This window comes from Enterobacter sp. 61D5, from assembly GCF_034107965.1.
Classification (GTDB): Bacteria; Pseudomonadota; Gammaproteobacteria; order Enterobacterales; family Enterobacteriaceae; genus Enterobacter; species Enterobacter cloacae_M.
This window is the reverse complement of sequence record NZ_JAWNFK010000008.1, coordinates 416,814-458,591: the sequence shown is the minus strand read 5'-3', so window position 1 is coordinate 458,591 and position 41,778 is coordinate 416,814. Positions and strand designations below refer to the sequence as shown.

General features: G+C 56.1%; 40 protein-coding genes. 27 read left to right on the top strand and 13 right to left on the bottom strand.

Going from position 1 to position 41,778, the window contains the following annotated elements; translation table 11 throughout:
- Positions 1 to 383 precede the first annotated feature (383 nt).
- Entirely contained in the window at positions 384 to 1,682 is a 1,299-nt protein-coding gene (rstB, locus tag UTM25_RS11230; RefSeq protein WP_194400951.1) for a two-component system sensor histidine kinase RstB, read from the top strand.
- Between the two features lie 73 nt (positions 1,683 to 1,755).
- Positions 1,756 to 2,685, top strand: coding sequence for a DNA replication terminus site-binding protein (gene tus, locus UTM25_RS11225; RefSeq protein WP_194400953.1), 930 nt, complete (start codon positions 1,756 to 1,758; stop codon positions 2,683 to 2,685).
- Here tus and fumC read toward each other — a convergent pair whose 3' ends face one another.
- Together fumC and fumA are read right to left on the bottom strand one after the other, a co-directional pair.
- A complete protein-coding gene (gene fumC, locus UTM25_RS11220) occupies positions 2,686 to 4,080 on the bottom strand; it encodes a class II fumarate hydratase (RefSeq protein ID WP_194400954.1) in 1,395 nt (464 codons plus the stop codon). It lies immediately after the preceding gene.
- A gap of 183 nt (positions 4,081 to 4,263) precedes the next feature.
- Complete coding sequence (gene fumA / locus UTM25_RS11215; RefSeq protein ID WP_023311463.1) at positions 4,264 to 5,910, bottom strand: class I fumarate hydratase FumA; 1,647 nt, start codon at positions 5,908 to 5,910, stop codon at positions 4,264 to 4,266.
- A 199-nt stretch (positions 5,911 to 6,109) separates the two neighbouring features.
- Here fumA and manA point away from each other — a divergent pair, with 199 nt between their 5' ends.
- Both manA and UTM25_RS11205 read left to right on the top strand, forming a co-directional pair.
- Positions 6,110 to 7,285, top strand: coding sequence for a mannose-6-phosphate isomerase (manA, locus tag UTM25_RS11210; protein ID WP_194400956.1), 1,176 nt, complete (start codon positions 6,110 to 6,112; stop codon positions 7,283 to 7,285).
- A gap of 99 nt (positions 7,286 to 7,384) precedes the next feature.
- Positions 7,385 to 8,917 (top strand): YdgA family protein, encoded by a 1,533-nt coding sequence (locus UTM25_RS11205; protein WP_194400958.1) that lies wholly within the window; start codon positions 7,385 to 7,387, stop codon positions 8,915 to 8,917.
- A 125-nt stretch (positions 8,918 to 9,042) separates the two neighbouring features.
- On the opposite strand, the gene UTM25_RS11200 is transcribed toward UTM25_RS11205, so the two are convergent.
- Positions 9,043 to 10,071, bottom strand: coding sequence for a Mal regulon transcriptional regulator MalI (locus tag UTM25_RS11200; protein WP_023311457.1), 1,029 nt, complete (start codon positions 10,069 to 10,071; stop codon positions 9,043 to 9,045).
- A 177-nt stretch (positions 10,072 to 10,248) separates the two neighbouring features.
- On the opposite strand from UTM25_RS11200, the gene malX reads away from it, so the two are divergent.
- The 3 genes from malX to add all read left to right on the top strand — a co-directional run bounded on the left by malX (position 10,249) and on the right by add (position 14,160).
- Complete coding sequence (gene malX / locus UTM25_RS11195) at positions 10,249 to 11,841, top strand: maltose/glucose-specific PTS transporter subunit IIBC (protein WP_029740306.1); 1,593 nt, start codon at positions 10,249 to 10,251, stop codon at positions 11,839 to 11,841.
- A 48-nt stretch (positions 11,842 to 11,889) separates the two neighbouring features.
- Positions 11,890 to 13,062, top strand: coding sequence for a MalY/PatB family protein (locus tag UTM25_RS11190; RefSeq protein ID WP_194400960.1), 1,173 nt, complete (start codon positions 11,890 to 11,892; stop codon positions 13,060 to 13,062).
- 96 nt (positions 13,063 to 13,158) lie between these two features.
- The gene (add, locus tag UTM25_RS11185; RefSeq protein ID WP_194400962.1) at positions 13,159 to 14,160 is read left to right on the top strand and encodes an adenosine deaminase; all 1,002 of its coding nucleotides are present in this window, start codon (positions 13,159 to 13,161) and stop codon (positions 14,158 to 14,160) included.
- Between the two features lie 53 nt (positions 14,161 to 14,213).
- Here the strand turns inward: add and UTM25_RS11180 are convergent, their stop codons facing one another.
- Entirely contained in the window at positions 14,214 to 15,254 is a 1,041-nt protein-coding gene (locus UTM25_RS11180) for an oxidoreductase (RefSeq protein WP_194400964.1), read from the bottom strand.
- Between the two features lie 243 nt (positions 15,255 to 15,497).
- Here UTM25_RS11180 and blr point away from each other — a divergent pair, with 243 nt between their 5' ends.
- The 12 genes from blr (at position 15,498) to gstA (ending at position 25,667) form a co-directional block, all read left to right on the top strand.
- Positions 15,498 to 15,623: a division septum protein Blr gene (gene blr, locus UTM25_RS11175; protein ID WP_194401135.1), complete on the top strand. Its 126-nt coding sequence runs from the start codon at positions 15,498 to 15,500 to the stop codon at positions 15,621 to 15,623.
- Between the two features lie 231 nt (positions 15,624 to 15,854).
- On the top strand, positions 15,855 to 16,070 hold the full coding sequence (gene ydgT / locus UTM25_RS11170; RefSeq protein WP_013096896.1) for a transcription modulator YdgT: 216 nt from the start codon (positions 15,855 to 15,857) through the stop codon (positions 16,068 to 16,070).
- Positions 16,071 to 16,156: 86 nt separating this feature from the next.
- Positions 16,157 to 16,597, top strand: coding sequence for a DUF2569 domain-containing protein (locus UTM25_RS11165; protein ID WP_194400965.1), 441 nt, complete (start codon positions 16,157 to 16,159; stop codon positions 16,595 to 16,597).
- Positions 16,598 to 16,673: 76 nt separating this feature from the next.
- Positions 16,674 to 17,255: an electron transport complex subunit RsxA gene (gene rsxA / locus UTM25_RS11160; protein ID WP_032657707.1), complete on the top strand. Its 582-nt coding sequence runs from the start codon at positions 16,674 to 16,676 to the stop codon at positions 17,253 to 17,255.
- A complete protein-coding gene (gene rsxB, locus UTM25_RS11155) occupies positions 17,255 to 17,833 on the top strand; it encodes an electron transport complex subunit RsxB (protein WP_023311378.1) in 579 nt (192 codons plus the stop codon). The genes rsxA and rsxB overlap by 1 nt, the downstream gene beginning before the upstream one ends.
- Positions 17,826 to 19,856, top strand: a complete 2,031-nt coding sequence (rsxC, locus tag UTM25_RS11150) for an electron transport complex subunit RsxC (protein WP_194400966.1) — start codon at positions 17,826 to 17,828, stop codon at positions 19,854 to 19,856. The genes rsxB and rsxC overlap by 8 nt, the downstream gene beginning before the upstream one ends.
- Positions 19,857 to 20,909 carry an electron transport complex subunit RsxD gene (gene rsxD / locus UTM25_RS11145; protein ID WP_194400967.1) on the top strand — a complete coding sequence of 351 codons (1,053 nt, stop codon included), beginning with the start codon at positions 19,857 to 19,859 and terminating at the stop codon, positions 20,907 to 20,909.
- Between the two features lie 10 nt (positions 20,910 to 20,919).
- On the top strand, positions 20,920 to 21,540 hold the full coding sequence (gene rsxG, locus UTM25_RS11140) for an electron transport complex subunit RsxG (protein ID WP_023311375.1): 621 nt from the start codon (positions 20,920 to 20,922) through the stop codon (positions 21,538 to 21,540).
- A 2-nt stretch (positions 21,541 to 21,542) separates the two neighbouring features.
- Positions 21,543 to 22,229 carry an electron transport complex subunit E gene (locus UTM25_RS11135; RefSeq protein WP_023311374.1) on the top strand — a complete coding sequence of 229 codons (687 nt, stop codon included), beginning with the start codon at positions 21,543 to 21,545 and terminating at the stop codon, positions 22,227 to 22,229.
- Entirely contained in the window at positions 22,226 to 22,861 is a 636-nt protein-coding gene (nth, locus tag UTM25_RS11130) for an endonuclease III (RefSeq protein WP_008500570.1), read from the top strand. Before UTM25_RS11135 ends, nth begins: the two co-directional genes overlap by 4 nt.
- 591 nt (positions 22,862 to 23,452) lie before the next feature.
- Entirely contained in the window at positions 23,453 to 24,961 is a 1,509-nt protein-coding gene (gene dtpA, locus UTM25_RS11125) for a dipeptide/tripeptide permease DtpA (RefSeq protein ID WP_194400968.1), read from the top strand.
- Between the two features lie 100 nt (positions 24,962 to 25,061).
- Positions 25,062 to 25,667, top strand: a complete 606-nt coding sequence (gene gstA, locus UTM25_RS11120; RefSeq protein WP_194400969.1) for a glutathione transferase GstA — start codon at positions 25,062 to 25,064, stop codon at positions 25,665 to 25,667.
- A 60-nt stretch (positions 25,668 to 25,727) separates the two neighbouring features.
- On the opposite strand, the gene pdxY is transcribed toward gstA, so the two are convergent.
- The 5 genes from pdxY to anmK all read right to left on the bottom strand — a co-directional run bounded on the left by pdxY (position 25,728) and on the right by anmK (position 30,310).
- The gene (gene pdxY / locus UTM25_RS11115) at positions 25,728 to 26,588 is read right to left on the bottom strand and encodes a pyridoxal kinase PdxY (protein ID WP_194400970.1); all 861 of its coding nucleotides are present in this window, start codon (positions 26,586 to 26,588) and stop codon (positions 25,728 to 25,730) included.
- Between the two features lie 66 nt (positions 26,589 to 26,654).
- A complete protein-coding gene (gene tyrS / locus UTM25_RS11110; RefSeq protein WP_048977462.1) occupies positions 26,655 to 27,929 on the bottom strand; it encodes a tyrosine--tRNA ligase in 1,275 nt (424 codons plus the stop codon).
- A gap of 125 nt (positions 27,930 to 28,054) precedes the next feature.
- Positions 28,055 to 28,711, bottom strand: a complete 657-nt coding sequence (gene pdxH / locus UTM25_RS11105) for a pyridoxamine 5'-phosphate oxidase (RefSeq protein ID WP_024909355.1) — start codon at positions 28,709 to 28,711, stop codon at positions 28,055 to 28,057.
- Positions 28,712 to 28,768: 57 nt separating this feature from the next.
- Positions 28,769 to 29,092, bottom strand: coding sequence for a C-type lysozyme inhibitor (gene mliC, locus UTM25_RS11100; protein ID WP_059346604.1), 324 nt, complete (start codon positions 29,090 to 29,092; stop codon positions 28,769 to 28,771).
- A gap of 93 nt (positions 29,093 to 29,185) precedes the next feature.
- On the bottom strand, positions 29,186 to 30,310 hold the full coding sequence (gene anmK / locus UTM25_RS11095) for an anhydro-N-acetylmuramic acid kinase (RefSeq protein WP_194400972.1): 1,125 nt from the start codon (positions 30,308 to 30,310) through the stop codon (positions 29,186 to 29,188).
- A 255-nt stretch (positions 30,311 to 30,565) separates the two neighbouring features.
- On the opposite strand from anmK, the gene slyB reads away from it, so the two are divergent.
- Both slyB and UTM25_RS11085 read left to right on the top strand, forming a co-directional pair.
- Entirely contained in the window at positions 30,566 to 31,033 is a 468-nt protein-coding gene (gene slyB, locus UTM25_RS11090) for an outer membrane lipoprotein SlyB (RefSeq protein WP_008500578.1), read from the top strand.
- A 196-nt stretch (positions 31,034 to 31,229) separates the two neighbouring features.
- On the top strand, positions 31,230 to 32,591 hold the full coding sequence (locus UTM25_RS11085; RefSeq protein ID WP_194400974.1) for a GGDEF domain-containing protein: 1,362 nt from the start codon (positions 31,230 to 31,232) through the stop codon (positions 32,589 to 32,591).
- A gap of 37 nt (positions 32,592 to 32,628) precedes the next feature.
- On the opposite strand, the gene slyA is transcribed toward UTM25_RS11085, so the two are convergent.
- On the bottom strand, positions 32,629 to 33,069 hold the full coding sequence (gene slyA, locus UTM25_RS11080; protein WP_032651029.1) for a transcriptional regulator SlyA: 441 nt from the start codon (positions 33,067 to 33,069) through the stop codon (positions 32,629 to 32,631).
- A 186-nt stretch (positions 33,070 to 33,255) separates the two neighbouring features.
- On the opposite strand from slyA, the gene UTM25_RS11075 reads away from it, so the two are divergent.
- Genes UTM25_RS11075 through UTM25_RS11065 form a run of 3 tightly spaced genes read left to right on the top strand, consistent with a single transcriptional unit; the run spans position 33,256 to position 36,388 of the window.
- A complete protein-coding gene (locus UTM25_RS11075; RefSeq protein WP_194400976.1) occupies positions 33,256 to 33,492 on the top strand; it encodes a DUF1656 domain-containing protein in 237 nt (78 codons plus the stop codon).
- A gap of 2 nt (positions 33,493 to 33,494) precedes the next feature.
- Positions 33,495 to 34,355, top strand: a complete 861-nt coding sequence (locus UTM25_RS11070; protein ID WP_206689128.1) for an HlyD family secretion protein — start codon at positions 33,495 to 33,497, stop codon at positions 34,353 to 34,355.
- Positions 34,355 to 36,388: an FUSC family protein gene (locus UTM25_RS11065; protein WP_194400980.1), complete on the top strand. Its 2,034-nt coding sequence runs from the start codon at positions 34,355 to 34,357 to the stop codon at positions 36,386 to 36,388. Before UTM25_RS11070 ends, UTM25_RS11065 begins: the two co-directional genes overlap by 1 nt.
- On the opposite strand, the gene sodC is transcribed toward UTM25_RS11065, so the two are convergent.
- From sodC to UTM25_RS11050, 3 genes are all read right to left on the bottom strand, one after another.
- Positions 36,367 to 36,885: a superoxide dismutase [Cu-Zn] SodC gene (gene sodC, locus UTM25_RS11060; protein ID WP_045887807.1), complete on the bottom strand. Its 519-nt coding sequence runs from the start codon at positions 36,883 to 36,885 to the stop codon at positions 36,367 to 36,369. The two genes, UTM25_RS11065 and sodC, sit on opposite strands and share 22 nt — an antisense overlap.
- 80 nt (positions 36,886 to 36,965) lie before the next feature.
- On the bottom strand, positions 36,966 to 37,862 hold the full coding sequence (locus UTM25_RS11055) for an aldo/keto reductase (protein WP_032638255.1): 897 nt from the start codon (positions 37,860 to 37,862) through the stop codon (positions 36,966 to 36,968).
- Positions 37,863 to 37,910: 48 nt separating this feature from the next.
- A complete protein-coding gene (locus tag UTM25_RS11050) occupies positions 37,911 to 38,150 on the bottom strand; it encodes a DUF1289 domain-containing protein (protein ID WP_008500587.1) in 240 nt (79 codons plus the stop codon).
- 149 nt (positions 38,151 to 38,299) lie between these two features.
- Between UTM25_RS11050 and eptA the strand changes: the two genes are divergently transcribed.
- From eptA to UTM25_RS11035, 3 genes are read left to right on the top strand one after another with little or no spacing between them, the layout of a single operon-like run.
- The gene (gene eptA, locus UTM25_RS11045; protein WP_194400982.1) at positions 38,300 to 39,925 is read left to right on the top strand and encodes a phosphoethanolamine transferase EptA; all 1,626 of its coding nucleotides are present in this window, start codon (positions 38,300 to 38,302) and stop codon (positions 39,923 to 39,925) included.
- A gap of 41 nt (positions 39,926 to 39,966) precedes the next feature.
- Positions 39,967 to 40,566, top strand: coding sequence for a TetR/AcrR family transcriptional regulator (locus UTM25_RS11040; protein WP_047061657.1), 600 nt, complete (start codon positions 39,967 to 39,969; stop codon positions 40,564 to 40,566).
- A 53-nt stretch (positions 40,567 to 40,619) separates the two neighbouring features.
- Complete coding sequence (locus tag UTM25_RS11035; protein WP_023311356.1) at positions 40,620 to 41,717, top strand: alkene reductase; 1,098 nt, start codon at positions 40,620 to 40,622, stop codon at positions 41,715 to 41,717.
- The last annotated feature ends 61 nt before the right edge of the window (positions 41,718 to 41,778 follow it).

Genomic DNA, 41,778 nt, shown 5'->3' with positions numbered 1-41,778 from the left:
AGTCACCTCGGAGGCGTCAGTCCGGAGGCCTTCGATCAGGCCTCATCGTGAGGTCAGAATTTGTCTACGGGCGTGGGGTCAGTCCAAACTATAGGGCAGGATCGTCTACCGGGGCGGGGTCAGTCCAACTATAGGGCAGGATCGTCTACCGGGGCGGGGTCAGTCCAGTTGTCGGCAGGTGCTAATCCTGCTTTTATAGCGAATCAGATGGGTCATGAGAATGCAGAGATGGTCTTCCATGTATACTCTGCGTGGATAAATGCTCTCGATAGCGATCAGGTATCATTTTTGAATCAGCGCTTTGGCGGATATGCAAATGCCCCTATAGTGCCCCTGAAGGTAAAAACAAAGTAGTTAATTACTTGATTTCCCGGTGATATTTAATGAAAAAGCTGTTTGTGCAGTTTTATCTTTTGCTGTTTGTCTGTTTCCTGGTCATGACCATGCTGGTCGGGCTGGTCTATAAATTCACCGCCGAACGTGCGGGCAGGCAGTCGCTGGACGATCTGATGAAAAGCTCGCTCTATCTGATGCGCAGCGAGCTGAGAGAGATCCCGCCGCACGACTGGGCGAAAACCCTCAAAGAGCTGGATCTGAACCTGTCATTCGATTTACGCATCGAGCCGTTAAAAGATTTTGAGCTGGATCCGCCCGCCATGCAGCGTCTGCGCGACGGGGACATCGTCGCGCTGGACGAGAAATACACCTTTATCCAGCGTATTCCGCGCAGCCATTACGTGCTGGCCGTCGGGCCGGTACCCTATCTCTATTATCTGCACCAGATGCGTCTGCTGGACATGGCGCTGATGGCCTTTATCGCCATTTCGCTCGCGTTTCCGGTTTTTATCTGGATGCGCCCGCACTGGCAGGACATGCTGAAGCTGGAATCCGCCGCGCAGCGTTTTGGCGAGGGGCATTTTACCGAACGCATCCACTTCGACAGCGGTTCCAGCTTTGAACGTCTGGGCGTGGCCTTTAACCAGATGGCCGATAACATCAATGCCCTGATCGCCAGTAAGAAGCAGCTGATCGACGGGATTGCGCACGAGCTGCGCACGCCGCTGGTTCGCCTGCGCTATCGTCTGGAGATGAGCGAGAATCTGACGGAAGCGGAGTCTCAGGCGCTTAACCGCGACATCGGCCAGCTTGAGGCGTTGATTGAGGAGCTGCTGACCTACGCGCGCCTCGATCGTCCGCAAAACGAGCTGAACCTCAGCATGCCGGACCTGCCTGCCTGGCTGCAAACCCACATCGATGACGTTCAGAGCGTGAACCCGCAGCGCACGCTGTTAACGCGCGTCACGCCGGGTGATTACGGCGCGCTCGATATGCGCCTGATGGAGCGCGTGCTGGACAATCTGATGAACAACGCCATGCGCTACAGCGAAAGTACGCTACAGATCGGACTGGATTTGCAGGGCAATCAGGCCAGCCTGACGGTGGAGGATGACGGTCCGGGGATTGCCCCGGAAGCGCGAGAAACCGTGTTTGAACCGTTTGTCCGCCTCGACCCCAGCCGCGATCGCGCCACTGGCGGATGCGGCCTGGGGCTGGCGATTGTTTACTCTATCGCGCAGGCGATGGGCGGCACGGTGCATTGCGAAGAGAGCGAGCTCGGCGGCGCGCGCTTCTGCTTTAGCTGGCCGGTGTACCATAACATCGCCCTTCCCGTCCCTGCCTGACCTCAACCGCACGCTGGCCTGACCCGGCGTGCTGTGCTATATGATAAGTATGTTGTAACTAATGAGAGTGTTTATGGCGACCTACGATCTCCTCGAACGGCTGAACAGCACGTTTCGGGAAATAGAACACGAGCTCCTGACCCTGACCGAACGTTTGCAGAGCTGCCGCCTGCTGGCCGCGCGCGTTTTTACCCTGCCCGAGGTGGCTAAAGGGGCCGAGCACGACCCGCTGGACACCATCGAGGTTGAACAGCACATCGGCAGCGCCGCCCTTGAGCTGGCGCTGAAGCACTATCGTCGACTGTTTATCCAGCAGCAGTCAGAAAACCGCAGCAGTAAGGCCGCCGTGCGTCTGCCTGGCGTGATCTGCCTGCAAACCGATGCGACAACGCGCGACGCGCTGGAAAGCCAGATTACCCATATCAACACCCTGAAGGCGGCATTTGAAAAGATCATCACCGAAGAGTCCGGCCTCGCCCCTGCCGCCCGGTTTGAATGGGTACACCGCCAGCTGCCGGGGCTGATTACCCTGAATGCCTATCGCACGCTGACGGTACTGCGTCACCCCGCCACGCTGCGCTTCGGCTGGGCGAATAAGCACATCATTAAAAACTTCACCCGGGATGAAATTCTGGCGCAGCTGGAAAAAAGCCTGAAGGCGCCGCGCACCGTCGCACCGTGGTCGCGCGAGCAGTGGATTGAGCGCCTGGAGCAGGAGTACCACAGCATCGCCTCGCTTCCGGCGGACACGCGCCTCAAGATAAAGCGTCCGGTGAAGGTACAGCCTATCGCCCGCGTCTGGTATTCCGGCCAGCAAAAACAGGTTCAGTATGCCTGCCCTACGCCGCTGATTGCGCTCTATGATGCCGATCGGGGGGCTATCGTGCCGGATATTGGTGAGTTGCTGAATTACGATGCTGAAAATGTCCAGCACCGTTACCGACCCCAGGCGCAGCCGCTGCAGCTGATTATTCCGCGGCTGCACCTGTACGTGGCGAGTTGATTATTTCAGGCTGCCGACCATCGCCTCAGGGCGCACCCAGGCATCGAACTCCGCCTCCGTCAGATAGCCCAGCGCCAGGGCGGAGGCTTTCAGCGTCAGCCCCTCTTTATGCGCTTTTTTAGCGATCTCGGCGGCCTTGTCGTAGCCGATATGGGTATTCAGCGCCGTCACCAGCATCAGGGATTCATTGAGCAACTGGCTGATACGCTCGCGATTCGGCTCAATACCTACCGCACAATGCTCGTTAAAGCTCTCCATCCCGTCCGCCAGCAGACGAATAGATTGCAGTACGTTATGGATCACCATCGGACGATAGACGTTCAGTTCGAAGTTGCCGGACGCACCGCCCAGGTTGACGGCCACGTCGTTGCCCAACACCTGACAGCAGAGCATGGTCATGGCTTCGCACTGGGTCGGGTTCACTTTACCCGGCATGATGGAGCTGCCCGGCTCGTTTTCCGGAATACTGATTTCACCGATGCCGCAGCGCGGACCCGAGGCCAGCCAGCGCACGTCGTTGGCGATTTTCATCAGCGAGGCCGCCAGCCCTTTCAGCGCGCCGTGGGTGTGGACCAGCGCATCGCAGGTCGCCAGCGCTTCGAACTTGTTGGGCGCCGTGACGAACGGCTGCCCGGTGAAGTTTGCCAGCTCCTCCGCCACGCGCGCCGCGTATTCTGGATGGGTGTTTAACCCGGTCCCGACCGCCGTCCCGCCGAGCGCCAGCTCCGCCAGGTGCGGCAGGCTGTACTCAATATGCTTCAGGTTATGTTCCAGCATCGCCACCCAGCCGGAAATCTCCTGGCCGAGCGTCAGCGGCGTGGCGTCCTGCAGGTGCGTACGGCCAATTTTGACGATGTCGCGGAAGGCCTGCGCTTTCTCGTTGAGCGTGGATTTCAGGACGTTGAGCTGCGGGATTAGCTGCTCGCGGATAGCAATCACCGCCGCCACGTGCATCGCCGTCGGAAAGACGTCGTTAGAACTCTGGCTTTTGTTGACGTCATCGTTCGGATGGACCTTACGCTCCATGCCGCGCACGCCGCCCAGCAGTTCGCTGGCCCGGTTCGCCAGCACTTCGTTCATGTTCATGTTGCTCTGGGTGCCGGAACCGGTCTGCCAGATGGCGAGGGGGAACTCATCGGGATGCTTACCCGCCAGCACTTCGTCGGCGGCGTTGATGATGGCGGTCGCTTTGTCTGCCGTCAGCAGGCCTAAATCCTGGTTCACTTTCGCGGCGGCGCGTTTGGTGAGCGCCAGCGCCTGAATCAGCGAGACGGGCATTTTTTCGGTCGAAATACGGAAGTGCTCCAGCGAACGCTGGGTTTGCGCGCCCCATAGCTTATCGGCCGGGACGTCGATGGCGCCCATCGAATCTTTCTCATGGCGTACCGTGGTCATTACTTTCTCCTTGATAACAAAAGAGGGATTGCTCACATGCTTAAGGGATAAGTATTGATGACTTCTGAGAAACGATATGGCGCTTTGTGCGCTCTTTTTGATGTCGGGTTGCGCTGACGCTTACCCGACCTACCAGACACGTAGGCCGGGTAAGGCGCAGCCGCCACCCGACAATTTACAGAATTACTTCACGCACGCCGAGCACTGGGACGACTGGATCTGCTTGAAGAAGTCGTTGCCTTTGTCATCCACAAGGATAAACGCCGGGAAGTCTTCCACTTCAATTTTCCAGATCGCTTCCATACCCAGTTCCGGGTATTCCACGCACTCCAGGCTCTTAATGCTGCCCTGCGCCAGAACCGCAGCCGGGCCGCCGATGCTGCCCAGGTAGAAGCCGCCGTGCTTGTGGCAGGCGTCCGTCACCTGCTGGCTGCGGTTGCCTTTCGCCAGCATGATCATGCTGCCGCCGTTGGCCTGCAGCTGGTCAACGTACGAGTCCATACGCCCTGCCGTGGTTGGGCCTAACGAGCCGGACGCGTAGCCTTCAGGCGTTTTCGCCGGGCCGGCGTAGTAGATCGGGTGATCTTTAATGTACTGCGGCAGCCCTTCGCCGTTGTCCAGACGCTCTTTCAGCTTCGCGTGCGCGATATCGCGACCCACGATGATCGTGCCGTTCAGCGAGAGACGGGTCGAGACCGGATACTGCGAAAGCTGCGCCAGAATCTCTTTCATCGGACGGTTCAGATCGACGCGAACCGCTTCACCCTCACCCGCTTTGCGCAGCTCTTCCGGGATGTATTTGCCCGGGTTGTTTTCCAGTTTTTCGATCCACACGCCTTCGCGGTTGATCTTCGCCTTGATGTTGCGATCCGCAGAGCAAGAGACGCCCATCCCGACCGGACAGGAGGCACCGTGACGCGGCAGACGGATCACGCGCACGTCGTGGGCAAAGTATTTGCCGCCAAACTGCGCGCCGAGGCCCAGGTTGCGCGCTTCTTCCAGCAGTTCCTGCTCAAGCTGCACGTCGCGGAACGCCTGGCCGTGCTCGTTACCTTCGGTAGGCAGGCCGTCGTAGTATTTGGTTGAGGCCAGCTTGACGGTTTTCAGCGTACTTTCCGCCGACGTACCGCCAATCACAAACGCGATATGGTACGGCGGGCACGCCGCGGTGCCGAGGGTGCGCATCTTTTCAACCAGGTAATTTTTCAGCTTGCCCGGGGTGAGCAGCGCCTTGGTTTCCTGGTAGAGATAGGTTTTGTTGGCTGAACCGCCGCCTTTGGCGATGCAGAGGAATTTGTACTCGTCACCGTCGACGCTGTAGAGATCGATCTGTGCTGGCAGGTTGGTGCCGGTGTTGACCTCTTTATACATATCCAGCGCCGCGTTTTGCGAATAGCGCAGGTTATCTTCGGTGTACGTGTTGTAGACGCCGTGCGCCAGGGCCGCTTCGTCACCGCCGCCGGTCCAGACGCGCTGGCCTTTTTTACCGACGATGATCGCCGTGCCGGTGTCCTGACAGGTAGGCAGAATACCTTTCGCGGCGATGTCTGAGTTACGCAGGAACTGCAGGGCAACGTATTTATCGTTTTCGCTGGCCTGCGGGTCGCTCAGGATATCGGCAACCTGCTGCTGGTGCGCAGGACGCAGCATAAACGAGGCGTCGTGGAAAGCGTGCTGCGCCAGCAGCGTCAGCGCCTGCGGATCCACCTTGAGGATCTCTTGTCCTTCAAACTCAGAGACGGAGACGTGATCGCGGGTTAACAGGTAATACTCGGTCCGATCCTTACTGAGGGGGAAAGGATCCTGATAATGGAAGGGTTTATTCGACATTGTTCTCTCACTTACTGCTTCGGTCTGTTTATTCAGGGCAGATGTTCCGCTGCCCGGCTTAAAAGCGAGTCAGCTTATCCTACACAATTTTTTAACAAAAACTGAGACTAGTACGACTTTTTACATCCACAGGTTACTTCCATGTGGTTTATTGCTTTAATACCCGGAGTGAATTCCTTAATTGAATCAGGGCTTGATAATGCAAAAACTCATTAACTCGGTGCAAAACTACGCCTGGGGAAGTAAAACTGCGTTAACGGATCTCTACGGTATCCCCAACCCGAACAACCTGCCGATGGCAGAACTGTGGATGGGTGCACACCCGAAGAGCAGCTCAAAAGTTGAAGACGCCAGCGGCCAGGTACGCAGCCTGCGCGACGCGATCGACGCCGATAAAACCGCGCTGCTGGGCGACAAGGTTGCTCAGCGCTTCGGCGAACTGCCGTTCCTGTTTAAAGTGCTGTGCGCCGACCAGCCGCTCTCCATCCAGGTTCACCCGAACAAGAAAGCCTCTGAAATTGGCTTTGCGAAAGAGAACGCGGCGGGTATTCCGTTAGACGCTGCCGAGCGTAACTACAAAGATCCTAACCACAAGCCGGAGCTGGTCTTTGCGCTGACCCCGTTCCTGGCGATGAACGCGTTCCGCGAGTTTTCAGAGATCGTTTCCCTACTGCAACCGGTCGCGGGTGCCCACAAGGCTATTGCCCACTTCCTTCAAAACCCGAACGCGGACGCGCTGAGCCAGCTGTTTGCCAGCCTGCTGAATATGCAGGGTGAAGAGAAATCTCACGCGCTGGCGGTGCTGAAAGCAGCTCTGGGCAGCCAGCAGGGTGAACCGTGGGAGACTATCCGTCTGATCTCCGAATTCTACCCGGACGACAGCGGCCTTTTCTCCCCTCTGCTGCTGAACGTGGTGAAGCTGAACCCGGGCGAAGCGATGTTCCTGTTTGCCGAAACCCCGCACGCCTACCTGCAGGGCGTGGCGCTGGAGGTAATGGCCAACTCCGATAACGTGCTGCGCGCGGGCCTGACGCCGAAATACATCGATATTCCTGAGCTGGTTGCCAACGTGAAGTTTGTGGCGAAACCTGCCGCGGAGCTGCTGACTCAGCCGGTGAAAAACGGCGCAGAGCTGGACTTCCCGATTCCGGTTGAAGATTTTGCTTTCTCCCTGCACGACCTGAGCCAGACAGAAGCAACCATTGCTCAGGAGAGCGCGGCAATCCTGTTCTGCGTGGAGGGCGAAGCGACGCTGCAGAAAGGCCAACAGCGTCTGGTGCTCAAGCCGGGCGAGTCGGCTTTTGTTGCAGCGAACGAGTCGCCGGTTAGCGTGAGCGGCACCGGTCGTCTGGCGCGCGTTTTCAATAAGCTTTAAGCACTTACTGAATTTTTTAACAACTCTTGCTAAGCTAGTTGCAGGCTTAATATCTCCAGGCGGTTTTTACCGCCTGGTTTCATTTTAGGGATAGTCGCAATGAAAAAATCGGTCGTAGCGGTTGGAGTGATTGTAGCGTTAGGCGTGGTCTGGACGGGTGCCTCCTGGTTTACCGGGAAACAGCTGGAAGGCCGTCTGGCTGAGATGGTGGCGCAGGCTAACGGAGAGATTAAGCGCAGCGCCCCGGAGGCAGGCCTTGAGCTGAGCTACCAGAATTATCATCGCGGCGTGTTTACCAGCCGTATGCAGCTGGTGGTGAAGCCGGTTGCTGGTGCTGAAAACGGCTGGCTGAAACCGGGCCAGAGCGTGGTGCTGGATGAGGTGGTGAGCCACGGTCCGCTGCCGCTGGCGCAGCTGAAGTCCTTTAACCTGATCCCGTCGATGGCGTCCGTTCATACCGTACTGGTGAACAACGACCTGACGAAACCGCTGTTTGACCTGGCGAAGAATGAATCACCTTTCGAGATTGACACCCGCATCAGCTATGCCGGTGACACCAGTTCCGATATCGCTCTGAAAGCGCTGAACTACGAGAAAGAGAATGAGAAAGTCGCCTTCAGCGGCGGCCACTTCAAACTCGATGCTGACCGCGACGGAAATGTGTTCTCCCTGACGGGTGAAGCGGAAAGCGGCCTGGTCAATGCCGTGAACGAATATAACCAAAAGGTTCAGCTCACCTTCAACAACCTGAAAGCCGACGGCAACAGCCGAATGACCGATTTCCAGGAGCGTATCGGCGATCAGAAACTCTCTCTCGACAAGGTAGCCATTGCGGTTGAAGGAAAAGAGATGGCCGTGCTGGAAGGCATGGACGTCAACGGCAAATCCGACGTTTCCAAAGACGGTAAGAGCATCAACACCCAGCTGGATTACACGCTGAAGAGCCTTAAGGTGCAGAATCAGGATCTGGGTACCGGCAAACTGTCGCTGAAGATCGGCAATATCGACGGCCAGGCGTGGCACGAATTTAGCCAGAAATACAGCAAAGAGAGCCAGGCGCTGCTGACCGATGCCGCACTCCAGCAGAACCCTGAGGTGTATCAGCAGCAGGCGATGGCGGTACTGTTCAACAACCTGCCTGTCCTGCTGAAAGGCGAGCCGGTGATCACCGTTGCGCCGCTGAGCTGGAAAAACAGCAAAGGCGAAACCAGCTTTAACCTGTCGCTGTTCCTTAAAGATCCGGCAACCGCAACGGGTGAACCGCAGACGCTGGCGCAGGAAGTGGATCGCAGCGTGAAGTCGCTCGACAGCAAGCTGACCATCCCGATGGATATGGCGACCGAGTTTATGACCCAGATTGCGAAGCTGGAAGGCTACGGCGATGAAGACGCCGGCAAGCTGGCAAACCAGCAGGTGAAAGGTCTGGCGGCCATGGGCCAGATGTTCCGCATCACCAAAGTGGAAAACAACACGATCTTCACCAGCCTGCAGTACGCCAACGGCCAGGTAACGCTCAACGGCGACAAGATGCCGCTGGAAGACTTTGTCGGCATGTTTGGTATGCCTGCTCTGGGGATGCCGGAACCGGCTGAACCGGCAGCGCCAGCCGAACCGGCGGCACCGCAGCAGTAAACGTCAAAACCCCTCGCATGAGGGGTTTTTTATTGCCGGGTGGCGCTGACGCTTACCCGGCCTGTGATTCCGGGCCGCTGTAGGCCCGTGCAAGCGCAGCGCCGCCGGGCGATGTGCAGCGGAGATTATTTCACCGTCACCAGCCGCGCCGCCACAATCTGGTGTCCGGCCTGAACGTCCGTGTTGTCGATGCGCTGCATGATTCTGTCCGCCAGCGTGTAGCCCATCTCTCGCGCAGGGGTGGTGGCCCAGACGATCGGCAGATCGTCTAGCGCGTTTTCACCAACGTCGGCGAACGCCCCGAGCGCCACCTGGTGACCGAAGAAGGTTTCCACCCCGCCCTCGCCGCTCTGACGCCCGGCGCGGATCAGGCCAAACCAGGCGCCCATGGCAATCACGTCGTTATAGCAAATCACAGCGCTGATCGTCGGGCTGCTTCGCAGTAGCGCGCCTATCGCTTCCGCCGCTTTCTTCTGGCTGGATTCACACTCCACGACCCATTCGCTGTGGAACGGCAGGCCGTATTTAATCAGCGTTGCGCAGTAGCCGCCGACCCGCTCGGCGCGCGTCAGGGACGAGCTTTTCCCGCCCAGCCAGGCAATGCGCTGATGCCCGCGACGAATAAGATGCTCGGTCAACATTTGTGCGGCCTGCATGTTATCCGGGCGCAGCGTATCGGCCTCGTCCAGGTAGCTGGCGCGCGAAGCAAACACCAGCGGCACGCCTTTTTCGGCGGCGCGCTCGCACAGCTCGCTGCCCACGCCCGACGCTCCGGCGACGATCACCCCGTCCACCCCCTGGTTCAGCAGCATATCGAGCCGGGAAAGAAGCTGATCGGCCTCACGACCGCCGTGCAGAAGAAAGACCATCCGCCCCTGCGCTTCAAGCGCTTCGGTTAACCCGGCGGTCAGCTCCGCATAGAAAGGTGACGTCAGGTCGCGAACAATCAGGCCAATCACCCCGCTTTGCCCGCCGCGCAGCGCCGACGCCTGACGGTTACGCACAAAACCCAGCTGCTCAACCGCCTCGTTAACCCGCTGACCGGTCGCAGGAGAGATGCGCCCTTTTCCGCTTAGCACCAGAGAAACGGTGCTGACGGAAACGCCCGCCGCCAGCGCGACATCGTTGATGGTGATTTTTTTCGCTACAGCCATGTGTTGGCGTGACTCCCTGAAATGAGATCGGTAAAACGTTTTATCAATACGTTATCTTTATACTACCAGTCAAAGCCTGAGAATGTGATTTAGCGCGCACTAAACTTTGATAAAACGTTTTATCTTCTCGCAGCATTGAAGCAGGCAAACTGATTTTAACAATAAAGGAGTCGTTTTATGACGGCGAAAGCAGCACAAAAAATATCGCTGTGGGAATTTTTCCAGCAACTGGGTAAAACCTTTATGCTACCCGTGGCACTCCTCTCGTTCTGCGGGATCATGCTCGGGATCGGCAGCTCGCTGAGCAGTAAAGACGTCATCACGCTGATCCCGTTCCTCGGTACCCCGGTGCTGCAGGCGATCTTCATCTGGATGAGTAAAGTCGGCTCCTTTGCGTTTAGCTTCCTGCCCGTGATGTTCTGTATTGCTATCCCGCTGGGCCTGGCGCGCGAAAATAAAGGCGTCGCGGCGTTTGCCGGGTTTGTGGGTTACGCCGTGATGAACCTGGCGGTTAACTTCTGGCTGACCGCGAAAGGCATTCTGCCGACCACCGACGCCGCCGTGCTGAAAGCCAACAACATTCAGAGCGTGATCGGCATCCAGTCTATTGATACCGGGATCCTCGGTGCAGTGATCGCGGGTGTGATTATCTGGATGCTGCACGAGCGCTTCCATAATATCCGGCTGCCGGATGCCCTGGCCTTCTTCGGCGGTACCCGCTTCGTGCCGATTGTTACCCTGGTGGTGATGGGCCTGTTTGGTCTGATCATTCCGCTGATCTGGCCGGTCTTTGCGATGGGTATCAACGGCATTGGCCGCATCATCAACGGCGCGGGAGATTTCGGTCCGATGATCTTCGGCACCGGCGAGCGTCTGCTCCTGCCGTTTGGCCTGCAGCATATCCTGGTGGCCCTGATTCGCTTCACCGAAGCGGGCGGTACGATGGAGGTATGCGGTCACGACGTGAGCGGCGCGCTGACCATCTTCCAGGCGCAGCTGAGCTGTCCGACCACCCACGGCTTCTCGGAAAGCGCCACCCGCTTCCTGTCTCAGGGTAAAATGCCTGCCTTCCTCGGTGGCCTGCCGGGTGCCGCGCTGGCGATGTACCACTGCGCGCGCCCGGAAAACCGTCATAAAATTAAAGGCCTGCTCATTTCCGGCGTGATCGCCTGCGTCGTGGGCGGTACCACCGAGCCAATCGAATTCCTGTTCCTGTTCGTCGCACCGGTGCTGTACCTCATCCACGCGGTGCTGACCGGTCTGGGCTTTACCGTGATGGCGGTGCTGGGCGTGACCATCGGCAACACCGACGGCAACGTGATCGACTTCGTGGTGTTCGGGATCCTGCACGGCCTGTCCACCAAGTGGTACCTGGTGCCGGTCGTGGCGGCTATCTGGTTTGCGGTTTACTACGGCATCTTCCGCTTCGCCATCACCCGCTTTAACCTGAAAACGCCTGGCCGCGATACCGATACGGCGAGCAGCGTTGAACAGGCGGTTGCCGGGACCGTGGGCAAATCCGGCTACAACACACCGGCCATTCTGGCGGCGCTGGGCGGTGCGGATAACATCACCTCGCTCGATAACTGCATCACCCGCCTGCGTCTGTCGGTGGCGGATATGTCAAAAGTGGATACCAACGCCCTGAAAGCCAACCGGGCCATCGGCGTGGTACAGTTAAATCAGCACAATTTGCAGGTGGTTATCGGCCCGCAGGTCCAGTCGGTGAAGGATGAGCTGGCAACCCTGATGCGGACAGTTGAAGCCTGATGCCTCAGCCCCCTCTCATGAGGGGGTTTTACTTTAAGGACTCACGTCATGTTTGATTTTTCTACCGTCGTGGATCGACACGGCACCTGGTGTACGCAGTGGGACTACGTCGCCGACCGCTTTGGCGCGGCCGATCTGCTGCCCTTCACCATCTCGGATATGGATTTCGCCACCGCGCCCTGCATTACCGACGCGCTGCATCAGCGCATTAATCACGGCGTGCTGGGCTACAGCCGCTGGAAGAACGATGAGTTTCTCGCCGCCGTCGCGCACTGGTTCCAGCAGCGCTTTAACAGCACGATTGATACGGAAACCGTCGTTTATGGTCCTTCCGTTATCTACATGGTGTCAGAGCTGATTCGTCTCTGGTCACACCCCGGCGACGGCGTAGTGGTTCACACCCCGGCATACGACGCGTTTTACAAAGCTATTGAAGGGAATGCGCGTCATGTGGTGCCCGTGGAGATGGAAAAGCACGCCGCAGGCTGGCAGGGAAATATGGCTGCGCTGGAAGCGGCCCTGGCAAAACCTGAAAACAAAATTTTGCTGCTGTGCAGCCCGCAAAACCCGACCGGCAAGGTCTGGACGAGGGACGAGCTGACGCAGATGGCTGAACTGTGCGCACGCAATGATGTGGCGGTTATCAGCGATGAAATTCATATGGACATGGTGTGGGGAGAGCATCGTCACACGCCGTGGAGCGCGGTGGCGCGCGGCAAATGGGCGCTTCTCACCTCCGGCTCGAAAAGCTTTAATATTCCGGCGCTGACGGGCGCTTACGGCCTTATTGGTGATGAGGAGAGCCGTAACGGTTATCTCAGCGCGCTAAAAGGCCGGGACGGGCTCTCTTCCCCTTCCGTGCTGGCGCTAACGGCGCATATCGCCGCTTATCAGCAGGGAGCGCCGTGGCTGGATGCCCTGCGGGGATATCTGGAAGAGAATCTGTTGTATATCGCGCAGGAAGTAAACCGCGCCTTTCCGAAACTGAACTGGCAGCCGCCCGAAGCGACCTACCTGGCCTGGATTGACCTGCGCCCGCTGAACATTGACGATCGGGCGCTGCAAAAAGTGCTGATCGAGCAGCAAAAAGTCGCCATCATGCCGGGATATACCTACGGCAAAGAGGGAAACGGCTTTGTTCGCCTGAACGCAGGCTGTCCGCGCAGCAAGCTTGAACAAGGGGTGCAACGCCTCATTGCCGGGATTAACACGCTCCTGTAATCAATTTGCGCAACGGAATATTCCCTTGCGCAAATAGCTTTTTACCCCGTTTTGTTTTTATAATATGGCGCACTTTAACCAGAAAAGAGTGCGACCATGATTGATACACGCCTGCCTTTAACTGATATTCATCGTCACCTTGACGGTAACATTCGTGCCCAAACCATCCTCGATCTTGGCCGCCAGTTCAATTTAACGCTTCCTGCGCAGACGCTTGAATCGCTGATCCCTCACGTACAGGTAACCTCCAATGAACCGGACCTGGTCAGCTTCCTGAGCAAACTCGACTGGGGCGTGAAGATGCTGGCCTCGCTGGATGCCTGTCGCCGCGTGGCGTTTGAAAACATTGAAGATGCAGCCCGTAACGGCCTGCATTACGTCGAGCTGCGCTTCTCGCCGGGCTATATGGCGATGACCCACAACCTGCCCGTTGCAGGCGTGGTGGAAGCCGTGATTGAAGGCGTACGCGAAGGATGTAAAACCTTCGACGTTCAGACCCGTCTGATTGGCATTATGAGCCGTACGTTCGGCGAAGCCGCCTGCCTGCAGGAGCTGGAAGCGCTGCTGGCCCATCGCGATGCCATCACCGCCGTCGATCTCGCCGGTGACGAGCTGGGCTTCCCGGGCAGTCTGTTCCTCTCCCACTTCAACCGCGCGCGCGATGCCGGCTGGCACATTACCGTGCATGCGGGTGAAGCGGCTGGCCCGGAAAGCATCTGGCAGGCCATCCGCGAGCTGGGCGCCGAGCGTATCGGTCACGGCGTGAAGGCCGTAGAAGATCGCGCCCTGATGGATTTCCTGGCGGAGCAGCGTATCGGGATTGAGTCATGCCTGACGTCTAACATTCAGACCAGCACCGTCGCAACGCTGGCGCATCATCCGCTGAAAACGTTCCTTGAGCACGGCGTGCTGGCCTCACTGAACACTGACGATCCGGCGGTACAGGGCGTGGATATCATCCACGAATACAACATCGCCGCACCGCAGGCGGGTCTGAGCCGCGAGCAGATCCGTCAGGCACAGATCAACGGGCTGGAGATCGCCTTCCTGACGCCTGAAGAGAAGCAGGCGCTTAAAGATAAAGTGGCTCGCGGTTAACACCGTTGCCGGGTGGCGCTGACGCTTACCCGGCATACAACAGCCCTTAAAGCTTATGCCAGACAGAGCGTGGCGCGATGTTTGGCAGATTCAATACCCAGCTCAATCAGCTCCATAATCTGAATCGCCTGGCTGGCCGGAACCGGATTTTCGCCCGTGCCGTTCAGCGCATCGCGGATTCCCGCATAATAGGCCGGATAGTTGCCCGGGATCGTCAGCAAGCTCTCCTCAACGAGTTCCTCACCTTCCACCCGCGTTATCACGCCGTCGCGCATATCATAGCCCCAGTCTTCCTGCGGCAAACGTTCACCGCTTTTCAGCCGGTCCTCCTGCGGATCGAGGCCAAACTTCACGTAGCTCCCGCGCGTGCCGTGAATGATGTAGCGGGCCGATTCCGCGGCCGCGACCATCGTGCCGTGCAGCACAATCCGCCGCTGCGGGTAGCTGAGCACCGCGTGGAAGTAATCGGTCGTCTGCGCTCCGGGCCGGAGCTGGGCCAGATCGACCGTCATGCTCACCGGCAGACCAAAAAGATTGACGGCCTGATCCAGCAGATGCGGGGCTAAATCGTACCAGATACCGCTGCCCGGACCGGCCTGCTCGCGCCAGCGGTTTCGCACCTGCGGACGGAAGCGGTCAAAGTGCGATTCAAAAAAGAGGATCTCCCCTAGCGAGCCTTCACTGAGAAGCCTTTTTACCGTCAGAAAGTCGCTGTCCCAGCGGCGGTTATGAAACACCGACAGCAGCCTGCCGAGACTCTTTGCCAGCGCATCCAGCTCGCGAGCCTGAGACAGCGTGACGGTAAAGGGCTTATCGACCACCACGTGTTTACCGGCCTCCAGCGCGGCCTTTGCCAGCGGGAAGTGGGTATCATTCGGGGTGGGGATAACGATTAAATCAATATTAGGATCGTTGAAAAGGTGTTTTGGCTCAGAGACAACCGGCACGGAAGGCCAGTCGGCATGGACTTTATCGGCATCGCTGCTGGATACCGCAGCCAGGGTCATCCCCGGCGTTCCGGCTATCAGAGGCGCATGAAACGTTTTGCTTGCATACCCGTAGCCGATAAGCCCAACGCGGATATTATCACTCATAGTGCCGTCCTCTTTTATGACGTTCTTATTTCACACTGGCTAGCCTGGCATTACCACAGATTAATAATGTGCCATATGACTTAAAATAGCAGGTTGTACGGGTTGTTTTTGTTACATAGTATTAACCCACTGATTTTGTTTAAGGGAACCGTTCCCAAAGCGCTTGCCGTCGGGGAAACGTCGCTGTAACATTTGCGACCTGTATTTATGGATAAAGTACAACTACGAATCATGACGTCAATTATTAATCGAATCATTGAATTAGCGGGATGGATTGTCCTTGGGGTTTCGGTCATTTTGCTGGGCGTTGCCAGCCATATCGATAACTACCAGCCGCCAGAGCCTGTCACAGTCGTCCAACCTAAGTAACCGGTTACTGCAATAAAGAGTGACATAATATGTCAGTTACGTATTGCCAGCCCTGGTGAACACGGTTAACCTTCTCTTCCAGGCATCGTCTGATGCCTGAATTTCAGCAAAGAAAACTCCTAATTTCGTCGCATTACCTGAGTGTGCTGTTTACGTCTTTATTAATCCGTTTATTATTCGAACGAATTACCTTAACTGGTATTACTCACTTTTATATGGAAACTTATTAATATGACAGTTCAGGACTATTTATTAAAATTTCGCAAGATCAATTCGCTTGAGAGCCTGGAAAAACTGTTTGACCATCTGAACTACACCCTGTCTGATAATCAGGACATCATTAATATGTATCGCGCCGCTGACCATCGCCGTGCGGAGCTGGTTTCCGGTGGTCGTTTGTTCAACGTGGGTGAAGTGCCTAAGTCCGTATGGCGTTACGTTTTATAAGAAAGTAGCCATCCGCGCGAAATGTTATATACTCTCCGCCCTGCAAACTGGCTGTACAACATTTCGCGCAGATTATGGGAGAGTTCATGACCGCAACGCCTGGAGATCGCATTGGAGGCTGGTTAATCGCCCCACTGGCATGGCTGCTGGTTGCATTATTAAGCGCATCACTTGCGCTGCTGCTGTATACCACCGCACTGATTACCCCTCACGCTATCCAGACCCTGATGTCGCAAAGCGTGCTGAATATTGCGATGTGGTTTGTATCGTTCGTTTTCGCGATTGGAATGTGGTACTACACCCTGTGGCTGACCATCGCCTTCTTTAAGCGCCGCAAGAGTGTGCCTAAGCACTACATCATCTGGCTGCTGATTTCGGTTCTGCTGGCGGTTAAAGCGTTTGCTTTTTCGCCCGTATCAGACGCTCTGGCCGTTCGTCAGCTGCTTTTCCCGTTACTGGCCGCCGCGCTGCTGGTCCCCTATTTCAGGCGTTCGACGCGGGTAAAAAACACCTTCGTGAACCCGTAATAACCCTACAGATAACCTGTTGTCGCCTGCGTGAGTTTGTCCGATAATAGGCGGCTTTTTTATTTCAGGCTAAATAATGACCGATTACTTACTGCTCTTTGTCGGCACCGTGCTGGTTAACAACTTCGTTCTGGTGAAGTTCCTTGGCCTGTGTCCGTTTATGGGTGTGTCCAAAAAGCTGGAAACGGCGATGGGCATGGGGCTGGCAACGACCTTCGTGATGACGCTAGCGTCCATCTGCGCGTGGTTGATTGATACCTGGATCCTTATCCCGCTGGGCTTAATCTATCTTCGTACGCTGGCTTTTATTCTGGTCATTGCGGTTGTTGTGCAATTTACTGAAATGGTGGTGCGTAAAACCAGCCCGGCCCTCTATCGCCTGCTGGGTATATTCCTGCCGCTGATCACCACCAACTGCGCCGTTCTCGGCGTTGCGCTGCTTAACATCAACCTTGGCCATAACTTTATGCAGTCGGCGCTGTACGGTTTTTCCGCCGCCGTCGGTTTCTCACTTGTTATGGTCCTGTTTGCCTCGATTCGCGAGCGTCTGGCGGCAGCGGATATCCCTGCGCCCTTCCGCGGTAACGCGATTGCGCTGGTGACCGCGGGTTTAATGTCTCTGGCCTTTATGGGCTTTAGTGGTCTGGTGAAGTTGTAATGAATGCTATCTGGATTGCCATCGCCTCTATCAGCGTCCTGGGGTTGGTGTTTGGCCTTATCCTGGGTTACGCCTCCCGCCGTTTCGCGGTAGAGGACGATCCTGTCGTTGAAAAAATTGATGAGCTTTTGCCGCAAAGCCAGTGCGGGCAGTGCGGCTACCCGGGCTGCCGTCCCTACGCTGAAGCGGTAGGGATTCAGGGTGAAAAAATTAACCGCTGCGCCCCCGGCGGCGAAGCGGTGATGCTGAAAATTGCGGCCCTGCTTAACGTCGATCCGCAGCCCGTGGATGGCGATGCGGAGGTGCAGGAACCGGTCCGTGCCCTGGCCGTGATCGACGAGGCCAACTGCATCGGCTGCACCAAATGTATTCAGGCCTGCCCGGTTGACGCCATTGTTGGCGCCACCCGCGCCATGCACACCGTTGTGGCGGATCTGTGCACCGGCTGTAACCTCTGCGTTGCCCCCTGCCCGACGCAATGTATTGAGCTGCGCCCGGTTGAAACGACTACCGAAAGCTGGAAGTGGGATCTTCAAACCATTCCGGTTCGCATCATTCCTGTGGAACAACATGCTTAAGTTATTTTCTGCTTTCAGAAAAGAGAAGATTTGGGACTTTGACGGCGGTATCCATCCGCCAGAGATGAAAACCCAGTCCAACGGCACGCCGCTGCGTCAAATTCCGCTGGCGACGCGTTACGTCATGCCGCTCAAGCAGCATATTGGCGCTGAGGGCGAGCTGTGCGTGAAAGAAGGCGATACGGTTCTCCGCGGTCAGCCGCTGACCTTTGGCCGTGGACGTATGCTGCCGATACACGCCCCCACCTCCGGTAAAGTGGTGGCGATTGCCCCTCATACGGTGGCTCATCCGTCCGCGCTGTCAGAGCTGAGCGTGATTATTGAAGCTGACGGCGAAGACCGCTGGATCGACCGTGACGGCTGGAGCGACTACCGCAGCCAGAGCCGCGAAGCGCTTATCGAACGTATTCATCAGTTCGGCGTCGCCGGGCTGGGCGGTGCGGGCTTCCCGACCGGCGTCAAGCTGCGCGGCGGTGGCGATAACATCCAGACGTTGATTATCAACGCCGCCGAGTGCGAGCCCTATATCACCGCAGACGATCGTCTGATGCAGGATTGCGCCGCTCAGGTGGTGGAAGGCATTCGCATCCTGGCGCATATTCTGAAGCCGCGGGAAGTGTTGATTGGTATCGAAGACAATAAACCGCAGGCCATCTCGATGCTGCGCGCCGTGCTGGCGGGCAGTCACGATATTAGCCTGCGCGTTATCCCGACCAAGTACCCTTCTGGCGGCGCAAAACAGCTAACGCAAATTCTCACCGGTAAGCAGGTTCCGCACGGCGGACGCTCTTCTGATATCGGCGTGCTGATGCAAAACGTCGGCACCGCCTATGCGGTGAAACGCGCGGTGATTGACGGCGAGCCGTTGACCGAGCGCGTGGTGACGCTGACCGGCGAGTCGGTTTCCCATCCGGGCAACGTCTGGGCGCGTCTGGGTACGCCGGTGCGACATCTGCTGGAACAGGCTGACTTTTGCCCGGCCAGCGACCAGATGGTGATCATGGGTGGCCCGCTGATGGGCTTTACGCTGCCGTGGCTGGACGTTCCGGTAGTGAAAATCACGAACTGCCTGCTCGCCCCTTCCCCAACCGAAATGGGTGAAGAACAGGAAGAGAAAGGTTGCATCCGCTGCAGCGCCTGTGCCGATGCCTGTCCGGCGGATCTGCTCCCGCAGCAGCTGTACTGGTACAGCAAAGGCCAGCTGCACGACAAGGCAAAATCCCATAACCTGGCCGACTGCATTGAATGCGGTGCCTGCGCCTGGGTCTGCCCAAGCAACATTCCGCTGGTGCAATACTTCCGTCAGGAGAAGGCCGAGATTTATGCCATTTCCATGGAAGAAAAACGCGCCGCGGAAGCCAAGGCACGTTTCGAAGCGCGTCAGGCGCGACTTGAGCGCGAAAAAATCGCCCGTCAGGAACGCCATAAGCAGGCCGCCGTTCAGCCTGCCGGGAAAGATCAGGATGCGATCAACGCCGCACTGGCGCGCGTTCGCGAGAAAAAAGCCGATGCCGCCCAGACGGTGGTGATCCAGGCCGGGGAAAAACCGGATAACAGCGAAGCGATTGCCGCCCGCGAAGCGCGAAAGGCTGCGGCTCGCGCGCGTCAGGCGGAAAAAGCGCAAACGGTTCAGGCAGATACTGAGGTCGACCCGCGTAAAGCAGCCGTTGAAGCGGCGATTGCCCGGGCCAAGGCCCGCAAAGCTGGAGAACAGCAGGTAGTCGTCGAGCAAGAAGCGGTCGATCCACGCAAAGCCGCCGTTGAAGCGGCGATTGCTCGCGCCAAAGCCCGTAAGGCTGCGCAGCAGGCGCCAGAGGCAGTATCAGAAGCAGAAGCACCACCCGTCGACCCGCGTAAAGCCGCCGTAGAAGCGGCGATTGCCCGCGCCAAAGCCCGTAAGGCAGCGCAGCAGGAAGAGCAGCCGCAGGCCGCCAACGATGACCCGCGCAAGGCCGCCGTCGCCGCCGCCATTGCGCGCGTTCAGGCGAAGAAAGCCGCACAGCAAGCCGTAAACGAGGATTAAATGGTTTTCAGAATCGCAAGTTCCCCCTACACCCACAACCAGCGTCAGACATCACGCATTATGATGCTGGTCTGCCTGGCCGCGCTGCCGGGCATTGCCGTTCAGTGCTGGTTTTTCGGCTGGGGAACCCTGTTCCAGATAGCCCTGGGCTGCGCCAGCGCCGTCGCGGCGGAAGCACTCGTCCTGAAGCTGCGTAAGATGGCGGTGTCACGCATTCTGGCTGACAACTCCGCGCTGCTGACCGGCCTGCTGCTCGCCATCAGTATTCCGCCGTTTGCCCCGTGGTGGATGGTCGTGCTCGGTACCGTGTTTGCCGTGATCATTGCCAAACAGCTGTACGGTGGGCTCGGCCATAACCCGTTTAACCCGGCGATGATTGGCTACGTAGTGCTGCTGATCTCCTTCCCGGTGCAGATGACCAGTTGGCTGCCGCCGCACGAGATTGCAGCCACGATTCCGGGCTTTATGGATGCCCTGCACGTGATCTTTACCGGCCATACGGCGCTCGGCGCTGATATGAACGCGCTGCGCATGGGCGTGGACGGCATCAGCCAGGCGACGCCTCTCGATACCTTTAAAACGTCCCTGCATGCCGGGCACAGCGTTGAGCAGATTATGAAATCCGCGATTTACAGCGGCATGCTGGCGGGTGCTGGCTGGCAGTGGGTCAACCTGGCGTATCTGCTGGGCGGCCTGTTCCTGCTGCAGCAGAAAGCCATTCGCTGGCATATTCCGGTCAGCTTCCTCGTGACGCTGACGGTCTGCGCGACGCTGGGTTGGGTCTTCTCTCCTGAATCACTGGCCAGCCCGCAGATGCATTTGCTCTCCGGTGCGACCATGCTAGGTGCCTTCTTTATCCTGACCGATCCGGTTACGGCGTCAACAACTAACCGCGGCCGCCTGATCTTCGGCGCGCTGGCGGGCCTGCTGGTATGGCTGATCCGGAGCTTTGGCGGTTACCCGGACGGCGTCGCGTTTGCCGTCCTGCTCGCCAACATTACCGTTCCGCTCATCGACTATTACACGCGTCCGCGCGTGTACGGCCATCGCTAAGGGTTTCGCCATGTTAAAAACGATGCAAAAACACGGCGTCACGCTGGCTGTCTTCGCTGCGGTCCTGACCGGGCTGACGGCCCTGGTTAACTCGTTAACCAAAACGACCATCGAAGAGCAGGCTTCAAAGCAGCAAAAGGCGCTGTTCGATCAGGTGATCCCATCAGATTTCTACGATAATGACCTGCAAAAGAGCTGCTTTGTGGTAGACGCGCCGCAGCTTGGGAAAGGCTCTCACCGCCTCTTTATTGCCCGCAAAGGGGATAAACCGGTAGGCGCGGTGATGGAAGCGACGGCGCCCGACGGCTATTCCGGCGCCATTCAGCTGCTCGTCGGCAGCGATTTCTCCGGCACAATATTGGGTACCCGCGTGACGCAGCATCATGAAACGCCGGGCCTGGGCGATAAAATTGAAACCCGTCTGAGCGACTGGATTTTGCACTTCGCCGGTAAAGTTATCCATGGCGAAGGGGATACCGCGTTTGCGGTGAAGAAAGATGGCGGCGAGTTCGACCAGTTCACCGGCGCGACCATCACGCCGCGCGCCGTGGTGAACGCCGTAAAACGAGCCGGGCTGTATGCCGAAACGCTGCCCGCGCAAATCAACAATCTTCCGGCCTGTGGGGAGTAATCATGAGCCAGGTTAAAGAGGTTATTGTCCAGGGGTTGTGGAAGAACAACTCCGCGCTGGTCCAGCTTCTGGGGATGTGCCCACTGCTGGCGGTAACGTCCACCGCCACCAACGCGCTCGGTCTGGGTCTGGCAACCACGCTGGTGCTGACCCTGACCAACCTCTCCATCTCCGCCCTGCGCCGCTGGACGCCGTCGGAAATTCGTATTCCGATTTACGTCATGATCATTGCGTCTGTTGTTAGCGTCGTACAAATGCTCATCAACGCTTACGCATTCGGCCTGTACCAGTCGCTCGGGATCTTTATCCCCCTTATCGTCACCAACTGTATCGTCGTTGGCCGTGCGGAAGCGTTCGCGGTGAAAAACAGCCCCGCCATGTCGGCGCTGGATGGTTTTTCCATTGGAATGGGCGCCACCTGCGCCATGTTCGTGCTGGGCTCGCTGCGCGAGATCCTCGGTAACGGTACGCTGTTTGACGGCGCAGATGCGCTGCTGGGCGGCTGGGCCAAAGCGCTGCGCGTTGAAGTGTTCCACACCGATACGCCATTCCTGCTGGCAATGCTGCCGCCTGGCGCGTTTATTGGCCTTGGCATGATGCTGGCGATAAAATACCTGATTGATGAGAAACGTAAGCGCCGCGCGGCTGAGCGTAGCGTTCTGGAAGGGACACCCGAGAAGGCTTCATGAATAAAGAAAAGCGCATTGCGATCCTGACCCGTCTGCGGGACGAGAACCCGCATCCGACGACGGAGCTGAACTTTACCTCCCCGTTTGAGCTGCTGATCGCGGTGTTGCTCTCTGCGCAGGCGACCGATGTGAGCGTCAATAAAGCCACTGCCCTGCTCTATCCGGTCGCCAATACGCCAAAAGCCATGCTGGAGCTGGGCGTGGAAGGCGTGAAGTCCTATATCAAAACCATCGGCCTGTTTAACAGCAAAGCCGAGAACGTCATTAAGACCTGCCGGATCCTCCTGGAACAGCACGGGGGCGAAGTACCGGAAGATCGCGCCGCGCTGGAAGCCTTACCGGGCGTGGGGCGTAAGACTGCGAACGTGGTGCTCAACACCGCGTTTGGCTGGCCGACCATCGCCGTAGATACGCATATTTTCCGCGTGTCTAACCGGACTAACTTCGCGCCGGGGAAAAATGTTGAGCAGGTCGAAGAGAAGCTGTTAAAGGTGGTTCCGGCCGAATTTAAGGTTGATTGCCATCACTGGCTGATTCTGCACGGCCGCTATACCTGCATTGCCCGTAAGCCTCGCTGCGGCTCCTGCATTATTGAAGATCTCTGCGAATACAAAGAAAAAGTGTATCCCTGATCGTCACAATCCCTTACCATAAGAAGGGTTACCAGACACCCTTCTTTTGGCCGTTATTTGTCCGTCTTTCATTCCACCAGACCTGTCACTTATTCGGTTGTTTAACGCTCAAACAGGTTAATACTTTTTTCATAGCCAAAAATTTCTATACATCTGTGATCGCGATCACCCTGATAACTTCATGTTGAATTTTTGTTGTCAAAATCCGCCTAAACCCTTTGTCTGACAAGATACTCTCCTTCCATTGCCGAAGATAAGACCAGCTATTTTTCAGAATATGGGCTATATCACTGCGCTAAGCGGCAAATAGCAGAACATATCGCCACAGGCCGGTCAGGGTGGGTTACTGCCAGTCGAAAAAACTACCTTTAAACAACGTATGAAATTTAACGCTGAATAACATTTATATGAACCGACGATTATACCACTTCAGATATATGTAACAGATTATTACAAACGTATTGCCAGATGGGGCAGGATAGTGAACATTACCCGCCGTTTCTCCTCCCAATATAACTATAAGGCGTATGGACTACGGCCATCACGCTATGAACACCCCCGTTAATATGGGATGTAAAAAAAGAGGTATATGTGTCTACTGCAAACAATAAACCAACAGATGAAAGCGTAAGTCTTAACGCTTTTAAACAGCCTAAAGCGTTCTATCTCATCTTCTCTATCGAGTTATGGGAGCGTTTTGGTTATTACGGCCTGCAAGGGATCATGGCGGTTTACCTGGTAAAACAGCTGGGTATGTCCGAAGCCGATTCCATCACGCTGTTCTCTTCCTTTAGTGCTCTGGTGTACGGTCTGGTTGCGATTGGCGGCTGGCTGGGTGATAAAGTCCTCGGGACTAAACGTGTCATCATGCTGGGCGCCATTGTCCTGGCGATTGGCTATGGTCTGGTTGCATGGTCAGGGCACGATGCCGCTGTCGTGTATATGGGTATGGCGACGATTGCCGTCGGTAACGGTCTGTTCAAAGCAAACCCGTCCTCCCTGCTCTCTACCTGCTACAGCAAAGACGATCCGCGTCTGGACGGTGCATTTACCATGTACTACATGTCCATCAACATCGGTTCGTTCTTCTCGATGCTGGCAACCCCATGGCTCGCGGCGAAATTCGGTTGGAGCGTGGCGTTTGCGCTGAGCTTCGTGGGCATGCTGATCACCGTGGTGAACTTCCTGTTCTGCCGCAGCTGGGTTAAAGACTACGGTTCAAAACCTGACTTCGAGCCTGTGCATATGGGCAAACTGCTGGCGACCATCGTGGGCGTGGTAATCCTCGCCGCAATCGCTACCTGGCTGCTGCACAACCAGGGTATTGCACGTGCGGTTCTGGGCGTGGTTGCACTGGGCATCGTGGTTATCTTTGCGAAAGAAGCGTTCGCCATGCAGGGTGCTGCCCGTCGTAAGATGATTGTGGCGTTTATTCTGATGCTGGAAGCGATTATCTTCTTCGTCCTGTACAGCCAGATGCCAACCTCTCTGAACTTCTTCGCGATTCGTAACGTTGAACACTCTATTCTGGGCATCGCATTCGAACCCGAGCAGTATCAGGCGCTGAACCCGTTCTGGATCATGATTGGTAGCCCGATTCTGGCCGCTATCTATAACAAGATGGGTGACCGTCTGCCGATGCCGCACAAGTTCGCTATCGGCATGGTGCTGTGCTCCGGCGCGTTCCTGGTGCTGCCGCTGGGTACCAAATTTGCCACCGACGCGGGTATCGTGTCCGTTAACTGGCTGATCCTGAGCTACGCGCTGCAGTCTATCGGCGAGCTGATGATCTCCGGTCTGGGTCTGGCAATGGTTGCACAGCTGGTTCCACAGCGTCTGATGGGCTTCATTATGGGTAGCTGGTTCCTGACCACTGCCGGTGCGGCAATCATTGCGGGTAAAATTGCGAACCTGATGGCTGTGCCTGAAAACGTCACTGACCCACTGGTCTCCCTGAACGTCTACGGCACCGTGTTCATGCAGATTGGTATCGCTACTGCGGTTATTGCAGTTCTGATGCTGCTGACCGCGCCGAAACTGAATCGTATGACTCAGGACGACGACAAGACGGCTGAAGCGACCAAAACCGCTACCGCGTAAGATTATTGAGAAACGACGAGCCGCTAATGCATATTAGCGGCTTTTTTTTTGTCCATTGGCGCACTAACATAGCTGAAACCTCAGCAAAAAGGAGTTACCGATGAAACTGTTCTACAAACCGGGCGCGTGCTCTCTTGCTTCCCATATCACCCTGCGCGAGAGCGGCAAAGATTTCACGCTGGATGGCGTTGATCTGATGAAAAAGCGTCTGGAAAATGGCGATGATTTTCTTGCCATTAACCCCAAGGGACAAGTTCCGGCTCTCTTGCTGGATGACGGTACTCTGCTGACCGAAGGCGTCGCGATTATGCAGTTCCTGGCCGATAGCGTACCCGATCGTCAGCTTCTGGCACCGGTCAGTACCATTTCTCGCTATAAGACGCTGGAATGGCTGAACTACATTGCGACCGAACTGCACAAAGGATTTACGCCGCTGTTCCGTCCGGATACCCCAGAAGAGTTCAAGCCGACCCTGCGTGCGCTTCTTGAGAAAAAGCTGCAGTACGTTAACGAATCGCTGAAAGACGAACAGTGGATTTGTGGTTTGCGCTTCACGATTGCCGATGCGTATCTGTTTACCGTGCTGCGCTGGGCGCGCGCGGTTAAGCTGAACCTGGAAGGGTTAGACCATATTGCATCGTATATGAAACGCGTGGCAGAGCGTCCAGCAGTGGCTGCGGCGCTGAAAGCGGAAGGGTTGAACTAACCGAGCGGCCTGTGTTGCCGGGTGGCGCCAACGCTTACCCGGCCTACACGTTTTGGCCGGCTATAACCGGGTTGCGCTGAAATAGTGCTCCGGCTTCGCGATACGATCCTGTGCCGCAACCACCTGCAGTTCATATTCCTGCATCTCTTTCGTCGCAATCATGATTTCGTACACCGCCGCGGTAACGTGCTCCAGCGCGTCGCGTATCGTCGCCCCCTGCAGTAATTTCACCAGCAGCAGACCGCTGGTGACATCCCCGACCCCAACCGGCTGGCGCAGGCCGAAATCAACCAGCGGGCGGCTGATATGCCAGGCGTCATCTTTCGTCACCAGAAGCATCTCAAAACGGTCCTGACTCAGCCCTGCGCGCGCAAGGTGTTTTACCAGCACAACCTCAGGCCCCTGAGCGATCAGCTCACGAGACGCGCTTACCGCCTCTTCAACGCTATTAACCGGATGCTCGCAGAGAATTTCGAGTTCGACCAGGTTTGGCGCAATGATATCGCTGGCGGGCAGCGCGTGGCGGACGTGAAATTCTGCAACGCCAGGCGCCACGATGCAGCCTTTCTCCGGGTGGCCCATAACGGGGTCGCAGAAGTATTTTGCCGCCGGGTTTGCGGCTTTCACCTGGCGTACGATGCCGAGGATATGCTCCCCCTGCTCCGCTGAGCCGAGGTAGCCGCTCAGCACGGCGTCACAGCGTTTAAGCTGGTCGATATCGGCAATCCCCTGCACAACCTCGGTGAGGTGCGAAGGCGGCATTACACAGCCTGTCCATTTGCCGTATTGCGTGTGGTTAGAGAACTGCACGGTATTAAGGGGCCAGACGTTGACGCCGAGGCGACGCATCGGGAATTCCGCGGCGCTATTGCCAGCGTGTCCAAAAACAACGTGGGACTGAATGGCGAGGATGTTCTTCATTTTTTTTTTACCAAACCCTGAAAAAACAAAAGGGGCGTGGTTTCCCACGCCCCTGGAGACTGTTATTTATTTCCAGCAGACAAGGCAGTAGTTTTTCTTACCGCGACGCAGCAGCGTGTAGCGGCCATACAGACGGTCACCGTCAACGAAGGTGTATTCCGGGTCGGCCTGTTTCTCACCGTTGATGGTGATAGCGTTAGAGGCGATAGTTTTACGCGCCTGACCGCGCGAAGGCTGAAGCTCAGAGTCCACCAGCGCCTGCATCAGGTCAGCCCCTTTTTCCATCTCAACCATCGGCACGCCGTCCTGCGCCAGCTGTTCGAAGTCCGCTTCGCTCAGATCGCTCAGGGTACCGTTGAACAGGCTTGCGGTAATACGTTTTGCCGCGGCCAGACCTTCTTCACCGTGAACCAGTTTGGTCACTTCGTCCGCCAGCACGTACTGGGCGCGCGGCGCTTTACCGCTGTTTTTGTCTTCTTCTTCCAGCGCGTTGATGTCTTCGATGTCCATAAAGGTGAAGAACTTCAGGAAGCGGTAAACATCGGCGTCCGCCGTGTTGATCCAGAACTGGTAGAATTTGTACGGGCTGGTTTTCTTCGGATCGAGCCATACCGCGCCGCCTTCGGTTTTACCAAATTTGGTGCCGTCTGCTTTGGTGATCAGCGGAACGGTCAGACCGAAGACCTGGTTCTGGTGCAGACGACGGGTCAGGTCGATACCGGAGGTGATGTTACCCCACTGATCGGAACCGCCAATCTGCAGGGAAACGCCGTGCAGCTTGTTCAGGCAGGCAAAGTCATAACCCTGCAGCAGGTTGTAGGAGAACTCGGTAAAGGAGATACCCTGGTCGTCACGGTTCAGACGCTGCTTCACGGCCTCTTTGTTAATCATCTGGTTAACAGAGAAGTGCTTGCCGATGTCGCGCAGGAAGGTCAGCACGTTCATGCTGCCAAACCAGTCGTAGTTGTTCGCGGCAATGGCAGAGTTATCACCACAGTTGAAGTCGAGGAACGGCGCAACCTGTTTGCGGATCTTATCCACCCACTCCTGCACGGTATCTTCGGTATTCAGTTTACGCTCAGCGGCTTTGAAGCTTGGGTCACCAATCAGGCCGGTCGCGCCGCCCACCAGCGCAACAGGCTTATGGCCCGCCATCTGGAAGCGTTTCAGGCATAACAATGGAACAAGATGCCCCAAATGCAAGCTGTCAGCGGTGGGATCGAAGCCGCAATAGAGCGCGATCGGGCCTTGCGCCAGTCGCTCTGCTAACGCTTCCTCGTCCGTCACCTGGGCCACGAGGCCCCGCTCTTGCAATTGTTTAATCAAGTTACTGCTTGCCATCAAATTCTCCATGTATAAACGACTGCACCTTTGCCGGTACACGACTTTTCGCCTGATGCGAAAGGACCATAGAATAAAGCGCAAGCGCGGTGTGCGCTAGCGCTTAAATCAACAAATTTCGGGGATTACGGTGCCAGTCTGTCGATTTTCCAGCCGCCATTCTCGCGCTGGTATAAAAAGCGGTCGTGCAGGCGATGTTCGCCCCCCTGCCAGAACTCCATCTGCTCAATCGGGATGCGGAACCCGCCCCAGAAACTTGGCAGAGGAATTTCACCCTGCTGGAACTTCTGTTTCAGCTCCAGGAATTTACTTTCCAGCACGCCGCGGGCAGAAATTCGGCTGGACTGTTTTGATACCCAGGCGCCAATCTGGCTGTCGCGAGGGCGGCTGTGGAAATACTTCACCACTTCCAGCGTCGAGAGACGTTCCGCTTTGCCGGTGACCATTACCTGACGTTCCAGCATGTGCCAGGGGAACAGCAGGCTAATACGCGGATTGTTTTCTAAATGGTGCGCCTTGCGGCTGCCGAGGTTGGTATAGAACACCAGCCCTTTCTCATCATAATGCTTGAGCAATACGATGCGCTGATACGGTTGACCGTTTTCATCCACCGTCGCGACAACCATGGCCGTTGGGTCGGCGAGTTTCGCTTCACAGGCCTGTTTCAGCCAGCGTTCAAAAAGCACGAGGGGTTCAGCGGGAAGATCCTGGCGACGCAGGCCGCCTTTAGTGTATTCACGGCGCAGATGCGCAATTTGCTGCAGTTCGTCGTTATCTGACATGGCGTTAGCTGACATTGAGAGTGGGTGGCGCTATTGTGCGCCGCCCCTGTAAAAATCTCAACGCTTCGGATTTTCGAGCTGGCAATTGTTCAGCACAATGCGGTCGCGTTTGTAGACCGTGGCGCTTTCGCCTTTTGACCAGAAGACGTAGATACCGTCGGTATATCGCGCGCCGGAGGCCGACATGCCCTGCTTCAGCGTCAGCAATTTATTGTCGTAAACAAAGCTGGCTTCCTGGCGTGGGTTATTCAGCTTCACGGTCAGCGGTTTTTCGTCGCAGCGATACTCCAGCGTATCGGTCTGCATGCGTTCAAGGAGCTGGTTATAGACGCTGCATCCTGACAGCAATAAAGGCGCGGCAATAAGAAGAAGTTTTTTCATGGGCGTATTCCGAAGACTTTCCTGGTCCTGGAGGGCATGGCTGCCCTCCTGTTTCGTTCCATTCTAACGATGACGCGCCGCGCTGAATTTCAGTTAACTCTGATTATGACGAGGATTTGCCGGGAAAATCGCCCCGAGGACGCTCGCCTCACGCGCACCGGTTACCGAAGGCAAGTTGCCCGGCAGTCCGGCAATGGTGCGCCAGGCAAGCCAGGCGAAGGCCAGCGCCTCCATATCATCCCCGCTGATGCCGGCTTCATCGGTCGTGGTCACTTCGGTACCCGGCAGTAGCCCCGCAAGACGCGCCATCACCAGCGGGTTGCGGCTTCCTCCACCGCACACCAGCAGGCGTTCACATCCGCCGCTGAGCAGAACCTGTTCGGAGATCGACACGGCCGTCAGCTCGGCAAGCGTCGCCTGGACATCCTGCGGCGCGAGCGCCGGGAATGGCACCAGCTGACGCTCAAGCCAGCCCAGGTTGAAGTATTCACGCCCCGTGCTCTTAGGGGCCGGAAGGGCAAAATATGGATCGCTCAGCATCGACTGCAGCAGCGGAATAATCACTTTCCCCCCGCTCGCCCACTCCGCGTTTTTATCATACGGTTGTCCGCACTGCCGCCAGATCCAGGCATCCATTAACATATTGCCCGGGCCGGTATCGTAGCCGCGGACGGGCTGCCCCGGGATGAGCATCGACAGGTTGGCAATCCCACCAATGTTGAGCACCATACGCCGTTCTGAAGGGTGCGCCAGTAATGCCTGATGGAACGCGGGTACCAGCGGCGCGCCCTGCCCGCCAAGGGCGATATCGCGACGACGGAAATCGCCTACCACCGTCACGCCCGTCTTCGCCACAATCTGGTTGTTATCGCCGATTTGCAGGGTATGCGGGGCATCGCCGCCGGGCTCATGCCAGACCGTTTGTCCGTGACAGCCGATGGCCACCACATCCTGCGGGCGAAGATGTTCTTTTTGCATCAAAGCCTGCACCGCATCCGCAAACAGCGCCCCCAGGCGAACATCAAGCTGTCCAAGCTGGGAGAGGGTAAGCTGCTGCCCCTGACAGATACTCAGAATATCCTCTTTCAGTGAAATGGGGATTGGCCAGGTCAGGCTCGCCTGCTGCGCCACCATGTTTTCGTCAATGGCGGCCAGAACGACATCTACCCCATCCAGACTGGTACCTGACATCACACCAATGTAGCGACCCGATTTCATGCGCTTTCCTTACGTTGCGTGGGCTAAGGATATCCACTGAACCATAAACGGCGCAGCTTTGCCATCCGGCAATAATATTTTTTAACAATGTCAGACGGGTGACATAGGCGGACTCTGTTTATGTCTCGTTAAGTCAAATTCAAGTACAATTTTCTTATTGTTAGTGCAAAGATATGAACTATGGCCCCTTATGCCATATAATTTAGCCATAACGGATGCCCCCAATCGGGCGTTTTGGGTGAACAGGAGATTCAAATGATTTTACGTGTACTGGGCGTTTCGCTGATTGGTTTAACTCTGGCTGGCTGTGTGAATGACAGTTCACTTTCTGGCGACGTTTACAGCGCTTCTGAAGCGAAACAGGTTCAGAACGTGACTTACGGTACCGTTGTTAACGCGCGCCCTGTACAGATCCAGGGTGGCGATGAAAACAACGTGATGGGCGCAATCGGCGGTGCTGTGCTGGGTGGTTTCCTGGGTAATACCGTCGGCGGAGGCACTGGCCGCTCCCTGGCAACGGCCGCAGGCGCCGTTGCGGGTGGTGTAGCCGGCCAGGGCGTTCAGGGTGCGATGAACAAAACCCAGGGGGTAGAGCTGGAAATTCGTAAAGACGATGGCAGCACTATCATGGTTGTACAGAAACAAGGCAGCACTCGCTTCTCTGCAGGCCAGCGCGTTGTTCTGGCGAGCAACGGAAGCCAGGTTACCGTTTCTCCACGTTAATTCGTTTTTGGATGTGGTCACCAGACCACATCCATTTACAAAAATATAATATTAATAAATACTTTCACACAAATATACACTCAACTTATTATTAATTAGCCTTCATATTGTTCCCGCGCAAAGTATTTATCAGATTCATCAGTTAAACTCATCGCAATTGCCTTTTTTTATTTATTATAATTTTGTTAAAACTTATATGCTTGCGATGAATAATTGTGTGAAGAACCGTTATTTCTTATTTTGTATCGGCTGCATTGCCGTCATTGGACTTTTGCAGGGTTTATTTTTAGAACTGGTTGAACGGGTACCGTCGTTCTCTCCGCTATTATTCCCTACACTGACCATTTTCTTACTGGTATTTCATCTATTTATTGCCTGTTTTATGGCAATGAAATACTGGTGCGATCGAAGAAGATTGTATCTGATTGCAATTGCCTTAGCCTTTGCCGGCTCGGCGATGATGATGGTAGGAACGCTATCCAGCTTCCCGTCCTGGTTAGCTCTCTATCAGTTCAATGCCGTTAACTATAATGATGCCATGATCTTCTTTATGTTCCGCCATCTTATCATGGCGGTTCTCATCATCCTTTCAGCCTTGCTTTATACCATCCGGGACTATCCACTTTCACGTACGGCACATATTTCTATCGTTACCGGCGGGTTTATCTTTACTGTTTCTATGATGGCTCTGGCCTGGTTTTGTTCCAGTCATTCATCACTGTTATTACTGGATCTTGTCGATAACGAAACCCGGCAATTTATGGTGCTCTGGAGCCAGGCCATTAATATTCTTTTAATTGTCCTTTGGATAGCGACATTAGCAACGCTAATGATTATTACCCGCGTACGTAACCTTTTCTGGGTTGGCGGTAATTTCTTATGCGTTTGTTATATTGTGACGCTGACAATGCTACTGGCTGGCGGACACGCTGAAGATATCGCCTGGTATCGGGCCCGTTTATTTGAAACGGTTGCTACGCTGCTTATTATTTTTGTTCTGCTTTATGATGTCTTCAGGTTGTATCGTGACTCACATTTAAAGTATCAGCAATCGTATCAGAACTCGATTCGCGATCCGCTCACCCGGCTTTATAACCGCAGCTATTTCTATGAATCATTAAACCAGGCCCTGGATATCGCCAAAGCCAGTCGTCCTGTTTCTGTTATCGTCAGCGATCTCGACCGCTTTAAGCGAATCAACGACAACTACGGGCATCTCCAGGGAGACAAAGTGTTGCAGTTTGTCGCTAATCTGCTGATGGATTCCGTGCGCCCACAAGATATTGCGGCCCGTATCGGTGGCGAAGAGTTTGTTCTGATGCTGGCTAACACCTCTTCAGAAGAGGCTTACAAGGTGGCTGAACGCATACGGCTCAACCTGAGCGGTTTTAATAAGGCCAGCAGCGAGGGTCAGCTACCGGAGCCGATCACCATCAGCATGGGGGTATTTACTGCGACGTCAGCCGCAATAGCCGCAGAAACGTGCGTGGAAAATGCCGACAAAGCGATGTATGAAGCGAAGGAGACCGGCCGTAACCGCGTGGTGGTCTTTAAGTAAAAAAAAAGGCCTTGCTGCTGCAAGGCCTTGTTGTTTGTCAGTCGCGCGACTGCAGCTCATGGATGTTTTGCTCGAGGCGCCCAATGAGGCTGATGAGCATTTCCAGCTCCGCCGGTGAAACGCCAGACAGAATTTCACCGCGCGTCCTGGTGATCACGGCTTCCATTTCCGTGATGATAGGCGCCGCTTTCTCGGTGAGTTTAATCCGCTTGGCGCGACGATCGCTGGCACAGGTTTGCCGCGAGATCAACCCCTTCTCTTCCAGCTGGTCAAGCGTGCGCACCAGCGACGGTTGCTCAATTCCTATCGCTTTTGCCAGTTGTATTTGCGACTGATCGGGCGGCAGCTGATGAATGTTGTGCAGCGTGACCCAATGCGTCTGTGTGAGTTCCAGAGGTTTCAGGCGATGGTCAATCAGAGCACGCCAGACGCGTACCAACCTTGCCAGATCAGAACCTAATGGCGATTCCAATTTCATCTCCTTATAATTAGCTTGCTAAGTTATTATACTGATTTTAGAATAGTGTGCAGCATTTGTATTGCCAAAACAAATGCAATACTGCATTCATCGAACTTAAAAGTATGACTTACACTGAATTATGATGCTTCATCATACTAAGACAAGCCAACGCGGCATTCTGTTCACTGCAAAGGATTTCTGCCCGTGACGTTTTTTCATCGCTCAGAGGGTTTACCCCTTCAGGACCTGATCTTCGGTGCGTCAGTCTACTTTCCTCCTCTGTTTAAGGCCATTCTGGTGGGCTTTATCCTCTGGCTCATCGCGCATCGTCTGCTTCGCGACTGGATGTACTCCGGCGAAATCTGGCATCCCATGCTGGTGGATCTTTCCCTGTTTGCCCTTTCCGTATGCCTGGGCCTTGCCGTGTTGACTGTGTGGTGAATATGTCCCTGAAAACGCTAAAGTACTTTTCCACCCTGTTTGTCCTTGCCCTCGCGCTGGTTGCCGGCTGGTGGATGTGGAATTTTTATATGCAGTCGCCCTGGACGCGTGACGGCAAAGTTCGTGCTGAACAGGTCAGCATTACCCCTCAGGTATCGGGAAGTATTACGACGCTGTTGGTTAAGGATAACCAGTTCGTCAAAAAGGGAGACATTTTATTCCGCATCGACGACACCCCGTACCACATTGCGATCCTGAACGCCAAGGCGCAGCTGGCTAAAGCCCAGTCGGATCTGGCAAAGGCCAACAACGAGGCCAACCGCCGCCGCCACCTGTCGCAAAACTACATCTCAGCGGAAGATTTAGACACCGCCAATATCAACGTTAAGGCGATGCAGGCTAACGTCAACGTGGCGGAGGCGACGTTGAAGCAGGCGCAGTGGCAACTGACCCAAACAGTGATTACGGCACCTGTTGATGGATGGGTGACCAACCTCTCGGCCCGCGTGGGGAATTATGCCACCACCGGACAACCGATATTCGCCCTCGTCGACAGCCACTCCTTCTACGTCGTGGGCTATTTCGAAGAGACCAAGCTTCGACATATTCGCGAGGGTTCGCCAGCCGCAATAACGCTTTACAGCGGCTCGCAGAAGTTACAGGGTCACGTATCCAGCATTGGCCGCGCCATTTACGATCAAAGCGTTGAAACGGATTCAGGGCTGGTGCCGGACATAAAGCCGAACGTCCCCTGGGTGCGTCTGGCCCAGCGCGTTCCGGTTCGCGTGGAGTTTGACCGTTTACCGCAGGACATTACCCTTGTGTCCGGCACCACCTGCACTGTCTCCATCGGCAACCGGTGATGAAGCTGCAGGGTCTCTCCTGGCAAAACACGCCGTGGATGAAAGCGACGCGTCCCCAGTGGCGCTACGCGCTGCGTAACGGCATTGCCATGTGTCTTGCGCTAACTGTGGCTTATTACCTGAACCTGGATGAGCCCTACTGGGCGATGACGTCTGCGGCGGTAGTCAGTTTTCCGACGGTCGGCGGGGTGATCAGTAAAAGCCTTGGGCGCATCGCAGGTAGCCTGCTGGGCGCCACCGCGGCGTTAATTATCGCCGGCCATACGCTGAACGATCCGTGGCTGTTCCTGCTGAGCATGGCCGCATGGCTGGGCTGCTGTACCTGGGCCTGCGCCCATTTTACCAATAACGTCGCCTACGCGTTTCAGCTGGCGGGCTATACCGCCGCCATTATCGCCTTTCCGGTGGTTAACGTGCTCGACACCACCGAGCTGTGGGATATTGCCCAGGCGCGCGTTTGTGAAGTGATTGTCGGGATCCTCAGCGGCGGCTTCATGATGATGATCCTCCCCAGCACATCCGACGGCACCGCGCTCATCACCGCGCTGAAAACCATGCATACCCGGTTACTGGAACACGCGAGCCTGCTGTGGCAACCGGATACAAGCGACGATATCCGCCTCGCGCATGAAAAGGTTATCGGACAGATCCTGACGATGAATCTGTTGCGCATTCAGGCGTTCTGGAGCCACTACCGCTTTCGCCGCCAGAACACACTTCTTAACTATCTGCTGCACCAGCAGCTGCGCATGACCAGCGCCATCTCCAGCCTTCGCCGGATGCTGCTCAACTGGCCAACGCCGCCTGAAAACACCCGTGCCGTGTTTGAAACGCTGCTCGCGGCCCTTGCGCGCTCGGATGCGGACATTTACACCGTAGCGCGGATTATCGCTCCGCTCGCCCCGGCTGATGAGTACGACTACCGCCATCGCGCCTTCTGGCAGCGCCTGAATTACTTCTGCCGTCTGTACCTGCGCAGCAGCCGCTGGATTACGGCCATCGAAAACGCGACCCCATTGACGGAGTTCAACGTCCCCGGCAGCCCGGCACTCGCGCGCCATACCGACTATCTGGAAGCGCTGTGGAGCGGTTTTCGCACCTTCTGTGCGCTGATGCTGGTGGGGGCGTGGAGTATTACCACGCAGTGGGAGTCCGGTACGGCGGCCCTGACGCTTGCCGCCATCAGCTGCGTGCTTTACTCCGTCGCGGCCTCGCCGTTCAACTCGCTTACGCTCCTGCTGCGCACGCTGGTGCTGCTGTCGCTGTTCAGCTTTGTGGTGAAGTTTGGCCTGATGGTGCAGATAAGCGATCTGTGGCAGTTCCTGCTGTTCCTGTTTCCCCTGTTGACCACCATGCAGCTTCTGAAGCTGCAAATGCCTAAGCTGGCGGGCCTCTGGGGACAGCTGATTGTCTTTATGGGCTCGTTTATCTCCGTGACGAATCCACCGGTTTATGATTACGCCGATTTTCTCAATGATAACCTGGCGAAGATCCTTGGCGTGGGGCTGGCGTGGCTGGCTTTTGCGGTGTTACGTCCCGGCTCCGATGCACGCAAGAGCCGCAGGCATATTCGGGAGTTACGCAGAGGTTTTGTCGACCAGCTCAGCCGTAAACCGCATCTGGGTGAAAACGAGTATGAATCGCTGGTCTATCATCACGTCAGCCAGCTGAATAACAGCCAGGACGCGCTGTCCCGACGCTGGCTGCTGCGCTGGGGCGTGGTGCTGTTGAACTGCTCGCACGTGGTCTGGCAGCTTCGCGCGTGGGAAACGCGCTCCGATCCACTGTCACAGGTTCGTGATGTTTGCATCTCCCTGCTGCGCGATGTAATGAGCGAGCGCGGTGTCCAGCAGCGGCCACTCGAAGCCACGCTGAATGAACTGCAGCGGATCTGCGATACGCTGGCACAGCATCATCTGCCCGCAGCCCGTGATTTGGCCTCGATAATCTGGCGCCTGCACTGCTCGCTGTCGCAGCTGGAACAGGCACCGCCACCGGGAACGATTGGGGATCAGATCACGCCGCACGCATAGCGTGCCCCGCCGCCGCCAAGCGGTTTAGGCCGATCGGACATATTGTCGCCGCCGACATGGATCATCAGCGCTTTGCCTTTCACCTCATCCAGCTTTTTCAGTCGCGGCGCGACGACGGGATCTGTGGCTTTACCGTCGTTATTCACCACCAGCACTGGCAGATCGCCTAAATGCCCCATTCCATCCGGGCCTTCATGCTTGCCGGAATGCTGCGGATCGAGGTGCCCTCCTGCCGCTTCCGCCGCAGACGGTTTACCTTCTTTTAAAGCGGGCTGACAGCTGCCTTTGGCATGAACATGGAAACCATGTTCACCGGGAGGGAGGGCTTTGAGGTTGGGGGCAAACTCCAGTCCTTTATCGGTTTCGGTGATTTTCACCGTTCCGATGGACTGACCCACACCCTGTGGGGTGACGAGATTCATTTCAACTTCGTCACTGGCTGCCTGCGCCCCTGCGCAAACAACCAGCGTGACCAGTGCCAGAGCAAAACGCTTCATATGACCTCCGCGGGTTATTTTTTGCCCCTTAAGTGTATACCAGGGGCAAAGATTTCACCGGAAAGTCACCTTCAGACGGTTTATGGTACGTCGTAACCCAGCGCGGCCTTACGGATGCGGAACCACTGCTGACGGGTCATCTGCAGCTCTTCAGCGGCCAGCGCAGAACGCACGCGTTCTATTTTGCCGGAGCCAATAATAGGCAGAGGTTTTGACGGCAGGCGCAGGATCCATGCGTAAACCACCTGTTCGATGCTCTCCGCGTTCAGTTCGCGGGCGATGGTTTCAAGCTCGTTGCGCAGCGGCTGGAATTCATCATCATTAAACAAGCGTCCGCCCCCCAGGCAGGACCACGCCATCGGGCGAATGCGCAGCTGCTGCAGCTGATCGAGCGTGCCATCCAGCAGCAGCGGCTGGTGTACCGGGGAGATCTCAACCTGGTTGGTGGCCAGAGTAAACGGCAGACGAGACTGAAGCAGCGCAAACTGTGCCGGGGTAAAGTTAGAAACGCCGAAGTGACGCACTTTCCCACTCTGATGCAGGTTCAGGAAGGCTTCCGCTACCTCATCGGCATCCATCAGCGGGTCGGGGCGGTGGATTAACAGCAGGTCGATACGATCGGTCGCCAGATTGACCAGCGACTGCTCGGCGCTCTTGATGATATGTGCGCTGTCGGTGATGTAATGACCGAGGGCGTGTTCAGGTTTTGCCGTGGTGGCAATCCCACACTTCGTGACGATCTCCATGCGATCGCGCAGGGCTGGAACCAGCTTAAGCGCCTCGCCGAACGCGGCCTCGCACTGGTAGCCACCGTAAATATCCGCATGATCGACCGTGGTGATGCCTAAATCAAGGTGCTCTTCAATAAAGCTCGCCAGCTGGAGGGGGGACATATTCCAGTCCATCAGGCGCCAGTAGCCCATAACAAAACGGGAGAATTCTGGCCCCTGCGGGGCAAGGGTAATTCGCTGAACCATAACATTTTCCTCAAGGACGTAATGTCATGAGTATACGCAATTACCGTGTTAAAAAAGTGAAGGTTGCTGGGGTTCTTCGGTTTCACCCGCTTTGTTTGCGCGTATTTTGCGCAGAAGACGCTGTCGGCAGAGGCGTAACACCTCCTGCTTTTGCGTGTCGCTAAAGTTTTGCCAGTTAAAACGCTCATCGCGGGTACGCATGCACCCGCGGCAATATCCGCGTTCATCGACCTGACAAATACCCCGGCACGGGCTCTGGATGGGGAAAAACTCCAGCTGCTCTGCCACACTCACCTCCCGAAAGCTCCTCTCACCTACAGTGAAGACGTTAATCGCACCACGTGCAAGGCCTATATCACAGATTTGTGGCATTAAGGTTTCACTAATCTTCTCTCTCTATACTCGGCCCATCATGACAATAACGGGTTTACCGATCGATGTGGTTAATCAAAAAGTTACAATGTAACGACATTAAATTTACTCTGGGCTGTGCACTCTTTTTTACTCTGCTGAACGGACTGTTTATCCAGCGCAGCTGGGCCATTATCGGCCCAGTGCATCTGCACGACTTCCTCTTTGCCGCCTCCGTACCGCTGGTACTATTTTGCGGCTGGGTGATTGTCTTTAGCCTGCTTAACATTCCATATATCCGCAAGCCGCTGCTGATTGTACTGACGATCGGATGCGCCGCGGCAACCTACTTTATGTACACCTACGGCGCGGTGATCGATCAGAACATGATTGTGAACGTGTTCGAAACCAACTCTCAGGAAGCGACCGCCCTGGTGACCCCGCAGATGATTCTGTGGATTGTTATAGCCGGCATCGTTCCCTCCGTGGTGCTGGCGTTGACCCGGATTCGTACGGGAAAATGGTGGTACGCGCTGCTGACGCGCGTTGCCGCGATGCTCGGCGCTCTGCTGGTGATTATCCTGATTGCCGCGCTGTTTTATAAAGATTACGCATCGCTGTTCCGCAATAACAAAAGCATCGTCAAAATGGTCACCCCGGCGAACTATGTCAGCGCCGTGGTGAAGTACAGCAAAATGCGCTGGTTTGCCGGCGATCAAACGCTGGTGCGCATTGGTGAAGATGCCCATAAAGGGTCACTGATTACCGGTCAACAAAAGAAAACCGTTCTGGTGCTTGTCGTCGGCGAAGCCTCTCGCGCGGCAAACTACTCCCTTAACGGTTACGAACGCGAAACCAACCCGGAGCTGAAAAAGCAGGACGTGATTAACTTCCCGCAGGCCTCCTCGTGTGGTACCGAAACCGCAGTTTCCGTTCCCTGCATGTTCTCCGGTATGACGCGCAGCAAATACGATGCCGACCTGGCTCACCATCGCGAGGGACTGCTCGACGTGCTTAAGCATGCGGGTATCAACCTGCTGTGGCGCGACAACGACGGCGGCTGTAAAGGTGCCTGCGATCGCGTGCCACATACCGACATGACGCAGTGGCAGCTGGATCAGTTCTGCAAAGACAAATCCTGTATTGACGATGTGAACTTCTACCGTCTGGACAACGTGCTGGATGGCGTGAAGCAAGATACGGTGCTGGTTATCCACCTGATGGGGAGCCACGGTCCGGCATACTATCGCCGTTACCCGGACAACTTCCGTAAATTCACCCCAACCTGCGACACCAATGAAATTCAGGATTGCGATCATCAGGCGCTGATCAATACCTATGACAACACTATCCTCTATACCGACAGCATGGTCAGCAAAACCATTGATGCGCTGAAAGCGCGCCAGTCGAGCATGAACACCGCGCTGATTTATCTCTCAGATCACGGTGAATCGCTGGGCGAAAGCGGTATTTATCTGCACGGTACACCGTACATGCTGGCGCCGGAGCAGCAAACGCATATTCCGTTTATGTTCTGGCTGTCACCGGATTACGCGAAAAACTTTGGCATCAACGAACAGTGTTTGCGTGACCATGCAGCAAAAAATGCGGTTTCCCAGGACAATTTATTCTCAACCGTATTGGGTATGATGGACGTGAAATCAACGGTTTATCAACAACAGCTGGATATCCTGAGCGCATGTCGTCAGTAAACTTGCTTGCATTAGACCGAACGGTCTATTAGAGTGCGGCCATGAGCAGAAATACTGAACACGATACCCGCGAACATTTACTGGCGACCGGCGAGCAGCTTTGCATGCATCGCGGGTTCACCGGTATGGGGTTGAGCGAGCTTTTAAAAACCGCTGAGGTACCGAAGGGGTCGTTTTACCACTACTTTCGGTCCAAAGAGGCCTTCGGCGTGGCGATGCTGGAGCGTCATTATGCTGGCTACCACCAGCGTCTGGCGACCCACTTTGCGTCGGGTGAAGGTAACTACCGGGATCGTGTTCTGAACTACTATCAGGAAACGCTGAACCAGTTCTGTCAGCAGGGCATTATCAGCGGATGCCTGACCGTTAAGCTGTCTGCAGAAGTGTGCGATCTTTCTGAAGATATGCGCACGGCGATGGATAAAGGTGCCCGTGGCGTTATCGCCCTGCTGGCCCAGGCGCTGGAGAAAGGCCGCGATGAAAAAACGCTGGCCTTTTCCGGCGAACCGTTAACCCAGGCGCAGGTGTTATATGCGCTCTGGCTAGGCGCTAACCTGCAGGCAAAAATTTCGCGCAGTGCCGTGCCGCTGGAAAGCGCGCTGGCACATGTGAAAAACAGTATTACTGCGCCTGGCATTTAACAGGCGTTTTTATTTACCCAACTACTAGTCGACTGGTCTACTCAGGAGTCTTTATGTCAGCTGAAAAATTATTTACCCCACTGAAAGTGGGTGCCGTCACTGCGCCAAACCGCGTGTTTATGGCTCCGCTTACCCGTCTGCGCAGCATTGAGCCGGGCGACATCCCAACCCCACTGATGGGTGAATACTATCGTCAGCGCGCAAGCTCTGGCCTGATCATCACGGAAGCCACGCAGATTTCCGCTCAGGCTAAAGGCTATGCGGGTGCGCCAGGTCTTCACAGCCCGGAACAGATCGCCGCATGGCAGAAAATCACCGCGGGCGTTCACGCTGAAGAGGGTCGCATTGCGGTCCAGCTGTGGCATACCGGTCGTATCTCCCACAGCAGCATTCAGCCTGGCGGCCAGGCTCCGGTCTCCGCTTCGGCCCTGAGCGCAAATACCCGTACGTCCCTGCGTGATGAAAACGGCAATGCGATCCGCGTGGATACCTCTATGCCGCGCGCGCTTGAGCTGGACGAGATCCCGGGTATCGTGAACGACTTCCGCCAGGCCGTGGCCAACGCCCGTGAAGCCGGTTTTGACCTGATTGAGCTGCACTCCGCGCATGGCTACCTGCTGCACCAGTTCCTGTCACCGTCGTCTAACCACCGCACCGACCAGTACGGCGGCAGCGTCGAAAACCGCGCTCGACTGGTGCTGGAAGTGGTTGATGCCGTATGCCAGGAGTGGAGCCCGGATCGTATCGGGATCCGCGTCTCTCCAATCGGTTCTTTCCAGAACGTCGACAACGGTCCGAACGAAGAAGCCGATGCCCTGTACCTGATCGAAGAGCTGGCAAAACGCGGCATCGCCTATCTGCACATGTCCGAGCCGGACTGGGCTGGCGGTAAGCCTTACACGGACGCTTTCCGTCAGAAAGTGCGCGAGCGTTTCCACGGGGTGATCATCGGTGCGGGGGCTTATACCCCGGAGAAAGCCGAAGATTTGATCGGCAAAGGGCTGATCGATGCCGTCGCGTTTGGCCGCGACTACATCGCCAACCCGGATCTGGTTGCCCGTCTGCAGAAAAAAGCGGCCCTGAACCCGCAGCGCCCGGAAAGCTTCTACGGCGGCGGCGCGGAAGGCTACACCGACTACCCTTCTCTGTAATCTCGCCATTGTTCATTGATAGCGGCGATACTTCGCCGCTATACTAAAACATCGTTTCTGT

Excerpts from the sequence above, each read along its gene's own strand:
- pdxH (WP_024909355.1), bottom strand. The coding sequence starts at position 28,711 with ATGTCAGATAACGACGAACTGCAGCAAATTGCGCATCTGCGCCGTGAA.
- fumA (WP_023311463.1), bottom strand. The coding sequence starts at position 5,910 with ATGTCGAATAAACCCTTCCATTATCAGGATCCTTTCCCCCTCAGTAAG.
- nth (WP_008500570.1), top strand. The coding sequence starts at position 22,226 with ATGAATAAAGAAAAGCGCATTGCGATCCTGACCCGTCTGCGGGACGAG.
- UTM25_RS11070 (WP_206689128.1), top strand. The coding sequence starts at position 33,495 with ATGTCCCTGAAAACGCTAAAGTACTTTTCCACCCTGTTTGTCCTTGCC.
- rstB (WP_194400951.1), top strand. The coding sequence starts at position 384 with ATGAAAAAGCTGTTTGTGCAGTTTTATCTTTTGCTGTTTGTCTGTTTC.
- UTM25_RS11065 (WP_194400980.1), top strand. The coding sequence starts at position 34,355 with ATGAAGCTGCAGGGTCTCTCCTGGCAAAACACGCCGTGGATGAAAGCG.
- malX (WP_029740306.1), top strand. The coding sequence starts at position 10,249 with ATGACGGCGAAAGCAGCACAAAAAATATCGCTGTGGGAATTTTTCCAG.
- UTM25_RS11055 (WP_032638255.1), bottom strand. The coding sequence starts at position 37,862 with ATGGTTCAGCGAATTACCCTTGCCCCGCAGGGGCCAGAATTCTCCCGT.
- manA (WP_194400956.1), top strand. The coding sequence starts at position 6,110 with ATGCAAAAACTCATTAACTCGGTGCAAAACTACGCCTGGGGAAGTAAA.
- tus (WP_194400953.1), top strand. The coding sequence starts at position 1,756 with ATGGCGACCTACGATCTCCTCGAACGGCTGAACAGCACGTTTCGGGAA.
- UTM25_RS11040 (WP_047061657.1), top strand. The coding sequence starts at position 39,967 with ATGAGCAGAAATACTGAACACGATACCCGCGAACATTTACTGGCGACC.
- UTM25_RS11180 (WP_194400964.1), bottom strand. The coding sequence starts at position 15,254 with ATGAGTGATAATATCCGCGTTGGGCTTATCGGCTACGGGTATGCAAGC.
- add (WP_194400962.1), top strand. The coding sequence starts at position 13,159 with ATGATTGATACACGCCTGCCTTTAACTGATATTCATCGTCACCTTGAC.
- mliC (WP_059346604.1), bottom strand. The coding sequence starts at position 29,092 with ATGAAAAAACTTCTTCTTATTGCCGCGCCTTTATTGCTGTCAGGATGC.
- sodC (WP_045887807.1), bottom strand. The coding sequence starts at position 36,885 with ATGAAGCGTTTTGCTCTGGCACTGGTCACGCTGGTTGTTTGCGCAGGG.
- rsxC (WP_194400966.1), top strand. The coding sequence starts at position 17,826 with ATGCTTAAGTTATTTTCTGCTTTCAGAAAAGAGAAGATTTGGGACTTT.
- anmK (WP_194400972.1), bottom strand. The coding sequence starts at position 30,310 with ATGAAATCGGGTCGCTACATTGGTGTGATGTCAGGTACCAGTCTGGAT.
- UTM25_RS11035 (WP_023311356.1), top strand. The coding sequence starts at position 40,620 with ATGTCAGCTGAAAAATTATTTACCCCACTGAAAGTGGGTGCCGTCACT.
- rsxG (WP_023311375.1), top strand. The coding sequence starts at position 20,920 with ATGTTAAAAACGATGCAAAAACACGGCGTCACGCTGGCTGTCTTCGCT.
- UTM25_RS11135 (WP_023311374.1), top strand. The coding sequence starts at position 21,543 with ATGAGCCAGGTTAAAGAGGTTATTGTCCAGGGGTTGTGGAAGAACAAC.
- tyrS (WP_048977462.1), bottom strand. The coding sequence starts at position 27,929 with ATGGCAAGCAGTAACTTGATTAAACAATTGCAAGAGCGGGGCCTCGTG.
- UTM25_RS11205 (WP_194400958.1), top strand. The coding sequence starts at position 7,385 with ATGAAAAAATCGGTCGTAGCGGTTGGAGTGATTGTAGCGTTAGGCGTG.
- slyA (WP_032651029.1), bottom strand. The coding sequence starts at position 33,069 with ATGAAATTGGAATCGCCATTAGGTTCTGATCTGGCAAGGTTGGTACGC.
- pdxY (WP_194400970.1), bottom strand. The coding sequence starts at position 26,588 with ATGAAGAACATCCTCGCCATTCAGTCCCACGTTGTTTTTGGACACGCT.
- rsxD (WP_194400967.1), top strand. The coding sequence starts at position 19,857 with ATGGTTTTCAGAATCGCAAGTTCCCCCTACACCCACAACCAGCGTCAG.
- fumC (WP_194400954.1), bottom strand. The coding sequence starts at position 4,080 with ATGACCACGGTACGCCATGAGAAAGATTCGATGGGCGCCATCGACGTC.
- gstA (WP_194400969.1), top strand. The coding sequence starts at position 25,062 with ATGAAACTGTTCTACAAACCGGGCGCGTGCTCTCTTGCTTCCCATATC.
- UTM25_RS11200 (WP_023311457.1), bottom strand. The coding sequence starts at position 10,071 with ATGGCTGTAGCGAAAAAAATCACCATCAACGATGTCGCGCTGGCGGCG.
- UTM25_RS11190 (WP_194400960.1), top strand. The coding sequence starts at position 11,890 with ATGTTTGATTTTTCTACCGTCGTGGATCGACACGGCACCTGGTGTACG.
- eptA (WP_194400982.1), top strand. The coding sequence starts at position 38,300 with ATGTGGTTAATCAAAAAGTTACAATGTAACGACATTAAATTTACTCTG.
- UTM25_RS11165 (WP_194400965.1), top strand. The coding sequence starts at position 16,157 with ATGACCGCAACGCCTGGAGATCGCATTGGAGGCTGGTTAATCGCCCCA.
- ydgT (WP_013096896.1), top strand. The coding sequence starts at position 15,855 with ATGACAGTTCAGGACTATTTATTAAAATTTCGCAAGATCAATTCGCTT.
- rsxA (WP_032657707.1), top strand. The coding sequence starts at position 16,674 with ATGACCGATTACTTACTGCTCTTTGTCGGCACCGTGCTGGTTAACAAC.
- rsxB (WP_023311378.1), top strand. The coding sequence starts at position 17,255 with ATGAATGCTATCTGGATTGCCATCGCCTCTATCAGCGTCCTGGGGTTG.
- UTM25_RS11085 (WP_194400974.1), top strand. The coding sequence starts at position 31,230 with ATGCTTGCGATGAATAATTGTGTGAAGAACCGTTATTTCTTATTTTGT.
- slyB (WP_008500578.1), top strand. The coding sequence starts at position 30,566 with ATGATTTTACGTGTACTGGGCGTTTCGCTGATTGGTTTAACTCTGGCT.